The organism is Sediminibacillus albus (assembly GCF_900101125.1).
GTDB classification, from domain to species: Bacteria; Bacillota; Bacilli; order Bacillales; family Amphibacillaceae; genus Sediminibacillus; species Sediminibacillus albus.
The window spans coordinates 1-57671 of sequence record NZ_FNFL01000003.1; the positions used below are offsets into that span (position 1 = coordinate 1).

Genomic DNA, 57671 nt, shown 5'->3' on the forward strand with positions numbered 1-57671 from the left:
GTGAGTTGTTCCTCGGTGGTGGTAGTTTCTGTTTCTCCCCCAGTAGTTTTCGAGGAGTCATCCTCGGTCATCACAATATCCTCTTTCTCCTCGTAAAAAAAGGCGGTATTTCCTATGTAGATGACATTTTCGCCGTTCTCATCTTGATAAACTGGATACTCACTGGAACTAATTATGTCTAATTTATGTTCGGGAGAAGAATTAGTTGAATAAACTGTATCCCCCTCATCGATAGTTTTTAAAGCATAGCTTCCTTCAGGAGGTAGTGTTTGATAAGAGGGCTTTTCAGTATCCGAAAATTCAGCCTTTTGTACGCTTTCGATGGGAATGCTAAATTCCCCTCCACCATATTGTATCTCTAGTTCATAATCGTTTTCCTTCCCATAAAAGTAAACATTTGGATTAAGTGAAAATTGATCATTTAAATTAATAACTGTAGTTGCATGGAATATTTCCAATCCTTCACTTTCACCATTTGCCGAAAACACTTGCGGAAGAGCAACTAAGAATACTAATAAAACACTAATTATAAAAGCAATTTTTCTTTTCATGGTTTTATTCCTTTCTATTTCATCTAAAAAACAAGCAGAAGTAAAATGCCCTCCTCTATTTCTAATTATTTAGAGATTCTTTAAGCCTTTTCTTTTCAATAGTAAAATGAAGTTGTGTTCTCTTGGTGTTAAAAAAAACACGCAACATCATCCGGAAAACGGATGGATTACGTGCTGTAAAATTACTCTACTTTAAACTGGATAAGACCTGATTTGGTATTGATATCGACAATGTAATCATCTAGTTTAAGATGATATAAGTTTCCATCGGTAGACTTAATTTTTACTTCATTAGAAATATCCTTAATGAGAGATGGCTTTAAATCCAAGTTTTCTATTTCAATGGCGTTCACTTTCCCATTTTCATTAACTATATACGCCATGTCCTCATATGCAAATTCATAAATTTTATATCCATTCTCATCATATTCTTCGGTAATTCCGTTAGTGGATTCTTTCATTTCATTTACATCACTACCTAGAAAAGCGAAGAAGAATTCATAGGATTCTGCAAATCTATCTGGAAATATTTCTATAAAGTCCTCTAGTTTCAAATTACTTGCTACTTCATCTTCTTTAAGAACAACGAAGTGGTCATTTGTAAGATAACCTGTTACCCCTCCCGTTTCCACTCTAAAGATAGAATCCTGTTCCATCTTTTCGATAACTTTTACTTTGCTGCCAAAGGATAATTCTTTAAGTTTATTTACAAAGTTCACATCATTATATAAGTAGGTTTTTTCTACATTTATCCAAGCTGTGTAATTTGTTTCGACTCCAGAATAGCCAGCATGTGAGGAACTGGCTTCTTCTATTTTTTCTGGCGCTTCTTCATTGTTTATATTTTCCAACCCTTGTTGAATAGCTTGAACTGGATTATCAACAAACATAAGCAGCGTACTAAATAAAAAGAGTGCGATTAAGAGACTGAGTTGGATCATTGGGTTCTTTTCACGCCGCTTTTTTTTTCGCCTAGAAAGATTTCTTGTCCCAGAAGGATAATGTTTATTCCCCTTCCTAATTTGCCCACGCAATTTTTGGCTTCGATATTCCTTTTTTTGTTCTGTTGTTAACCCATTAAACCAATCAATAAAGGTTTTATATTCTTTTACCACGGTTTCCGTTTGGTCAAAATTTTGAACTTCTCCAAAATTCAACCACAGGATTCTATCAGATATAGCTTGAACTTGAGGAAGCGAGTGACTAATGAAGAATATTGTTTTTCCTTCACTTTTAAACTCCTCAAATTTATCTAGGCACTTTTTATAAAAAGTAGAATCCCCTACAGATAAAGCCTCGTCAACAACTAGAATATCAGGCTGTATATGCACAGAAATGGCAAAACCCAGCCTTGATTTCATCCCGCTTGAATAATTCTTAATAGGTTGATCGATAAAATCTCCTATATCCGCAAATTCAATAATATCTGGAGTTATTTCATCTATCTCTTCCTTTTTCAAACCATGCATCAAGCACTTTAACTCTATATTTTCTCTGCCAGTCACAAAGTTATTTAAACCTGCTGAGATAGCAACTAATGATGGGTCTCCATTAATTACAATCTCACCTGCAGAAGCAGGTACAACTTGGGCAAGAATATTCGACAAGGTCGACTTTCCAGACCCATTAATTCCAATAACTCCAATTGTTTCTCCCTTATAAACTTCAAAGGATATGTTTTTAAGGGCGGAAAATGTCTTTTTATCCTGCTTATATGAAAACATTTCTAATAACAGGTCTGATTTCCTTTTATATAAATTATAAGATTTTGATACATTAGTTAACTTTACTATGGGTTTTTCCATAATAACCTCCTGCTATAAGTAGTCGACAAACTTATTTTTGTAATTTTCATGCAGAAGTGAACCTACAAATAAAATTAATAATGTAAACGACCAAAAATAGATTGTGTATCTCCAGTCTTCATAAAACCAACTACCACTTAGTAAAGATTCCCTAAATCCGTTCACAATATATGCAAATGGGTTCAACTCAATTAATGTGTGAAAACGCCCGGGAAATTCCTCGATACTCCATAAAATGGGGGTCATAAAAAAAAGTAATCTCATTAAGGTTTGAATTAATAATTGGAAATCTCTTATTAGTGCTGATATGGTTGAAGTGAAAAGTGTAATAGAATATAACAACAAAAATAAGCAAACCAAATAGTAAGGTAATTGTAAAGCATAAATGCTAACAGGAATTCTATATATAAACATAACAATTCCTAAAATAATCACAGTAATTAAAAATCCAAAAATATTACTTACTATCGTTATAGAAGGTAATATACTCACCGGAAACTTCATTTTGGAAACAAGATTTATTTTACTATAAATGCTATTAGAACCTTGTACAATCGTGGGACTAATAAAAAACCAAGGTACTAGTCCCATCAGCAGCCATATAAAAAAAGGTGTCCCTTCCACAGGAATCCCGTTTCTAATACCCACTCCAAATACAAACCAATACACCGCTACTTGTAGCAAGGGGTTTATAAATTGCCACAAAACACCCAAAAAATGCATCTGATATTTGCTTTTGGTTTCATATAAAGCAAGTCTTATAATCAAAGGGAAGTGGAACAACTGCTGATTTATAATGTTAATTACCGTTTTCATACAGGTATATACACTTGTTTAACATGGTTATAAAGGTTTCCAAAATTAATATATTCAATTTCGTCAGGTGTTTTGGAAACTACATTCTTTGTGTCAAAGATTCTAGCATGTTTCATAGTGGTTAATTTAGACAAATCCATTTCCTTAAACTCATTATGATCAGTAAGTATTACTACTAAATCAGATCCTCCTACAGCCTTTTCCAAGTCTTGCTCTACCCATTCATTTTGAACATGTGGATCGAATGCTCTAACTTCATATTTTGTCGTTGCTTTAAGAGTAGCAAATATATCCATCGCTGGACTTTCACGAATATCATCGACATTTCCTTTATAGGCCAACCCTAATACAGTAAGAACCTGACCCCCTACTTGTTCCATCAAAGTTTTAATATTATCTACTACATAGTTAGGCATAGAAGTGTTGATACTTCTGGACAAGCTAATCAACTTAGCTGTTTCTGGTGCCTTCGAGACAACAAAATATGGATCTACAGCCAAGCAGTGACCTCCCACTCCTGGTCCTGGTGTGTGCATATTCACTCTAGGGTGTTTATTTGCCATATCAATAACGTCTAAAGCATTAATGTCTAATTCATTACAAACTTTTGTAAGTTCATTTGCAAGTGCAATGTTGACATCACGATAGGTGTTTTCCATCAATTTAGACATCTCAGCAGTTTTAGCATTTGTCTTAAGTATTTCACCTTGGACAAATGTACCATATATCCTTGCTCCCGCTTCCGTACATTCAGGAGTGATCCCTCCTACAATACGATTATTATATATCAGTTCATGCATAATTTGTCCTGGAAGCACGCGTTCTGGGCAGTGAACTAAGAAAATGTCCTTTCCAATAATGAAACCTGCTTCTTCAATTACTGGCTTTACAAAATCATCCATTGTACGAGGAGCAATAGTAGATTCAACAATTACCACATTACCTTTTTGGAGTACGGGTAGTGTTGCTTTTATGGCACCTAGTACATAACTTGGATCCATTGACTTATACTTATCGTCATTGTTTGGAGTCGGAACTGAAATAATAAATGCATCAGCACTTTCAGGCTTTAAAGCTGCTCTGAAAGTTCCTTGATCAATAACTTCTTCTAATGCTTCTTGTAGACCCGGTTCTTCAATATGAATCTTACCTGAATTCAAAGATTCAATAACTTCCGGTTTTACATCCACTCCTACAACCTCTACCCCATGTTTAGCAAACATAATTGATGTTGGTAGCCCAATATATCCTAAACCCATTGTATTTATTCTCATTATTAATTATTCCTCCTAGATGGATTAATTAGCTCTATTTCCCTATAGCAAACTGCTAATAAGCGCTTTCCATTCTTTTCCTATTTTTTCAATATCAAAATTTTTCTTTACGTATTCTTGGGTATTATTCACTTGCTCTTCACTTCTCTTTACCTGCCATATTTTGTCAACACATTCATTTACTGATGAAAGAAGATATTCGTTTGGGTAGATAGTGTTACTACCATCCCAATTTAGGATAATAGGAAATGCTCCTGAAGCCATTCCTTCGGCTGGTGCCATGTGGAAGCTTTCAAAATCACTAGTCGAAAGGATATAACCTATCTTTGTAAGCCATTCAGGTATATCATCTCCATAACCATCGAATTTAACTGATTCCTTCCATGGAGCTTTTTCTATTCGTTCATATAACTGCTGATAATAAGCCTTTTCATCCTCTTTTTTCCAAAGCCATGGATATTCTTCAGGTTTCTTCCCTTTTATAAAAAGTTTATAATTAGAATCTTTATACCATAATTTCTCTAGTATATCTAAAGCGAGATCCAGACGTTTCATTTTGGGACTCATCCCTATAAATCCCAAGTTATATTTAGATTCGGATTTAGGTATATTAAACTTTTCTGTATCTAGCACATTATATATCATAGTCATCTTTTGCCTTGGGAATTTGAAAACTCTAAAAAACTCTTCATAAACATAAGGTGATATCGCTACTATTTTATCTATATTATTTAAATCAAATTGTTTGGGGTAGTTTGTGTTAACTTCTTGCATATGCATTCTCACAATTAATCTTTGTTGGGGCAACTTATTCTGTGAATACCATACAGCATTACCGAGCCCCCATTCACAAACTATTAAATCAGCCCACTGAACCATTCTAAGACTATGTTCTTCATCGTGGCTAGAATGCCCCGTCCACTTATCTATATTCACTTCAAAATTTTCATCAGAATCAAAATACTTTATTAAGTTATTTGCAAATTTTAAATCGTGACCTGCAAATAATAGTTTTACTTTTTTCATAAACTTACCTCAAATCTCTATATAGGCTTCTATTTCATTTCCCAAATTTTCTCCTGGGGATTCTTTGTTTCCACCTTCCAAATAATTAAACTTATCACCACTATAAAATCGATTTCCAAACCTGAAATATTCAGATAAATCTTCTCCGCTTGAAAATTTCATTAATATCCTTTCAAGAGAATCACTACTAAAAGAACTTGTTTTTGCTACACATCGAGATGGAGATAACGTTGAAACAAATGTATAATCCTCTCCATTATTCATTTCAATTATACCTCTTTTATTTACCGTAAAATAATTTGACTTACCAATAAAGTCACTGTCAGTATATAATGTGCTAAGCATTAAGTCGTTCAAGTAATTTCTCCCATAATAATCCTTATTAGAAAAAAATGCTACATATGGTGTGTCAATCCATTCCAAAATATTATTGTAATTGTGCATATAACTCCTAATAAATGTTTGAACCCTATTATCATTGTGAGTATTGAACAATTCTAGATACCCTTCGAAAGTATCAACTAATAAAAGCAACTTCTTGTTTGCATAATTTTGCCGTTCATATTGGTTTATTATTTGTTCATATTCCTGCTTCGTAGCAGCAAAAGCAATTACGCTTACCTGCGGATATTGATAATCAAAGTTTAACTTAGCATTATTTACTATAGAGCTTATCCTATTTGTGTACGTATGCTTAGTGAGTACTTCTCTAATGCCAGTTATAGATTTTTTATTATAAAAAGCTTCATCCTCCAATATATTACGAAAAGACTTGTCTAACTCTTCGGAATCTTCTTTCATTTCCACTAAATCACCAAAGAAATTTTGAACTCCTTTTGCATAAGTGCTTATTACAGGCGTGCCACAAGCTAACCCTTCAAAAACTCGTCTAGAAAACATTGTTGGTGAATCTTTTACAGTATTAACATTAATCATCACCTGATAACCTTTATAAGCCTTGTCTATCTCATAATACTTAAGATTTCCTTTAATGTAAGGTTGTAATCTTTCTGGAAATTGATGGTTTGGCATAAGCCCTTTCTTCGTCATTAAATAATTCCTGTCATATATATCCAATCCGTATTTAGAAGCAGAATCTAATAACCTATCCATATCGACTGATCTTTCAGTATGATGTCTATAATACGATCCTGCGAAACAAGCTTTTCTTTCTCTTTTGTTAACTATTTTAATCGGATTATGAATTAAAGGTTGTGCCGCAAAAGGTAACACATAAACATTACTATGCCCTACACTCTCTTGATAAAACTCAATCATATTTTCATCAGTGGTATATATATAATCAAACTTTTTGGCTGTTTTTATAAATCTATTATAATGAACAGGATCTTCTTTGTTCCAAAAAACTGTTGGGATATTTTTTTCTTTACACCATTCTACTAAGGAATTAAGTGGCTTCATATTTTCTTCTCCATAATCCCCTACTTTTTTATTCCAAGCCCCCCCATTACCATTCCAAGCGGATTCAATCATTAATAAATCGGGCTCTTCACTCGTCAGCACCTCTAACCAATTATCGGGTGTGAAGGTTATTAGATTACATTCATGTTTATAACATGCATAGGTGAATTCGTCGAAAATCACAGCCATTTTCAAATTATTCAAAGGCTTTGCAGGTAATAGGTCTAACTTATCCACCTCGTATTTATCCACATATTTTATAGTTTTATCATTTTTAACGGATTCTGTTTCTTTAATAGAGAATTCATTAATTTTAAAGTCACCCTGCCCTGCCACCCTTAGAGCAATTCTAAATTGCGTGACCTCAGGCAAGGGTTTTATTTTGGTAGATGAATTAGGTTTCAACTGTAAGACTTGTATTTTTTTATTATTTGAATATCCTATAAACATTGGTAACAGGTTAACTCCATCATTAGCCTGAGACTGAACAGAAAATTCATATTCATATCCTTTTTGAACACTCATTAATAGTGTCGTTGGCAATTTCCCAAAGCTTGTATTATTTTCTTTATAGGCTATATATAAATGCTTCCCATCAGGGATATTAATATTTCCTGCTAAGCTATTATTTTCAGAAGTTAGTTTGATGTTTTTTTTCGAAGTTGGGTGCCAAACAATATTAGATAAATCTAATTTCATACTGTTTGTAACTTCAATTGGTTTTTCGTCTATATTTATTTCCAAGTTCTTATACAGTCCTTGGCCCATTACTCTGACCAAAAACATTATAGAATTAATGTTTTTTTCAAAAACGAAATCTACACCTTCATTAAATGGTACCTCTCCTATTATCTTCGAAGTACCTTCTCTAATTCCAATAACTAACAAGGAAACCTTTGTATCCCTGTAGATTTCTCCAGTGGGGTGTATTGTATAACTCATACCTTTTTCTGGCGTTATAAATTCAGTGTTATTTTCATTTATGCAAGTCAAATGTACAAATTGGTTTCCCTTTAATTTAGAATGAAAAATATCATATTTAAAGGAATAATTTATTTTATCATCTTGCCTTTTCCACCCAATTAACGTCTCATTAGTCAGACGGTAACTTTTTTGGCATTCTATTTCGATATGTTTTTTGCTTTGAGGGAGTTCTTGACCCCACCAATATATTTCGTTGTTTATTATTATTTCTTCTACATTAAAAGTTCCACTTCCCGATACACGCAGAGCCAATCTCATATGATCAAATTCCTCATGCATCTTCAGTAGCTTTCTCTCATTTAACTCAACTTCGAACCTGGTCTGTTTTTTATTGCCACTGTATAATATTATTACTAGCTTGATTTCAACGTTTTCTGATTTTTGACCATTAAAGTACACTGATAATGTATCCTCGGTAATCGGAATGCCATTTCCATAAATGGTTTCAAAATTTGTATTTGGTTCATCATAAACTAAATAAGAAAAGTTACTGTGCACATCAAAATTTGCTTGAAATAGGTTATCTTCCTTATTATAAATAAGTTCAGGGGTCTTAGGAGCGTACCAACCATAAAAATCCAATGGATAATATTTACCATAAGCTTTTTCATCATTTATAAGCCATAATTTATTATTATTTAAACAAAGATTATCTATCTTAAACTTGCCCCTTCCTTTAAGTCTAAGTGCAAGTCTAAGTTTCTCAACTTTCTCTGGAAAGGTAATTTCTCTACGATCATTTAGTGGTACACTATATGTTTCTATTCTTCCATTTCTACTATAACCAATGATAAATAACTCTACAATTAAATCCCCTGTTTTATTTCCTTCGAACACTACTAAATTATCCTTATTTCCAGCCTTGTATGTCACCGAATGGTTGGGTATTTCATCGAAATTGGAACTCTTTTCCAAGTAGTTTAGATAACTGTGTTCATTTGAGGGAATATCAACATCAATATAGTTATTTTTCTCATTATAGTGAATATTATATTTTGTATTCTTATACCAGTGGGAACCGTGGCTTAGTTCTGAGTAGAGAATGCCGGGATTTCTTTTATTGATCCATGATCTCTTTTCTTGTATAGCTTTTAACCTTTGCTTAATATTGATCGTCATGCTTTACTTACCCCTTTGCTTCTTCGAAAGATATTACTTAACTTTTTTCTGAATCTCCAATATTTTAGAGTAACTTTACCCAAAAAGGAATCATAAAGAGCTAAATACCTTTTTTCCAATACGTAATGTTTATGTTGAATATCTCCCAATTCTTTCAGTTCTCTCTCTCGCAAATCTAGTTGCTTTTTTACCTCAGTTTTCAACAAATCATTTTCTTTTTTAAAAATACCTACTAACTCTTCTCTCGTGTTGTTTTCCTGGTTAAGTCTTTTTTGTTCTTCATATTGGTATTTATATTTTTTCTTTTCCTCTTGTAAAAGAGTGTTTTCCGCTCTGATAGTTTCACTTTCCTGACTTAAATTTTGCACTCTATTTTCCAATTGAGTTATTTCTAAATCTTTTTTCTTTACTATGTCATGCTTGGTATTTAATTCTTTGTTTAAATGACTGGATTTTTTTTCAACTTCCTGTATCTCAATAATTTCCTTTTCTAACTTCTTAATAGTACTCAAAAAATTTCTTTCTCGATTAAAAATTTCACTTTCAAATTTTTTCAACAATCTTGTATCAACAACTTTTTTTTCCGGTTGTTCATCTGTTAAGGTCAATATGCTTCCAACCCATTCTCCTAGGAAGTTAACATTTTTGATTTTTATATTATCTAGTTGAAGATTTATTAACCCTTCTAAAAAGTAGGTTTTTTTGTGGTCGAAGTAATCATTAATCCCAAAAGGAACGGTGATAACAATCTGCCCATCATCCGCAAGTAATTGGGAAGCCTTTTTAATAAACCTCTGCGGGTCTGTAATATGTTCTAAAATCTCACCCATTATAATAGTGTCATATTTTTCCTCACCGAAATCGAAATTCATGAAATTAGCTGTTTTAAATTCCACATTTTGCTTCGTAATTTCAGCTTCATCACTTAGCAAATTGTCTGCATGTTCTATTGATTCCTTTAACAAGTCTATTCCTAAGACTTGCTTTCCTTCTCTCCCTAATAATATAGAAGTAATACCTTGCGAACATCCTACATCAAGAATTTTTTCTCCTTTAGAATTTTCGCATACCCAATGGATTCGTTTTCTGACTTTTTCTCCAAATTTCGTGCCCATTTTATTAAAATACGCTTCAGATATTCGATCTAGCGGCTTTTTCATAAATTCTCCCCCTACCCCTCGTTCGGTTAACAAAATATTAACATTCCTAACTGCTATAAACTTCAAGTAAATTAACTTTTTCCGTTCCCCAATTATATTTTAGTTTTGCGGTCTTCGTGTTTTTAACCATTTCTTGATGCAATTCTATATTTTCTATAAGTTCATTGACTCCCAAAGCTATGGATGAAGAATCGTGTGAATCTACACAGAGACCAACTTTTTCTCCTTCTACTACCTTCATTATTTCAGGAAAACTACAAGCAACAACAGGCACACCCGCCATCATATACTCGAAGAGTTTATTGGATGAAGCTGAGTAATGATTAAAGTTAGTATTATTCAAAACTTGAAAACCTAAATATGCGTTACTAGTATAGCTGGGCAAATCCTGTAGTGGGACTTTCGGCAAAAATTTAACTCTTGCCTTGAGATCCATTTCTTCTACTAAAGTCTCGAGGGCGGGCTTAATCCGGCCATCTCCTATTAATACAAGTGTACCTTCTTTAAATAGAGGTACTGCCTTAATTAATTTTTCCAACCCTCTTCCCGCTTGGATACCACCTTGATACAAAAGTATTTTCTCACTTGGCGGTAAATTCAAGATAGAATGTAAGGGGGCTTTCTTTATATGTTTATCTTTTTGGATAAAAGGGTAATTGTGTACTACATAAGGATAAAACCCATAAAAATCTTGATTGTACTTTGCCCTAGTATGGTTTTCTACAATCATATCATCAATTTTTTTTATCAAAAAATGCTCTAGGAGGCCATAATACTTTGTGTCATATCCAGTTCTGCTAGTTTGGACTTCATGAGAATCATAAATTAATCTTTTTTTTCTTATGCGAATTTTTGAACAAAGATATCCTTGAGGCAGAGTATTTAAATCATTAGAATGATAGATATCATAATTCTTTTGGAACCCTTTAGCTATCATCCTAAACAGAATGCTACCTCTTATCCATAATACTTTTAGCTTAGTTTTTAATAATAAAAGACCTATAACAGTAACAATTCCGGTAATAATTGGACCTAGATACATTAGGAACAACCAAATTAAAAATAAAATAAGGCCAAAGAATTTATCTCGTAAGCTTTTGCGGTACACCTTTTGCATTAATTCCAATAACATTGGATACCTTCTTACACGATAGACAGAGAAATTAGCATCCCGTTCTTCAAAAACCGGCAAGTCATTATCCTTAGGATCGTGAATACAAATAAGGTCTACTTTATAGCCGCTTTCGGATAACGCGGTACATTCTCTTAATACTCTTGCATCATTGGTAAAGTGATTCCAAACAAACATACAAACTTTTTTATTCATTGATGACCTACCTTACATAATGATTTATCTGTAATTTCTTGATTTATAATATTTATCAAAGTATTAATGTTTTTTTCCCATAAAAAGTTCTTTTCAACATATTTTTGTCCATTCAAGCCAAATTCTCTTCTCTTGTTAGGGTTTTTATAGAGGTAATCAATATGTTTTAGCATTCCTTCTACATCTTGAGTTTCAGAAACAAATCCAACCTTTTCTCTATTAATGATATCTTTAGAAAATCCAGAAACAGAAGCAACAATTGGTACTCCACAAGTCATATAATCAATGACTTTACCAGGCAAAACCGTCTTAAAAACATCGCTCTTCACAAGAGTGACAATTCCAACTTGGTGTTTGGAGATTAAATCAAAACATTCATTACGAGTAAGTGGTGGCAAAACTTTAACATTACTTAAGCCTTCTTGCTCAATATCTTCTAGTAAGCCTCTTCTTTTCAACCCATACCCTATAATAGTCATTTCAATGCTTTTCTCATTAAGCTCCTTAGCAAGGTCCAATAAGAGCCTATCATTTTGAGCTAATCCAATGTTGCCAGCATAAATTACTTTAAAATTTAAATTGTCCGCATACTTTGGTGTTAGCACTTCTTCTTTTTTTGCAGCATTAGGAATATAAGTTATTTTATCCTCAAAAGACGGGGAAATAGCAGTGATATACTCACTAAAACCTTTACTATTTATTAAAATTCTATCTGCAGATTTATAAAGCTTTTTCTCAACCTTTCTAAATCCGTATATTATAGGAGGATAATTAAAAACACCTACTCCTTTTAATGATTCCGGCCATAAATCACGTACATCTAATAGAAACTTTGCTTTAAAGCGTATTTTCCCTATCAAACCAACTATACCGATAAATATAGGCGGGGATGTCGCAATCACCATATCATAATCTTTTTTTGAACGGAGAATAAACCAAATCATTTTAAGTGTTATTTCGACATAATAATATAACCTATTCCAAATACTTCTGGAATACTTTTTATTTTTAACATTAACCCGATGGATGTTTGCTTGATCCCTGTTTAAACGCTCGTCATTCCAGAATGTTTCATCGCTATATAGGTTCCTTAAAGGGTATGTTGGATCAGTTGTCAGAATGTTCACCTTTAACCCTTTATCTTTTAGCATAGAATAAATATTTTTCATCCTGTTCCCTGCGCTTCCAATTTCGGGATAGAAATGTTGAGATATTATAAGTATTTTTTTTGACATAATTTTCCCCGCAATATAATAAACTTCTGTGTTTTTTAGACAAATTTCGCTAAAATATCTATTAATCTTGATAGATTATAACAGAATTTCATGGATTTTAATAGGCTTTCTCTTTACTATTTCTGTAAGTGTTTATTAAGAATAAGTTTCTAACTTATATTAATATTACATTTATGTAACAAAACACTGAATTTTTGTAACATATGCTATACTAATCTAATAGAAAATCTTGTAAATATACGGAAAAAAGGGGGATTGGTGGAATGAAAAAGACAATTTTGTCGATTACTGCCACTGCAGTGATTGCATCTTCGTACGGGGCAACCGTCGAGGCAGCTACTTATAAGGTGCAAAAAGGAGATTCGCTTTGGTCGATAGCCCAAAAGCATAGCACTTCAGTCAATTCATTAAAGTCACTGAATAAGCTTAATAACAACATAATCTTTCCCAATCAAGTATTGAAAGTTGATGGCAGTTCAACTTCATCCAAAGCGGAGGATAAACCGAAAAAGACCACGAAGGCTAGTACATACAAAGTAAAATCGGGAGACTCCCTCAGTAAGATTGCTGCTAAACACAGCATTTCATTATCCGATTTAATGAAATGGAACAACCTGTCTACCACCTTGATTTATCCGGGAGACGTATTTACTGTTTCCAAACCAGGCTCTAACACTAGTAAAGATTCAAAAACCTCCAATGGAGACAAGAAACAAGAACCTGCGAAGGAAAAGAGTTCTGTTGCTTACAAAGTAGTTTCCGGCGATTACTTAGGCAAAATAGCCAGCAAGTATGGCGTTTCTGTCAGCGATCTAAAAAAATGGAACAACCTTTCTTCTGATACAATTTATGTTGGACAAACCTTGAAGGTCAATGGCAGCTCTGGGGATGTAAAGCAAGAAACACCGAAAACAGAGGTAGAATCAGAAACCGTGGACTACAATGTTACCAAGCTAATCAGTGAAGCGAAAAGCTTTGTTGGTCTTGGATATGTATGGGGCGGATCTTCTCCAAGTGGATTTGATTGCAGCGGTTTTATTTACTATTTATACAACAAAGCCGGCAAAAGCATCGGCAGATACTCAAGTGACGGATATTATAACCGTTCCTACTATGTAAACAAGCCGCAGTTAGGTGATCTAGTATTCTTTGAAGGAACATATCGTGCCGGTATCTCTCACTTAGGTATCTATATCGGTAACAATCAATTTATCCACGCAGAATCGAACGGCGTCAAAATCACCAGTCTTGATAATTCCTACTGGAAAAGCCATTTTGATGGATTTAAGAGATTGTATTAAGTTAAACAAGCCACCAAATCGTTTTTCCGACTTGGTGGCTTGTTTTTACATCCCTCGCACTCCCAAAACGGAAGAGCATTTAAATCTACACAATCTGTTTTGAAAAACTACTTTGGTATTACTGCTTCCGTTGTAATCGGCAAATGATCAGATGCCTCTGTTTGGATGACGCGCTGATTGATAGTTTCGATGTCCGGTGAGGTAAGAATGTAATCAATCCTTTTAATCGGATTAATTACCGGAAACGTATTAGCATTATCAATATTAGAAAAAGCATCTTCAAAGTAGGTTTCATTTAGTAGCATTTGAATCTCTTCGCTGTCAGGCTCGGCATTCAGATCACCCATCAGGAAGGATGACCCCTGGTATTGAGAGGTAACGTCAATAATTTCTCCCACTTGTGCTAGCCTACTAATAACATCCAACCCTAAATGAGTATTGTAAACATTTAAATGAATGCCACGAACATTAATTTTTGTCCTAAGTAAACCTCTCTGCTCCCGGCCAAAGCTGCTAAGAAAAACGTTTTCCGAGTCTATAATCGGATACTCACTAAGAATTGCGGTTCCGTATTGCCTATTCTGTGACTGTCCATCCGCTGGTCCCAAATTGAGATTTGCGGCAAATACATAATGGTAGCCGAGCAATTCTGCCAATTCCTTTGCCACATCCTTAAAGTCGCTCCGTTCACCATAATATCTATCGACTTCTTGTATTCCCACGATTTCCGCATCAGCATCTTTAATTACATCAGCCGTCCGCTCTAAATTTAATTCCCCATCGAGCCCGACTCCGTGGTAAATATTATAAGACATCACATCCAACGTTACTTGATTTCCATGCGATTGTGCAGACACTTCAATTCCATTTGAAAATAGGAACAGAAAGCTTGCCATAAATAACAGCAGATTTTTTTTCATAGGCTACCTCCCCCTAAGATAATGAAATCCAATTACATATACAGCCAATGCAAAGAGATTGGAGAATATGCCTATTTTTCCTTTCTTATGTTTGTTTATGTGGATGAATTTGTATTTGAATCTTTTCCTTATGGGGGTTAGTGTTTATTATTTATTCCAACTGAGATTATAGATTCTTTGGTTTATTGCAAGGTATGGGTGTATACATACGGGTAAACGCAATTTTTATATTGTTGATATTAGTATTTATCTGACCTGCTTGAGGAATCGTTTATTCTGGGATTAGAAAAAAACTAAACAGAAAACTCTCTATTATTCACCTTAAAAACCAGAAAGAAGATGCGTCTCACCTTTTAATTTTTTTACAAAAATATGTAGTTAATCTATTGCAAATTATTTGCCTGGGCATATAGTTCGACTTACTATGACAGCATTTTGTTAGTTGTATTACAAATCGATTACATAGCTATTAATCTGTAAAATCCATGCTATATTGGAAAAGTCAAAAATATCAGAGGAGTGAAAGAATGAAGACAAAGAAGACTTTATTGTCTGTCGCCGCAACTGTAGTTATCGCATCTGCTTTTACAACTAATGTCGAAGCCGCCTCTTATAAAGTAAAATCCGGAGATACACTTTGGGGAATTTCTCAACAATATGGCACATCTGTAGGAAACTTGCAATCTATCAACAACATTTCAGGCCATATCATTTATCCAGGACAAGTAATTGAAACGGATAATAACAAATCTAATACAACTACTACATCTAATAGTTCATCCGCTTCTACTACATACAAAGTAAAAGCTGGAGATACATTATCACATATCGGCAAAAATTTCGGTGTTTCTGTCAGCAGCCTTAAGAAATGGAACGGACTTTCATCCGATCTCATTTTGATCGGTCAAACGCTAAAGGTTAATGGAACATCCAGTGCTACACCGAGCTCAAAAGTGAAATCTTCCACAGTAAGCAACGGAACTGCACTTGTCAATGAAGCAAAAAAGCATGTCGGTACCCCGTATGCATGGGGTGGGACAAGTCCAAGCGGTTTTGACTGCAGTGGTTTCATTTACTATGTACTAAATAAGGCAGGACAAAGCGTATCCCGCACAAATGCTGCCGGATACTACAATCAATCAACTAAGATTAGCAGCCCACAACCAGGAGACTTAGTTTTCTTCAAAAATACCTATAAGTCTGGTATTTCTCACATGGGTATTTATGCAGGAAATAACCAATTCGTGCACGCTAGTTCAAGCGGTGTACAACTTACAAGCCTAAGCAACTCCTACTGGAAACGCCATTTTGCTGGCTACGGTAGTTTATAAGCTTATCAATTAAATTGAAGAATCGAAACAGATCGGGAGTGCATTCCCGGTCTGTTTTTTTATTTAAACCTAATTGCGGGCTGCTTTATTCTCAGTCAATCTTACAGGGACAGTTCTCTAGGGATAGAGAGTTGGAATTACTTTGTATATACCCGTTTACTTCATCGTTAAACCTCTTTTTTAAAAATTTTTTTTTCATCTTCTCCATTCTTTTTATTTCATGCCATAAATTAAATAATAAGGTAGAATTGCAGCTGAATTTGTCTATTTTATGGTATAATTATCCTAGTCTGAAAGGCGTATTTTTTATTAATTGCTTATTTAGTAGTATTTTATACCTAAAAAGTTCGCTCTTTTACTATGACTGACTACATTAAGAAGGAGTGAACCTATGTAATGAAGTTTTGTAAGGAATGCGGATCTGAATTAAAACCACACGTTAAATTTTGTCCTGCCTGCGGTTCTGCCGTTTCCCATGGCGGTCAACAGGATAATCAGCAGAGTACGACAAACCGTCCTGCTCCACAACCGATCAAGCCTAAAACGCCTTGGACCAAAAAACAAAAACGGTTAGGAATTGGAACGATTGCTATTATTATTTTATTATCTATTGGTTATCAAATCGGAGCTTCCCTCACAAGCGAAAAACGGCTTGTCCAAAATTTCAGTGAAGCTTTAGAAGAAGGCGATGCGGGAGAAATAACCAAATTGCTTTCTAAAGGAGAAAAAAATCTTGACGTAAACGAGCAAAACGTCAACCGAATGATTGAGTTCCTGGAAAATAATCCATCTTATTATGACTATGTAATGGATACGTTACTAAGCCAGACAGAAAAATCATCCGATAGCGTCCAGGCAAATACAGACGACTACCCGGCGGTTTTTTCTGTGGCTAAGACTGGTAAAACAGGCCTTATTTTTGATCGATACGAGATATCTGTTCTGCCTTTTTATTTGAACATACATACCAATTATGCGGGAACAAAAATTTTGGTGGATGGCGAAGAGGTAGCAATCTCCGATTCTGGCGATTTTTCCATCGAGCACGGGCCGCTTATGCCTGGCACCTACCCTGTTAAGGCAGTCTATCAGGATGATTACACAACGTTGGAAACAAGCAGGACGGTTGATTTAGCAGATCCTAATAGCACGGTGAGTTCGCTCGATCTTTATTTAGAAGGAGAATCCGTTTCTTTTCATGCTGAAAATATGGATATTGCCCAAAAAGCAACATTGTTCATTAATGGCAAAAAGGCAGGACAGTTAGAAGAAAGCTTTGGTCCCGTTTCAATGGATGGCTCCCAGAAAGCTTATGCCGAGTTGGAGTTTCCTTGGGGGACCATAAAAACAAAAGAGACAGCAATCGAGGACAACTATCTCCAGGTGGAGGCGGAATCTATACTAACGGAAGAAGCCGCACAAGCAATCCAGTCTGCACTGTATCAGTATGCGCAGGATTGGGCTGACGCCTACCGCTCACTCGATGAATCAAAATTCACTAATACTACTGACCAGTATATGGAATACGTTGAGGAGGATTTCTCCAGCATGCGTGACTATGACCGGAAGTGGAAAGGTGAATTCACCAAAGGATTGGTAGACGAAGATAGTTATTCTCTGTCGACAAACGAAGATGGACAATACCTTGTCTCTGTGAACACCAGCCTCTTCTATGATTCAGCCACCTATGATGAAGGTGAAGATCCCTCTACCTCGGTGAATGAAAATAATTGGAACTATACTCTGGTTTATGATGAAGATTCGGAAGCATGGCTGATTGATGATTACTATAGCTTGTACTTTGGTTTTGAAATGGAAAATAGTAAAAGAATAGATAAATAAAAAGTAGGGGGAATACGAAATGCATTGTTCTACATGCGGCTCTATTATGGAAAAAGATTCGAAGTTTTGCGGGGAATGCGGAACACAGGCCGTCCAGGGCCAAGCGGTTCCACAGGCTCAAGCTGTCGGTGAAAATGAATTTGCCAGCGGGCATATTCAATCTGAACAGCCAACCGGAAAGGCTGGAAGTTTTCAGGAAAATGAATATGTCCAAAAGGGAAAAAAAATCAGCAAGCAATTTTTTGGTTTTGCACTTGAGGCATTGAAAAGCCCGATGGCTGCCAGCAGAAGAGTGACGGAATCAGATAAAGTAAATGGCATCATTGCCCACGTATTATTCGCTTTATTACTGCCATTGTTCACTTATATTCAAGCAAAAAAACTTAGCGGCGGTTTCATTGATGTACCGTTCGGTTCGATGGTACTACAGCCATTTCTTGTGCTGTTGATTTTCCTTGCTGCCTATACAGCGGTAAATCTCGGGGTTGCAAAATTAATGAAGGCAGACCACTCCTTTATTGAAGTATTGACCAGATTTGGAGTGTTTAATGTAATTCCTGCTGCTGTCCTTCTGGTTGCCACTGTATTCTCTCTATTATCCATCAATGTATTCAGCTTTATCTTGTTCGGGATTGGGGTTGCGTTATTTGCTGTTGCAAGCTTTGCGTTGACTTTTTCTTTGAAGGAACATTCCCAGGGCGGTCTTGATGTATTTTACGGCCTAATCGTTGTCAATGTTGCAATGACTATTATCTTGTTAATCATCGGCGACAGCATTATGGGTAACATTATTGAGCAGATTGAAAACAACGTACCATTTTAAATTAGCAGCAATAATAGCAGGCGCCTTTAGTATAGGTGCCTGCTTTTTTAATGGCAGGAGATTGCGTCGGCAGGCAAGTTGGAATGCGTGTTAGGGAATATCCGAATTTTGTCGATAAACCTGTATGTTATTTATCGAATTCGGAATTATAAACGTACAGGAGGTGTAAGCGATGGCTCAAGACGTGTTGTGCGAAGTAAAAAACTGTAAATATTGGGCGCACGGAAACAAATGTGCAGCAGATGCCATCTATGTTGTCAGTCATACTGGCAAAGAAGCATCTGACCAAAAAGAAACAGACTGCCAAACATTCGAGCCAAAACTGTAAACCATCTTCTTGTAAGGGGCCTGTCGAGGGACAGGCCCTGTTTTAATTGAGAGGTTTGAGGTGGATGATCCTCTTCCCTTGATTTTCGCTCTACTTCGGGCCATAGTCGCTCCTCTTGACCACTTGTGGTTATATTTACTCTTAATTAATTTGCTGGATTTTACATTAAATAAAGGTTTTTTTGTTAATGAATAGAATCATATTAAGGAATAAATTTATCCATGAGAGGAGTATGGTTTTGATAGTTAAAAAAAGGTTGGTCCCACATAGGCTGCAAGTATTGGAGGCATTGATGCGCCGACTTAACGCCAACCACCCAAAAATGCCCTCAATAAAAGAAGATTTCGCCCGTAGAATTTCCGGATTTCAAGGGGAACAGAATATTGACTACCAGTTAAGTCTTCTTCCACAAAATAGCTTCTGTATTTTAAATGATTTACGCCTTCCTAATAAACAGTATTTTTTTCAAATTGACTCCCTGCTGCTCAACCGGAAATTCGCCGTAATAATTGAAATCAAAAATATTACAGGAACACTTTTATTTGATCAATCTTTCAAACAATTAATCCGAACGATTGATGGACAAGAAGAAGGTTTTCAATACCCTCTACTACAGGCGGATAATCAACGCAGGCAACTTTTGGAGTTTTTTCAACAGCATGAACTTAATCCCCTGCCGATTGAAACGTTAGTCGTCATTAGTAATCCAGAAACAGTGATCAAAGCAAGTTATAATCCTGATGAAATTTCTAATAAGGTTATCCATTCTGAATTACTGGTATCAAAACTAAACGAACTAAAAGCCCAGTATGTTGAACGACCGTCAATTCCTTTAGAACCTATCCAACAGAAATTACTCGCCTCTCATAGGAAAGAAACAATTAGGGCCTATATGATGAAAGGCGTCAAAGAATCAGAGATTAAAACAGGAGTTGAGTGTCCACAATGTCATACCATTCCTATGGTCAGATTGCATAGCAGATGGCACTGCCCTTATTGTAGGCATGATTCCAGGGACGCCCATAACCGAGCAATTTCAGATTATCTTCTATTAATTAAACCCTCCATAACCAATCGTGAATGTCAAAGATTTCTTCACCTCCATTCCCGCCATACAGCCAAACGACTACTTAAATTCCAGCTTTCTTTTTCCGGAAAATCAAACAAACGAGTTTATTATAAAGGATAGCCTGCAATTATTGATGCAGTTAAAAAATGATCTTCTTTGTTCGATTTTCGCTCTACTTCCCACCAGAGTCGCTCTTCATTTGTTTTTGGCAATCAAAAAAGCACCCCATTCGGGATGCTTTCACGAAAATTACTTTTCAGGTGCTAATTCAATTGCTTGGCGCAATGCTTCTAACAGGCTTTGGTCATCGGCGATACCAGTACCGGCGATGTCGAAGGCTGTACCATGGTCAACACTTGTCCGGATGATTGGGAGTCCAACCGTAATGTTGACTCCTGCTTCGAGGCCAAGGACTTTGATGGGGCCATGGCCTTGGTCATGATACATAGCTACAACGATATCGAAGTCGCCGCGTTGAGCACGGAAGAATAATGTATCAGCTGGAAGCGGACCTTCTACACTCATGCCTTCGCCAGTAGCGCGCTCGATGGCAGGGATGATTTTTTCTTCTTCTTCTCCATAGCCGAACAACCCATTTTCACCAGCATGTGGATTGATTCCACAAACAGCGATTTTAGGCTGCTTGATGCCAGAGTTACTTAATGTTTCATGGGCTAAGCGGATAACGTCATAGACGCGCTTCGGTTCAATCATATTGATTGCGTCGATAAGCCCAACGTGTGTCGTTACATGGATTACTTTTAACTTTGGCGATGATAGCATCATGGAAAAGTCTTTCGTACCAGTCAACTCTGCCAGTATTTCTGTATGGCCCGGGTAAACGTGGCCGCCTTTATGAAGGGCCTCTTTATTTAATGGGGCTGTACAAATGGCATCGATTCGTCCAGCGTTGGCTAATTCGATAGCTGTTCTTAAATATTCAAAGGCTGCATGTCCAGCTTCGGCAGAGACCTCTCCGAAAGGAAGGTCTTCTGGAAGGATATCCAAATCATAACAGGCAACTTCTCCAAAGGACGCTTCGAAGTCCGATGCGTCATTGACCCGTTTAATCGTTAAGTCTATGTTTAAAATTTTTGCTGCGCGTTCCAGCATCTTTGCGTCTCCAATTACAAATGGGTGGGCATTGTCGTAGACCTCCTGTTTTTGCAGGCTTTTCACTATTATTTCAGGCCCTACACCTGCTGCATCACCCATAGTTATACCGACGATTGGCTTCTTGCTCATCATTTAAGACTCCTTTCAATTCCTGCATAGCATGGTAAATGGACGCTATCCGGCCAAAAGCACCTGCTTTTGTTACTGCAGATATTTCCCGATCGGGTCCGATCAATGTACCTAATGGGATACCCGCTTCGATCTGCCTCACTAATCGAAATCCAACTGCCCCAAGGTGGCGTGCAGTTTCTTTGGCCGTGTCTCCGCCAGTTAATACGAAACCTGACAAACCTGGTGCATCTGCGGAAACCCGGGCAACGATTTGTCCAATAGCTTGCGATATCCGCTCACCAATTTGGTTAGGGGTAAACTGCAGCTTATCCCCTAATTGCTTTACCTGGGTCCGGATTTCGTTATTAGAAGGAACATATAACACAATATCTTTTCCTTCATTCAATCCATGAATGCTATCTGCGATATATTGTTCCGCATATATCTTCCACTCATCAGCAAAAATTTGCAATGTATCTATTTCAATGGAAGCAACATTTACTTGGTTTTTCGCAAAATGCACCTGCTGCTGGGTTACCTCGGATAAACTTCCGCAGACAGTCATCACTTGCTTAGATTGGACTATCGGCTGCCGGTCAAAATCTCTGCCAATTTTCAATACTTGCGGCAGGACTTCTGCAAGGCCAGCGGAACCAGACCAGATAATTTTATCGGCCAGCAGTGACATGCGTTCAACTATCGTCTGTAAGTCTGCTTCTGTTTCGGCATCACAAACAATGTATTGTGTATGTTCTGCTCTAAATTTGTTGATTTTCTTTTCCCATGAGAAAAAATCCTGGCGTAACTCGTCTGCTTTAATTAAGCCGACTGCTGCGCCGTTTTCTTTTTCGATAATTTCCGGAATATAAGATTCCGTTACCGGGTGCTTCGGATCCTTGGATATCTCTGTCTCAGATATTTTTATTCCTTTGACATAATGGTGTCCATCAACCGTTGTTCTGCCATAAGGGGGAAAAGCCGGAGCTATGATAATAAACTCCGGTTCAAACACTTCCCGAACTGCTTCCAGTTCCGTACCGATATGGCCGCGTAAGGTAGAATCCATTTTTTTATAAATGTGCTGGTATCCTGAATCCTTCAAAAAAGCAGCTGCTTTTCTGGTTACTTGATAGGCATCTTCTCGTGCTAAGGCCCGGGAATTAGTATCAACTACGATGCCATCATTCAAATTTTTCTGGTCTTCAGGGATATCAAACAGCACAGACGTATCAATGCCTTTCTCGGTTAGCTGTACGCCGCTGTCATTAGCACCAGTTAAGTCGTCTGCTATAATTCCTATTACTTGTGCCATACTAATCCCCCGTTCTCTATGATGCTGAGTATGAAGCTTTCTCTGATGGTCCATCAAAATCGCCCGGAAGGTTTACTCCCTTTTTCTCCAGCCGCTTCACCAGGAAGGCGATATAGAGCGGCAGCAAGATGGCTGTGGTCACAGTAGATGCTGCAACTTGAACTGTAGCTAAGTCAGCTACACTGGCGAAGCTGGCATTGGCAGCAGCAATAGCAGCTGGCGTTGCAACAGCGTTACCGGCTGTAGATCCTTCAGCAGCCCCGACAATTGGATTCCATTTGAATGCTTTGAAGACAAAGTAAGAAACAGTACCTGTAAGAAATACGGTCAATAGTCCAAGGATAATTCCTGTCAATCCACCTTCGATAATTTTCCCGAAGTCAATTCCCATACCTAATGCGAAAGCAAAGAATGGAATTAACATCGAACTTCCTTTATCTAAGAAATCTCTCATATCTGAATCAAGGTTACCAAGTGCCATACCAACTAAAATCGGCAGTAATACTGCGATGAAAGATTGGAAAGAGAACATACCATCAACAAAGCCCATGGCACCAAAGATAGACAGGGCTACCATTGTAAAGAATGGTCCGTCATTTAGCGCCAGCAAAGAATACGCTGCACGGTCTGTTTTGTTTCCATACTGACCAACGATAGCGATATAGAGACCGCCATTACTATTTGTCATTGCTGCAATGATTGCAATCGGTGCTATCCCCATCCATAATCCATTCTCGCCTGCGAACGCATATGCAAGTAAACCAAAAGCCGCACCTACAATCCACTTGGTGGTCAGCAGTGTTGCACCCTTTCCAAGACTTACCCCTACATTGCGGAAATTGATTTGGGCACCGGTACAAAGTAAGAACAGTGCAATCAATGTACCTGCTCCATCAACAAATAATGCTTGCGTGAAGTTGCCAATTCTCAATAAATCAGGAGCAAATGTATTCAGAATCGCCGCCAATAGTAGCGGAACAACCATCATACCTCCTGGAATTCGATCTAAAGTTGCTTTAATTTGCATTTTTCTTCCTCCCCCTCTTACCATAAGTGTTTAATAATGAAACATATATAAGTGCTGTGAAGCGTTTTCAATTATTATAATAATCTATGCAGTTATAAAAAGCAACAGTTTTTTGGGTGTTTTTATGAAAAATCAGAAGAAGGGTGGATTGCGGGTTTTATTTTGCAACACAAAAGCGCAAACTCAATGGTTGAGCTTGCGCCAAAGTGTCGAGCGGTTAATTCCTAACCTCTTGGCCGCCTTTGATTGATTCATCCCTTCTTCTGCTAGCACACGTTTCATAATTTCCTGTTCCATGTCTGCCATTGTGCCTTTTATCGATATAACTGGGGAATTAGCAGCATTTACATAAGAAGTGCGGCTGTTAATAATCCCTTTGACAACTTCTGGATCTACATAATATCCGGTCGTTCGTACGCTCAATTCTCTGACTGCCTGTTTCAATTGATTCATATTACCCGGCCAATCAAACTGCTGTAATTGTTCAAGCGCTTCCGTTTTAATTCCCAGCGTTTCACTGCCCTGGTTGGCGTGAAAATCGGCTAGAAAGTAGTGGACAAAGGCAGCAATGTCCTGCTTTCTTTCCCGAAGCGGCTGAAGATGAAGCGTCGTTTCTGCTAACAGCTCGTAAAGCTCTCTATTCAATGTCTCTCCTGTCTCATCAAAGTCGGAAACCGAGATAACCTTAGCGTCTTCTGGCTTTTGTCGTATGAGCTGTATTAGCAGTGTTTGAGCAGCAGGCGCTAGCCTTGTTACATTTTGTAGTAAAAGGGTTCCCTTATGGAAATTGGTGTATGCAGACTTTGTTTCAAGTAACCGCAAGTCATCTTCTGTGACTCGGTCGCCTTTTATTGCAATAATCGGGGCTTCCTGCCCGTAACGCTCAAAATGGATTGCCTGCGCGACGGTTTCCTTTCCCGTTCCCTCTTCTCCGTAAATCCAAATAGAATCTGCCATTTTCGCATAACTACGGATGCTATTCCGAAGGTTTTCTGCCATCGTGCTTTCCCCAATAATTGGTACATGCGGCGGCTTACTCTTGACATTAATCGCATGACTGGTTGTTTCGTTTAAGTAAGTCGGCCTGATAACAGTTCCAATCAAGCTGGAATTTTGTTCAATGGGGAATGCTTGAAGGATGTACGTTTTCCCATTACTTTCAATCGTTCTCCAATCCGTTGTCTGCTTCTTACCCACCTTATCAATCAAGGCTTGTGCAGCTTCCGATTCAATTAATTGACTGTTTGGTATCTCTTCCGTGTAAAAACGGTTTTGTTCAATATGATTCCCCGCTTTATCTAAGATCACCACTGGCAGCGGGAGCGACTGAAAGGCGCCAATAATATGGGCCGTCTGTTTTTTGATTTTATTGAACAGGCTGTAAATACGCTTAGCTTCTTCAAAAGCCGTTAAGACTGCTTCTTTACCAGAAGTGATCAGAATACCGCGAAGTCCGACTTGCTCTGCTGCCTGGACAGTGACTACGTCTCCCATTACCAGGGTATAGCCGGTTTCTTTTAAAGCTTCCAGATGCCCTTTAACTTCTTCACTGCTTTGAATGGTAATCATTTTTACATCAAATTCGAGGATATTACAAATCGTAGCTGCTCCCTGAGAAATATTAGGAAATCCAACAAGCGCGACTCCTGTTTCCATCCCTCTTACCAAGGTAAATACCCGCAGCATGTCGTAGCCAGTAACATCAATATGAACGACCGGAAGCGAGACTTCCTCCTGAATCAACGTGGCAGTACCGCCGCGACTGATAATTAAATCATAGCCATCCTTTTCCGCCTGACGGGCCAGCTTGACACCTTCCTCCAAGTTGCCAATGCCGATATTTATGTAAAGTTCATTTTCTTGCTGTCTAAGCTGTTTAACCGTTTCTGCTAAACCAGGATATGGAGCAATCAATAATGCCTTTATCATTTTCATCCCTCTTTTTTGTTGCAATTTTCAACAATTACATTATGGCACAGATTTTCGGGTATGTCATTAGTAAGGGATTTACCATTTTATATGTTTCAATTCTTCTCCTTTTAAGAAAACCGCTCATTTGATTTATACTAATAAATAAACATTAAAGAGTGCGTATCACCAATGGAATAATAATAATTTAAGGAGCATTTCCATGATTCGAGTAGCAGCAGTAACGGAAAATAATGAAAAAATCACCGATATCGAAATCTCTGAAGTTAATTTTTCTGCTTATAAATGGTGGTGGATTGATTTCAGCGAACCGACAGAAGAGGAAATTAAACAACTGGATACATCCCTCCACTTCCACCCGCTGGCGATTGAAGATTGCATACACAGTCTGCAGCGGCCAAAGCTGGATTATTACGATGAGTTTTCCTTCTTTGTCACCCATGCCGTGGGTGCAAAGGAACTAGAACAAAAGGAAATTGACTTTTTTATCGGGGAGAATTATGTGGTCACCTTCCATCACTGGGATTCTGCTGAAATCAACCAGGTGTGGAGCCGGTTACTAAAGCAGGAGGATATTAATGAATGGGATGAATACCGGATTTTTTATGAAGTTATGGATAAAGTAGTCGATAACTTTTTCCCGATTGTTTATCATTTGGAGGATGAAATCAATGAAGTGGAAGAAAATCCAGGAGACAAGCCGATGGACGTACTGCTGGACCATTTATTTGACCTGAGGCACCAGCTGCTGCGGATGCGGCACACCATTAATCCAATCAGGGATTTGTTTTACCGGATGCTCAGCTCCCATAGACTGGAGGGGATTCGTGAGCGGAGGGAATACTTTGCCGATATTTATGACCACCTAATGAAGCTTTCCGAAATGGTGGCATCTAATCGGGAAATTACCAATGACATTAGGGATAACTTTATTTCGATTAACTCCTATCAGCAGAACAAAGTAATTCAAGTACTGACCGTTATCACCTCGATCTTTGCGCCACTGACCTTTATTGCGGGAATCTATGGAATGAACTTTGTCCATATGCCGGAACTGGAATGGCGATATGGTTATCATGCCAGTTTAGCTGTAATGACATTGTTGACGATAGCCATGATTTTGTGGTTCAAGAAAAAAGGGTGGTTCGGATAATAGCCATTAATAAACAAATTCAACAAAATTAAAAAAGCTTGTAAAAAAACCAAGGGTTTCTCTACAAGCCGGGGACAGTCTTTCCAAAAGGAAGAACTGTTCTTTTTTTGTTCAATTGGAATTTTCGATTCGTTTAAAACCTAATTGCGTCAAGGCTTGTTGCAGGTTTGCCCTTGTCGTAACGCCTTTATAATCCAGGCCAAGGTTGCCGATTGTTTGGGCAACTTCTGGGCGGATGCCTGTGATAATTGCTTCAACTCCAATTAAACTTAACGCTTTGAGGATTTGAAAGATTTGGTCCGAAACCATCGTGTCAATCATTGGTACACCAGAAATGTCGAGTATCACGTACTCCAGCTCTAAGTTAGTTCCTTCTTTAAGGACAATCTCTGTAATCAGCTGCGCGCGATGCGTATCAATTTCCCCAACGATAGGAACAGCTGCAATTCCTTCCGATATGGGTACAACCGGCACAGACAGCTCCTCTAAAGCACTGTAGGCGATTTTCATTAAATGATCATTTCGTTGTTCGTACATATTGCCAATAATGGCACATACCTTATCAAGCAATGGGTCGATTCTTTTCGAAACATCGAGCATAGTAATGGCAGCAAACTGCCTTTGTTCCAACTCTCTGGTGAATGCTTCCCAGATGACCCGCCTGTAAAAAGACACTGCCCTTAATGCATCGCTCAGCCGCACACCGTATTGGATAGTAAAGTCTGAGACTCTTTTGGCCCAATCCTCCACTTTAGGAGTAATTTCCTCAGCGTCGATATATAAAGCTTCTCCGAGATAGTATAGAAGCTCTGCCCTGAATTCCGTCCGATCTGAAAACGGCATACCAGCATCGTTTAAACTCTTTGTATAATCCTCATCTACATTTGTTTCCAACTTTTGCGCCAACTCTTCGTTCTTATCTACAATTTTTTTTCCTATATACTCCAATTCATGTTTCAAAGGAATACCACCTTACTGAATTATGTCTTCTTATAGAATAGTGCAAGTAGAAGGCCGAGGGCAAGTCTGACACTCTAAAATTGATTGGCGGCTGCTTCTTGAATATCCTGGGATTGGAAATGTTTAAAATATATGCATATGTCCCCTTTCTTTGGAAGCGGCCAGGCTGCCAGGCAGCCCAGCTATTCCCCTATGTGTTAATTTTATCCGACCACTTATCAAGTAAACGGCGAATATTTTTACAACAACTATTTTACCTAAGCTTTGCCGGCAAGGAATGAATAGACTCAATTAAGGTGTTCAGCTTTCCCTCAATCCGATGCAGCAGATAAAATGTCACTGCAGCAGGGAACCCGACATCTGTAATCAAAGCCAGCCATGTCTCCACCAGACCTCCCTCCCTTCACTATATAGAAAGAAAAATGACCTTAATGGCCATTTTCTTTTATTTGCTATTGCCTCTCTACTTTTGAAAAGAAGGAGCGGTGTTTGACCGCCCCCCCCGTTTTGGAGTTATATCTCGATATCAAATACATTACGTTCAACGATTCGTGCGCTTTTCTTACTAACTAGATCTCCTCCGGAAGAGAAAAATGCATTTTGAGCAATGATTTCGTCCATTGCCGCATCTACCGCGCCGGCATCTGCTGGTTCAACCGGCTCATCCAGTGAAATCGTCACGGTTTTATTCTCCTCATTGAGGAATTTCAGTTCTAGCTTTTTCATAATTTCTGCCTCCTCCCTTTTTTCATTTGCTTCCTTACTGCTCCGTAATTAACGAGCTGTCATTACGCTTAACCGAGTACAGGCTTTTTTGCTGCAAGCCAACTAATACTGTTGAGATTGCCATCAACTGGTCTGGGGTGGCTTCCGTCTTAACATTATGGAAAGACTTGTTCCTGAAGATAGTATCTCCGCTTTCTGGATCGATACCGTCCTCAAATACTAGCTGCAGCCGGGAATCTACTTTGTTTGCGTTTGCCATGCCGCTCACCTCCTTTCACTTCTATAATCGCCAGAAGCAAAAGGTTAGGTGTCTTTTCATTTCAAAATTTAATACTAGATCGCTTTCGCTTCGCCTAAGCAGAGGCACTATCCCCTCTATATACCATTTCTGCATATTTTGTCGATTACACACTTTTTACTAAAAAATTCAATTTACTAGTGTCAATTTTCATAGTAAGATTAAGATTAGTGTTTATTTTGAATTAGCTGCTTATAAGGAGATAAAAATATGGATAATGAAAATAAAACGAGAATAAGGAAGAGAAAAAGGAAGAAGCATAAGCGCCTTTTATTTATATTGGTACCCTTTCTGATTCTAGTAGGAGCAACCACTGCATATGGTGCCTATCTATATAACAAAGCTGATCAAGTCGTTGCCGATTCTTATCAGGATGATGGAAGAGAAAAATCTGACTTGAGAGAAAGCGATGTAGATCCTGGCGTTGATAACGTTTCTGTACTGTTTATCGGTGTCGATGAAAGCGACAAACGGGAAAACGAAGGAAGCTCCCGCTCCGATGCACTAATGCTGGCCACACTTAATAAAGACGATAAAAGCGTCAAGCTGCTGAGCATTCCGCGTGATTCGTATGTATATGTACCGGAAGTCGGTTACAACACAAAAATTAACCATGCCCATGCCTATGGCGGACCAAAAGCTTCTATTGAAGCTGTCGAAGGACTGCTGGACATTCCTGTCGACTATTATGTGAAAATGGATTTTGAAGCTTTTATCGATGTCGTCGATGCTCTAAATGGCATTAATGTTGATGTCCCTTATGAAATGTCCGAACAAAATTCAAAAGACCAGGCAAATGCTATTCATCTATCCCCTGGCGAGCAAACTTTAAACGGAGAAGAAGCACTTGCGCTGGCTAGAACTAGAAAACAAGACAACGATTTGGAACGCGGCAAGCGCCAGCAGGAAATCATAAAAGCTATCATCAGGAAGGCGACTAATTTTGGCTCTGTCACGAAATATGATGACATAATGGAAGCAGTCGGCGATAACATGACAACCAACATGCGATTCAGCGAGATGAAAAGCTTTATCTCTTACGGTACGAGTGGAAACCTCGATGTAGAAACCCTCGGATTGGAAGGCTATGATTCTATGATTGAAGGCGTCTATTACTATCAATTGGACGATACCGATGTAGCCAACAAACAAATAGAATTAAGAGAACATCTTGGCCTGGATAGCAGTGAGTACACTGGAGACGAAGTCAATACTCCTACTCCTGGTGAGGATAATTCGACTGGCACAAACAGAAACTAGCTATTAAGTATTCCTCGCTTCAGATAAGCGTAATCTTATCTGAAGCTTTTTTATTTATCCTCTATATTTCAATTTCTTTCAGCTAAGCAGTCATTTTTCCCTAGTTTATGCCGAATTAATTTTGGGTAAAATCATGGTATTGAAGTTTGTTGCATTTTGCTTAGAGAAAGGAAATCAAAGAATGACGAAAAAGTTAAGATTACATAACAGTAAACAGCTTATCTACAACCAAATCAAGCGGAGAATCAAATATCTACGCTCCCACCCGTTTCGTATTTCTCAACTTTCCTTCGAAAAAAACTTTTTATACGTTAGCTTATCTAATAGAAGTAAAAAGAAACAAGCCTATCTAAACGCTTCTTTGGTAGTTAAAAATATGGAGGAAGAAGAGCTTGAATACCAGGTGCCGCTTGTTCATTTATTAAATGAACAATACGACCATGAAATGCACGCATGTATAAATTTAGAGAAGTTTCCAAGCTTATTGGAGCACGGCAAGTGGGCATTTTATGTGCGAAACGAAGAGAAAGATTACCGCCTTCTCCCCTCCAAGTCATTTCGGCGGGATATATACAGCTTTGCCAATAAAATGGTGGACGGCAACCGAATTATCGAACCTTATATCACGGTCAAAGGCAATGTAAGTTTAGCGGCTAAGGATACAGTACTTGACAATCAAATTCACAGGATACCAAACTATGTGGATAATGTCACTACTTTTCAAAGCAGCCTGGTATTAGAAGGCTGGGCCAACTTCCACTCTCTGGATAAGCAGTATATCCAGCTGCTAATCCAAAAAAGGGATTCTACTTTCCATTATTATAGTCCAATAACCTGGCTGAGTGATGACCGCTGGAAAGCAACCGTCAGTTTCTCTGAAAATGACTATCCAAAAGGAATATGGGATTATTATTTTCTCTTGGACAGCGGCCAAAAGTTCAGGATAAAAGTTCAAGATAAACAGACACTTACAAACACGGACCCTTTATTTTATCAAACAGATAAAGAATCCCGTGAATTGAAAACATATATTACGAAAAAAGGCTCTCTTTCCTCAAAAAGCAAAATGGCTTTTATAAAGGTACGCAATTTAGAAAGCGAAGCGGTGGATAATTGGAATACTAAGCTTAAAGGAAGCTTGCGAAGTTACATCTTAAAAAGCCATAATCCAGATGTACCGATAAAAATGGTGTTAAGACAGCGTAACACCGAGCAGTTTTATGAGTTTCCAATTAAAGTTGCCCCTGACCCGATGTCAGAAGGCTATTTATTTGAATTTCCATTCAACTACCGGGATGTTATTCCATTTAGTAATTTGGAAAATATCCGCTGGGATGCATATCTCCAATTACATATTTACGGGGAAGATCATCGTTTCCGCTTACGGGTGAAATCAAAAAATGTCGCCTATCAATCAAGGATACAATTCCGAACTTCGACAATTTACCAAGCATTTTATTATTCGACGGTGAAAAATCACCTGTCTCTTTCCTTGACACAATTGACGATACAGAGGGATCTAGAACGGTTTAAATTTAAAGATAACAAACTGTTGTTGAAAGGCTATGCCTACCTCGACACGATTAGTTTCAAGGACCCAGACGCTATTCAGCGTTATTTACTAGTCAGAGCCAGGGAAACAGAGGAAGAGTTAAAAATCCCGTTAGCTCCAAAACTTAGGAACAAGCTTAGCAAAGGTATGTATAACTATCGTTATGCTGGCTTTGAAACAGAAGTTTCTTTACGAGAGGTCTATAGCCAATTAAAAACAGTGGATAAAGAAATATACGACCTGTTCATCCAGATTGAATATGATGGTATTACCAGAGAGAGAAAACTTGGTTCCCAGCATTACACTTATTTTAAGGACGAAATATTAAAGAAACAAACGGTATCCTATGATGGATACCATATACGTAATTATTTAACCTATACACCGAGAGGAAATCTTAAGATTGAGGCCATCTCCTTCTCAGAAGCAAAGCTGAAATATTTAAAGTACGGACAATTTATTGACCGCCTGCTAAACAAGCAGAGAGAGATTTGGCTGGTAGGAGAACGGCCGGACACTGCACAGGATACAGGCTATCACTTTTTCAAGTATTGTCGGACCCATTACCCAGATAAAGAGGTTTATTATGTCATTAATAGAGATTCGGCCGATAGAAGAAATATCGAGAAGTTCGGAAATGTATTATACAATGGATCCAGTGCCCATTTAAGAATGACTGCACTTGCTTCTGCCTTTATTGGCTCTCATGATCCGGATTATTTTTTGCCAACAAAAGGGGCAGAATTGTATTCCTTTAAAAAGGGGAAACGGGTATTCTTGCAGCACGGTGTCTTGGGAAGGAAAAATGTAGAATATCATCGCAGATTTTATAAATATCCATTTCATATGTTCTGTGTCAGTTCAGAACCAGAAAAAAAACTTGTGGAAACCAAGATGGGTTATCGCCAGAAAGAAGTCAAGGTTACTGGGCTGTCGAGGTTCGATAACCTGCTGAAGGATCATCAAGAGGAACGTTCGATTTTAATAATCCCTACTTGGCGGGAATGGCTGAAAACCGAAGACGATTTTCTCGAATCAGAGTATTTCCGCCGTTACAACTCCCTGTTGAATAGTAAGCGGTTGTCTGAATTGCTGGAAAAATATGAGGTCCACATCAACCTTTACCCGCATTATCGTATGCAGCAATTTATCGACCATTTTGGTGGATTGTCATGTGAAAGAATCAACGTAATTAAGCTTGGTGAAAAAAACGTTCAGGAAATGCTTATGGAAAATAAGCTGATGATTACAGATTACTCATCGGTTTCCTTTGACTTTAGCTACATGTCAAAACCGGTTGCTTTCTATCACTTTGACTCCGATTCATTCTTTAGGGATGGGATTCTGCGGCCAATCGAAGAAACTTTTTTGGGGAATATATGTAGGACGGAAGATCAGCTGTTAGAGACTATCGAACATTATTTACTTGAGAACTTCCAAGAAGACCAGTCTGTTGCAGAGAAAAAGCACCTTATTTTTTCACAAATCGACCAGAACAATTGCAAACGAATCTATGAGAATATTACCCATCTTTAACAGCAAAGAAGGCCGGCAGCTGCCGGCCTTCTTTATATTCAATATTTTCTTATCAGCATTCTGAACATAAACTCAAAAACCTTCAATATTCTCTTCCAGCGGAATGGCTGCTTTATCACTCGGTACAACCATTCCAAATGAAGATCTATCCAAATCTTCGGGGCTCTCTTGACTTCTCCGGCAATAACATCAAAACTGCCTCCCACACCCATAAATAGCCCCTTATCAAATTCCTGGTAATACTTGGTTATCCACTCTTCCTGGCGAGGTGAACCTAAAGCGACAAAAATAAAATCAGGCTGCACCATCTGCATCTTCTCCAAAATCGTTCGATCTTCTAAATCAAAAAAACCATGGTGGCTTCCGGCAACTTTAAGATACGGATGCAATTCTTTCAACTTTTCTACCATTTTGTTATTCACCTGTTCCGAAGCACCTAAAAAGTAACAGCTTAACTTTTTATCCTCGGCATATCCGATCAGGTGAGTCATTAAGTCAAAGCCCGGCATCCGTTCCTTAATTGGGTTTTTAATCATTTTAGAAGCCATCACAATCCCAGTGCCATCCGGGATAATGAAATCAGCTTGCATGACCATTTGCTTGTATGACCGATTTTCTTTGGCCATCATTACAATCTCTGGATTAGCAGTGACAATATACGACTTCTGCTGATTATCAAGCCTTGGATAGATATATTGCTCCAGCAGTTCCTTTTGACTTATATTAATGAAAGGTATATCCATGATGGATACATGACTATTAGTTTTCGACACATTAAACAACCTTTCGAGGTTAAATAAAGTGAATTTCCATCATCCCTCTTAAAATAAATATACAAACAAGTTAATTAGCAAAATATTTTTTCACTTATCATGTCATAGAGTTTTAGACAACGCTTAGACAGACATATCTGTTCTATTATGCCATTAATATTTAATCTCTACAATTAATAATTTATTTAAGAATGTATATATCACCATTAAAAAACACTGTCTATCGACAGTGTTTTTAATTTTCTCTTACTGAAGGAGCTCTTCCTTTCGAGCATTTTCCAATGACTCACTACGATATTTTTGCTTTTCTTTTTTAGACATCTTCTTAAAGCTTTTAAGAAATTTTTCGTATTTAGGCATTATTTCTTCAACTGCCCCAAAGCCCTTCACCCTTCCATATTCTAACCAGAGAATTTTCTCGCAAAACTTTTTCATTTGTCCAATTGAATGGCTAACAAATATCATCGTTTTCCCCATTTTTTTGAACTCTTTCATTTTCTCCAAACTCTTTTCTGCGAATGCTTTATCTCCAACAGAAAGAGCCTCATCAATAATTAGAATATCAGGATCAACACTTACAGAGATAGCAAAACCCAACCGTGACTTCATGCCACTAGAGTATGATTTGACAGGTTGGTCGATGAACTTCCCTAACTCAGCAAACTCAATGATATCAGGTTCCATTGCTTTAATTTCCTGTTTCGAAAAACCGAGCATTAAACATTTCAATTCAATGTTGTCTCTTCCTGTTAAATCCTTATTCAAACCCGAAGAAACGGCAATTAAGGACGCTTGACCATTTAGATAAACCTTGCCTGAAGTTTCAGGGACAATACCAGCAATTATATTGGAGAGTGTAGACTTGCCAGACCCGTTAACACCCACGAAACCTATGACATCTCCCTTTTCCGCCTCAAAATTAATCTTTTGCAGAGCATAAAAATCCTCTCCATAACTTTTGGGCAACACTAGGTCCAATAATCGTTCGGTCGTATTTGAGTATAACTTATATTTTTTTGACACATTTTCTACAATTATCGATTTTTCCATACTATTCCCTTTCTATTACAGAAAGTCAATAAAATGCCTTCTGAATTTGACATGCAGCGTGGAACCAATTAAAAATAGTACAACCGTTAAGGCCCAGAAATATAAAGTATACTCCCATTCACTAATAAAGTACCACTCTGTTCCTACGTAACCAGCTCGATACCCTTCAATTACATAATACAAAGGATTTAATTTCATTATGAATTGTACAGTAGCGTGATCAATTGACGAAATAGGCCACAAAATCCCCGATAAGTACAACACCATTCGTAAAACTGCAGCCAATAACATGTGGACGTCTCTGACTATAGTCGATAGAGTAGAAGTAATTAACGCTAATGCATACGTGAAAGCAAAGGTAGCAAAAGCAAAATATATGAACTGCAAATAATACATACTAATCGAAAAACCAGATAGTATAAAAAATATCATCACAATAAAAATCATAATTAAATGAATATATAATTGAGAGAATATAACAAAGCTAGGAATGACACTCATGGGAAAGTTCATTTTAGAGAGCATCCGAAGACGTTTATAAATTGACTTTGATGCCTGAATGGTTGATTGGAAAAAAAAGAACCATACTACGAATCCAGCTACCATCCATAAAACAAATGGCAACTCAAGATCATTATTCAATTTTACATTTGCACGTTCTCTAATTCCATAACCAAATACAAACCAATAAATAGCTATTTGGATTAAGGGATTTATAATTTCCCACAATACCCCTAAGTAATTCCCCTGATTGGTACTTTTTATTTCGTATAGCGACAACCTTCTAATTAAATAGAAATGCTTTACTTGTTCTTTAAATACAATAAAAGCTGATTTCATAATATTTCCTTCCTACAAAACGGTACTTTGTCATAAAATTCTTATCAAATTATACTAAGGAAGCAACTAAAAAACAACTAGTACAAAAAGCAATTCTTTTGTATTTACCTCTTTTTTGTAAATGTAACAGTGAGTTATTGACTGACATTTTTCTTATGAATATCTTCAGTCATTTCATTTTCTAAAAATTGTTTCGACAACCTGTTTTGCTGCTAATCCATTTTCCCAACTGCAAAAACGTTCATAAAACTCTCCATCTAGTATAAAAGGGGTTTTATCAAAGTTTATTATTTCATTTATTACTTCTTCAGTAGTTTTGACAAGAGGGCCGGGAGCCTTTTCTTCAAGATCGAAATAAAAACCTCTTAACTTGTCCCTATATTCATCAATATCATATACAAAGAAAATTATCGGTCTTTGTAAGTTAGCATAGTCAAAAAATACAGAAGAGTAATCAGTGATCATCAAGTCTGCCATCAAGTACAGCTCTCTTATATCCTCATACGTGGAATAGTCATAAGCAAAGCCATCATATACAGATAAATCTACATCCTCCGCGATTAAATAATGCATGCGCAGTAATAAGATGTAATCAGAACCCAATGATTTCTGCATTTCCGCTAAATTAAGAGAGAGGTCAAATTTATATTGCCCTTTTTCATGGAATTGATTATCTCTCCAAGTGGGAGCATACAGTATAATTTTTTTGCCCTTGGGCAAATTATGCTTTTGCTTTAATTGGTCTACAGTTTCCTTGTTATTGGCATAATATAAATAATCGTTACGTGGATAACCGGATTCAATCAATGTCTTATCAAATTGAAAGGCTCTTCGGAAGATTTCACTGGAATATTGGTTAGGTGATACCAGAAAGTCCCATTTAGCAGCCTCTTCGATGAAATTTCGCTTATACTTTTCAGTTGTAGTTCCCGGCATATGAACCTCATTCATATCAGCAGCTAGTTTTTTTAAAGGAGTGCCATGCCAAGTTTGTACATAGGTAGTATGCTTCGGCTTAGGTATCCATAAGGGTAATCTGCTGTTGGTAATCCAATACTTGGCCCGTGGCATGATAAGCAGCCATCTAAGAGAAAGTCTGCGTATTGTTTTTAAGTTTTTATTCTTGAACAAATCTTCGTTTCTCTTATCCACACTCCAATAAAGGGTATAATCCATGTTGTGTTCCACCATATATTCATAAACGGCACGTGGGTTATCGCTGAATTGTTTTCCTAAAAAGCTTTCGAAAACAACTAACCTTTTATTAGGGGGGAATTTTGTCATTAAAGTGAACAATATTTTATAACATCTTATAAAAAGTTTTTTTAATATACTTATTATCGGAGCCATGCTATTTTCTCCTTAGCTTTAGCTTGAAATTCTAATTTCACTTAATTTACTTTGAATCGCAGAAATTATATAAGACTGGTAATATCTTAATTTATTTGCTTTTAAATACATGTTTGACAACTTTTTCAGCCGCTTTGCCGTCATCCCACCTACAGTACTTATCGAAAAATGCGTCATAACGTTTAGAGTATTCCTTTTTTAGACTGTCTATATTCAAGATTGCATCCAGAACTTGTTCTGTACTCTTAAGCAGCGGTCCAGGTGCCTCGTTTTCAATATCAAAATAAAAGCCTCTCAAGGTGTTTCTGTATAAATCAAGGTCATACGTATAGAATAAAATCGGCCTGCGTAAATTCGCATAATCAAAAAATACGGACGAATAATCTGTGATTAATATATCAGATACTAAATATAGATGAGTAATATCCTCATATTTGGAAAAATCATATGCAAAACCTTCGAAATTACTGATATCTAATTCATTAGCAATTAAATAATGCATGCGCAGTAAAATAATATAGTCGTTTCCTAACGACTCTCTCATTTGAGCCAAATCTAAATTTAAACTAAATTTATACTTGCCTCGTTCAAAAAACTCATTATCCCTCCATGTTGGCGCATATAAAATAACCTTTTTATCTATCGGAATATCTAATTTTTTCTTTAATCCCCTACCCAGTTCCTGTTTGTTAGGGGCTGATAAAAGATCATTCCTAGGGTAACCCAATTCCAACATTTCTTGCTGGAACTGGAAAGCTCTTCTAAAGATTATTGATGAATAGCTATTCGGGGAAATTAGATAATCCCACTTTTTTGCTTCACGAACGAAATTCCGTTTATACTTTACTGTATTTGTTCCTGGCATATTCACTTCATCCATATCGATAGCAAGTTTTTTTAACGGAGTGCCATGCCATGTCTGCAGGTAAACTGTTTCATTCCGTTTGTTTAAGTAATTAGGCATTCGAGAGTTACTTATCCAGTATTTTGCTCTAGCCAAATAGTAATAGTAACGTAAGCTTTGTCTCCTCACTATTATTGGGTTTCCCGGAATGGAATTACTACCCACATCATTTAGTATCCAAACATAATTGTAATCCGGCATATTTTTAATCATATATTCGTAAAGGTACTTAGGATTATCTGAATAATTCTTCCCTAGGAAACTTTCTAAAACAACTGTTTTATCTTTGATAGGCATATTTGTAAAGATTAATCGATACAATCCGATGTAAAATTTATTTTTACTCCTAAGCATGTTTTTTATTTGTCTTAATTTGTTATGGGAATTTACTTGTGACTTAAATTGCTTTTTATTTCCTTTTCTTAATGTCTTGATTTCTCTACGCAAGATAAATTTCTTGTTTTTAAGCACATCAGTGTCAACTAGGTTAGCTGTTTCTCGCAGTAATTCAAAGACAGAATCTATATTCGATTCTTTCCTAAAGAAAATAGTTATCTGCTTACGGTAGTAATTTAAATAAAGATTATCCAAATATTTGGCGCCTTTATTATTAAAAGATAATTTTTTTCTTAAGTTGCTATATATATATAAGAAATCTCCTATTTTATCAATGCTATCTAGTTGATTTAAAGAAGGATTGTTAAACGGATCATTCCTCACCCTTTTATAGTAAATACTGTCTTTTACAAGCAAAATTCCCTCCTCTAAATTATTTAATGCAGGTACGATGAATTCTAAGTCTGAATGATGTTTTACTTCCTCAGAAAACCTCAAATTCTGTTCCTTAATAAATTCTTTAGAAATCAAACGATGTAAAATGGATCTATTTTTAAATAATTTTACCTTCTTTTTTTTGTATAAAATGCTCTCTTCTTCATTATTACTTAATGATTCTTCATTGAATTTTCTATCAGTCTCTTCGATGATTGATTCTTTTTTGGACAACCATCTTTTTTGTTTTCCAGTTGCCAGCTTATACCCATTAATGTTTCTTATTAGTAGCTCGATTGCATCTTTTGCGATAAAATCATCACTATCTAAAAAGTACACATAATCCCCTGAGGACTCTTCTACTCCGAAATTTCTTGAGAATCCTACTCCTTTTCTCTCCGAGAAATGAAATGATTTCAAACGAGAATCAAGTTCCGTAATTTCCTTTATTCTCTTTCTACATTCCTCATTCGAATTATCATCAATCATTAACACTTCAATATTTTGGTAAGTTTGAGATAAAACAGACTCAATACAATCATTTAAAAAATCAGTTGTATTATATATAGGTATTATAATAGAAATTTTATTCACTTTTCACACTCCATCAAAATCCATGTTAATTCTACTAATTATAACATTACTACCTATCAGGTAAAAGTGCTATACACTTCCATCTTTAGTATATATCAGTTTTAAAAATGAGAAGGTTAACTTTTGAGAAAAAACTCTGTTAATGATTCATTAGTTATCTTTAAAACTTTAGGCAACAATACACGGTTTATGTACTGATTACTAATACCTAAAGATGGAATAAGGTAGACGTTCTTTTTTTATAGGTAATTAGTTCCTTAAAAATATTGTCGAATAATAGGGAATTATAACCTTAACATTTTTAGAAAAGGTTGCCATAATAGACAGTACGTTCATGCAAAAAAGGAGTGGTTCTTATAAGATAGAAGTTGTTCAGCTGGAAAATGATAAGTGATTAATGAAATACTAGCTTTCTCATCACTCTACTATATATGAACAACAATCTCTTAGATTGTAACTTTCTACAAAAGACCAATATAATTTACAGTACACTAATTGCTGATCTTTCCTTTTAACGTCTGAAGAGTCATCCAAATTCGCACAAATTTTATGGGGGAGAGATATTGAGAAGATTTACTAAAATAGCAGCCTGTTTTATTTCAATCATTGTATGTGCCCACGTCCTCCCTTCCCTGGTTTCAGCAGCGTCTGATCAACATTTAAAAGGGATCGGGATAAACAGCCCTACCCATGTTTACTCTGAGACCTCGAAGAGTTCATCAACTTTGAAGTCATATGCCCAAGGATCACTGTTGAAATATACTACGTATAATTCGGAGTGGTACAAGGCAACTGTCTATATAAGTGGAAAAGCCAGAACTGGTTATATTTCCAAAAAGGACGTAGAAAATGCTGTTGTTCCGCAAACCAACCTGGAAGGGATCGGTATCACTGAATCTATTAACGTATATGCTGCTGCTTCCGATAAGGAGAAAGTCTTAAAGTCTTATAAAAGAGGAACCGTTTTAAAATACAAAACTTTCACCTCTAAATGGTATGAAGCAACTGTCTATTTGAACGGGAAAGCAACTACCGGTTTCATCCGGGCTAGTGATGTGGAAAATGCGGATAACTCACCTGATAAACTTTCAGGGATTAGCCTTAAAAATCCTACCAAGGTATATACGCAAGCTTCCGACTCTAGTCAAGTGCTAAAATCCTATGGACAAGGTACGGTACTAAAGTACACAAGCTTTACCTCCAACTGGTATCAGGCAACAGTTTATGTCAGTGGTAAAGCAAGGACAGGTTATATTGATAAACAGGATGTAGAAAATGCTGTACAGTCACCAACAGAAATCACAGGAATAGGCATGAAAGAGTCGACCCGTGTGTACTCTTCTCCAGCTGGCGATGCCAATACGTTGAAGACATATAGCCAAGGAACCATCTTAAAGTATAAAACTTTTACTTCCGAATGGTATCAAGCGACAGTTTATGTCAACGGCAAAGCCAAGACTGGTTATATTAATAAGAACGATGTCGAGGATGGCGAAAGCTCCCCGGTTTCCCTTTTGGGTATTGGAAAGAACAGGGAAACGAAGGTTTACTCGCAAGCATCTGCTAATTCCACGGCATTGAAGAGCTACTCGAAAGGAACAATACTAAAATACCAGACGTTTACTTCCGGGTGGTATCAAGCAACTATCTATATTAATGGGAAAAGAAAAACCGGGTATATCAATAAGAATGATGTGGAAAACGGAGATGCCTCTCCCGCCAATTTGCAAGGAGTAGGTTTACAAAGCTCTACTAATGTTCACATGTCCGCATCGACAAGTTCAAAGGTGCTAAAGTCTTATACACATGGCTCTATCTTAAAATATAAGACATTCACCTCGGGATGGTATACTGCCACTGTTTATGTGGATGGCATGGCCAAAACTGGATATATTAATAAAAGTGATGTGGAAAGCGCCGATGATAAGCCAACAACAATTGAAGGGATCAGTGCAGGAGGACCAACTTCTGTTTACTCTTCCGCTTCCACAAAATCCCGGCCAATTAAAACGTACCCGGAAGGGACGGTTTTAAGATATGACACGTTCACTTCAGGTTGGTATCAAGCAACGGTTTACGTTGATGGAAGGAAGCACACCGGTTATATCAGCAAAAATGCCGTTGAAAACATCGAATCTGTCCAGCAGAGTGCTGAGGGGTATGGAACCAAAAAACCTACCAATGTTTATTCGAAACCTTCAACAAATGCCGGTGTACTGAAGTCTTACAATCATGGCGCTTCACTAAAGTATAAGACTTACACCGCTAATTGGTATCAAGCCACGGTCTATGTCGATGGGAAAGCAAAAACTGGATACATTCATAGTAATGACGTTAGCGCTACTCCGCAGACGGTCTATCAAACTACTAATTATGATCATACATTTAAAGAAGCGATAGATATCCAAATGACAAAGACACCGAAAGCCAATGGGACAGGAACTATCGCTGCTGATAGAAGCACAGTCGAATATTATGCAAATCCTAGTAATTTCGATCGCGATACTGCCAGCTATTTTCAATTCCTTAAGCTGTCGCACAGCGCACAATTAAGTGCTAAAGAGATTGATAGTAAGGTACTGACTAATAAAGGTACTCTAACAGGGACGGGTGCGGCATTCATCGAGGCCGGCGAGAAGTTCAATATCAATGAAGTTTACTTAATGGCCCATGCCCTGCATGAGACCAACAATGGACAGTCGGCACTAGCTTCCGGAGTCGGTGTAGATACTCAAGGAAAGGTTGTCGAATCAGGTCAGACACCAGCTTACACAGTCTATAACATGTACGGTTATGGAGCATACGACAGCTGCGCACTTTCTTGCGGGGCCAAATATGCCTTCGACCGGAATTGGTTTACGCCTGCCGCTGCAGTTATAGGCGGTGCAGAAGATGTAGCCCGCAACTATATTAACAGAGGACAGGATACACTTTATAAGATGCGCTGGAACCCAGCAAATCCTGGGGTACATCAATATGCAACCCATGTTTCATGGGCTGTAAGTCAGACTAAAAAAATCAGTGATATTTATAGTTTGTTAGACAATTTTGTATTAACTTACGATATCCCACAATATCGTAACCAGCCTGGTCCCGGAAGTATTACCAGCTACCCAGCCGGTATATACGGTGTCACTACGACCCGGTTGAATTTCCGGTCAGAGCCTGATTCATCTACCAGTGATACCATCATCAGTACGTTGGAAAGCGGACAGAAGATTGAAGTGCTCGGTTCTAACGGAAACGGCTGGTACCAGGTTAAAGCTGAAAACCAAACTGGCTGGGTGTCTGCTACTTATATTGACATCATGAATCTCTTAGAAGTAACTGCTGATTCCTTGAATGTCCGTACAGATCCCAATACGGAAGGCAGCCCTGTCGGCAGCCTGAACAATGGTACCTTCGTCACTGGTGTACTAGATAACAGCAATCAGCTCGTCAAAAGCGGTGTCTGGTATCAAATTCACTACAATGGAACTACTCGCTGGGTCAGCGGCGGGGCCAATGGTGAATATATATCGGAAAAGTAATTGGACTATTAAAGAGGGACATTATGTTTTTTCCATAAAGTCCCTCTTTCCTTTTGAGCAAATTTCTTTACATTAGAAACTATTACCTCTTGTATATTCTTAACAAAAAGTTTACAATTTATATTATTATGGGTAAAAACAACATATAGACCATCTGAAACTAATTTTAGTTTATTATATTGCCTTGAACCCTTAGAGGAGGATTCCTATGAAAAAAGTAATCACTTACGGTACGTTTGATTTACTGCATAACGGCCATATCAATATATTAAGACGCGCGAAAGAATTGGGTGACCATTTGACCGTTGCCATTTCAACCGATGAATTTAATGCCATTAAAAATAAAAAAGCTTATCACAGTTATGAAAACCGCAAAATGATTTTAGAAGCTATCCGATATGTTGATGAAGTTATTCCTGAAGAGGATTGGGAGCAAAAAATCGATGATGTCAAGAATCACAATATCGATATATTTGTAATGGGAGACGACTGGGAAGGTAAATTCGACTTCTTGAAGGATTACTGTGAAGTTGTTTACCTGCCTCGTACAGTCGGAATTTCCACTACAAAAATAAAAAAGGATCTTTTTAAAATAAACAATGGTTAGAGAACTGGTCATTTCCAGTTACCTCTTTCTTTTCAGGATACTTTTTAACTTCTTCAAGCTTTTCCCTATAAGAGATAAAACAACTTTTGTAGCTACTTTTGGGGATAATATCGGATATGTTGCAGAGGAAGTGAAACGTTCTGGCCAAGAGCAGCTGATTGTCCTGCGGGCTGAGGGCTGTAAAAGGGATTTCACTGTTGATCAGCAAACTGCTGTGAAGGATTTCCGCCCCGTCCGTTTGCTGCAATTCTTACAATCTATCTATCATTTAGCCACGTCCAAAGTGATTTTCGTTGACAATTACTTTGGATTTTTATCTGCTGCCGACTTTAAGACGGAGACTACTTGCATCCAGTTATGGCATGCAGCAGGTGCCATTAAGCAGTTTGGATTAATGGATCCGTCGATTGAAAAGCGTAGTGAGCGGGCGAAGCGCCGGTTTACAGAAGTGTACAGCCGCTTTCATTATGTAGTGGTTGGCTCAGAGAAAATGGCTGCTATATTTAGAAAGAGCTTTGGCCTGAATAATGACCACATTTTGCGGACAGGAATACCAAGGACAGATTTCTTTTTTGATAAGCGAAAGACGAAGCAGATTGAAAATGATTTAACGGAGCGTTTTCCAGTTATCCAAAATAAAAAGGTATTACTATACGCACCTACCTTCCGTGATGACCAATTAAATTCGCCGGATATTGCTCTGGATATTGCAGAGATGTACAAGCGTTTAGGTGATGAATATGTGTTGTTCTTACGTCTTCATCCCGCTGTTCGGTCAAACCTGCAAAACAGCTATCCAGAGTTTGTCGTCGATGTAACAGACTATGAAAATATTAATCACTTACTATTAATCAGTGATTGTTTGATTACCGACTATTCTTCCATTCCCTTTGAATATGCTTTGCTGGAAAAGCCAATGATTTTCTTTAGTTATGACTTACAGGAATACCAAGAATCCCGTGGTTTCTGGGAAGACTATCAAAATAATATTCCCGGCCCAGTAGTTAATAATACTGGAGAAATTATTGATGTGCTTATCGAAAATCGCTTTGATATCGGTAAAGTAAGAAGCTTTTCTGCCCAGTGGAACCAATATTCGAGAGGCAATTCAAGTGAAAACCTGGTGAAATATATTTATGAAAGCCAGGAACAGCAACAGCAAATTCTTCATTAAAAGGCTTCTAAGAAAGATTAACATTTACTTCTTAGAAGCCTTTTATTTTTATCAACAAAAAGCTCCTTTATCTTTTACAGATAAGGAGCTTTTTAAATTAGTAGCGTTTTGCTTTCGCGCCTTCCAGAAGGCGCAGGATTGGCCTGTAATTTTCGCTGATTAGGCCAGTCAGTTCCACGACAATTTCAACAAGGATGGTTAACGCCAGCAGGGTCAGCGTCGATCCCCACACAGTCGATTTGGTGAATATAATTGCTGCGATGCTGAACAGCCCACTCATTGAATAAATTAAGACGACTGTCTGCTTATGGCCAAACCCCAGTTTAAGCAGGCAGTGGTGGAGATGCAGCTTGTCTGGGGCAGATAATGGTTTGTTTTGGATAATCCGGCGCACTATTGCAAAAAACGTATCCAGAATAGGTACGCCTAATATTATAATCGGAACGATTAACGAGAACAAGGTGACGTTCTTAAACCCTAAAACGGAAAACACACCGATCATATAACCCAAAAATAATGCTCCGGTATCTCCCATGAAAATCTTTGCCGGGTGGAAGTTATACAGTAAAAATCCCAGGGTGCTTCCCAGAAGCATCAATCCCATGAGGGCAACAAATGTATCTCCCAGGGATATTGCCAATCCGGAGATGGTAATCAAAGCAATGGAGGATACTCCGGCTGCTAATCCATCTAGACCATCAATCAGGTTAATGGCATTTGTTATTCCGACAATCCATATGATAGTAATCGGAATACTGAAATAACCGAAATGCAACGTCTCCCCAAATGGAAGGTTGATAAAGGTAATCTGAACACCGCTGAATACAACAATTCCTGCAGCAGCAAATTGCACCAGGAACTTTATTTTAGCAGATAGATCGATTAAATCGTCAATGATTCCCGTTGCGGTAATCAACAAGGCTCCAATCAAAATGGGCCAATAATAATTACTGACTGGGTCAAAAATTACAAAACCGATCATAAAGCTACAAAAAATTGCTAACCCACCAAGCCGCGGCATGAGTTTGCTATGGATTTTTCTATTGTTTGGCTGGTCAACCGCGCCGATGCGGATAGCCAGTTTTTTGACTAAAGGGGTGATTGCTATAGATATCATAAAACAAACAAGCAATGCAATATATTCCATTTTCTTCCTCCCGGATGACTAAACATCTTATTTCTCTCTGTCCTATATGACGGCACTTATATATGAAAGGTTTCATAGTTTGCTAATTTTCATCATTTCACTTTTGTTAATATAGCACATTCCCATAGAAAATACACCACCTCACACAGAAAATTTACATAGAAAAGCGAAAGCACCCTGTTTAGCGGCGTAGGAAATGGACTGCACCGCAGGAGATAAAGGATAGCCAAAAGGCGGGCTTTCCTTTTGTGCTTGACTTATCGTACGGAGGTGCAGGAAGTGTGCCCGCGCACTGCGGGTAGTTCGACATTGCCGCCCCTTGCGGCAGATTTAGATCGAACTTTCTTGTTATCAGCAGGAGAAGCTAAAAAGAATCAACATCTCCCTGGCTCAGCATCCAGTCCTCCGTTTTTTTTCCGGTATCTATATCGCCTAATTGATGAATGACTAACGCTAGCGGGCGGTCCTTTTCCTTGAAGCCCGCTGCTTCTAAAGTTGCAGCACCAGGAGTATCTGGAAATGCCCAGGACTGCAATAGATCACAAGCTTGCAAATGATTGGCAGCTATGCGAATCAATGCATCCCATACATTGCCGTCCTCAACGGCCAGCCAGTCGACGATTGTTCCTATTTGTATATTTCCCTTTTTGAATTGCTTTAACTCCTGCTTGGTAACAATATAGCCTAGCAACCCATCGTTTCCACTAATCGCCAGCATTGTATAATCGTTATCAGGGTGCTGATGATAGCGCCAGTTCAAATATTTTTTATCCCGATTGGCCATAACTGGCCTGGTATTAGCCGTTTGCTCGGCCAATTGCGTAAACCGGTCATCACATTCACTAATATGCTCGATCTTCCATGATTGCGGCAGCTGCTGGCTGTTTCTTTTGGGCAATACAAGCCTGTAAATAGCACCGAACGGTTTCAATGGCCGCAAAACATTCATCCAGGAAGCAGCTACAGCGATTGGATTAGTTATGTAGATATATCTTGGCATCCAGCCAACCTGCTGTGCACCTGTATGGGCAAGCAGCAGTTCTCTTGCTTTAGGTGCCGGGAATCCATATAACAAAGCAATGTCAGCCCGCTTTGCTTCCTTAAGCATAGCTTGGTTAAGCTGCTGGTAGACTCCCTTCCCTCTCGCATCTGGATCTACCATTGTGTCGATGCGCATGCCTGCTTTCTTTTTCGCTCCATTAATATAAACTTCGTTTACCCACAAGGCTATATGACCGATGATACGATCTTTTTGTTCGCAGACGAGTATCCAAGGGTTTTCCTGCTGGGGATGCTGCTTATACTTCCAATACCAGTGCTCATGTGAGCGGTTTTTGCCAAACACTTTGGCAAAAAGCTGCTGGATGCTCTCTTCATCCTTTTCCTGATAAAAACGAATTCCCATTTGCCTCTCCCCTTAGAGCTTTCCGGTCTTAAGCATGATCGATAAAGTCAGTCAATATTTGCTGCAGTCTTTGTTTTCCTGATTCAAACGGTTTAGGAGTGAAATGATTTGCCTCGTTGATGACAGCCTCCAAACGCTCGCCGTCATTCCAGGTCAGTATATGGCCTTGTGCAGTAAACACCTGTACGAGTTGAAGCTGGTGGTCATCGTTATGCTCTCCGTACTTTTTCAAGCGGGCCACAGCTATTACTTTTTTACCTTTTCGCAATCCAGTAATTACGGAGCCAGTGCCTGCATGAGTAATAATCAAGCTAGCCTCATCATACAGCCTATCCATCTCTTCATAGCTTACAAATTTCTTCATGGTCATCTGTTCACTGGCAAATTTGGTATGTCCGTGCTGGACAATTACTTCTTCTTTAAGAAAGTCTTCTTGTTTCAATCGTTCTACTTCGGTCAGCAGCCTTGTAAATGGAAGTTCATGTGTTCCTAAGACAACTAGTATCAATAGATTGACCCCCCATATACTGCTTTGGGGTAAATTTCCTTCATTGACTCCCACTGGACAATAAACAAATCAGAAATTGGGTAGACCATCCTCCCAGATAGCGTTGGACTCGTTGATTTAGCAAAACTTTCAATGAAGACAATCTTCCTGCCAAACAGCTTTGCTAAATAACACATCGGGACCGCTGTGTGGGCCCCTGTTGTAATAATGATATCAGGGCGGTGTTTGATAAAGATGCATAGGGATTTAATTGTATTGTACGTAAACTTATATATATAGCGGATTGGATAGTTCCGCGCACCATACATAAGCAGGGAGACTGGGTATTTTTCCATCAGTTGTTCGGTCACTTGCGATTTTTCCGTGACCAAGTGGTATTGATAGTTTTTGAACAATCCTTCCAGTTGAAGCAGCTGAGTTAAATGTCCGCCTATAGATGAAATGAGAAGCAGTTTTTTCTGTTTCATCCTATCCTCGCTCCTATCGATGATAAATTGAGATTAGTTGGTCCAACAATTTTTCCTGGTCGTTATCCTGTGCTTTCTTCTCCCCCTGGTCAATCAATTGGCTGCACAATCGTTTATCTCTAATTATTCTTTCCAAACCTGCCTGCAAAGAAGCACTATCCTGCGGTTCTACCAGTACTCCTGCTCCATCGCCCAGCAGGTGGGCAAGCCCACCGACATTGCTGCCTACAACAGGTGTATGGCAAGACATAGCTTCTAAAGCTACTAGCCCAAACCCTTCCATATGGGAAGGAATGACAAACACTTCGGCGGCTGACATCCAGCGGGCAATTTCCTTCTGGCTTTTTGCTCCATGGATAGTAACATCCTTGATGTTTTCTGTCTCTATTTTCATGCGTATCCTCTCTAGAAATAAGGGTTGTTTGGCAGCCCCGATTAGATGTAGCTCCGCTTGATCAAACGTTTGTTTAATTTCCCGATAGGCATCCAGCAGCTCGATCAATCCTTTGGCTTCGATGATATTCCCGGTAAATAAAATCGGAATACTCGATGAGGAAAGACCTATCTCTCGTTTAGCAGCTGGTTTAGCTATAGGACAGAAAACATGGCGGTCAACTCCCATGTTAAGCACTGCAACCTTTGTTTTATTCACTTGATAGGTCTCAAGGATCTCACGCTTGAGCGCTTCGCCGACAGCAATCACATGATCAGCTTCCTGTAAAACCCGTTTGGTTTGGTTGAAAAAAAACCTTCCTTTTTTGGCCATTTTATCGAGATCGCCTCCATGGCAGGTGACTATCAATTTTGTACCAAACAGCCGCTTAAACCAAAGCCCAAAAAAACCGCTTGGAAATATATAATGGGCATGGACCAGCTGATAGCTTTTTCCTTTTGTGGTGTAAATATATAATATCCGTGATAACCAGGCAGCATATTTTTTTAGGACATGCTGTTTTGTCATTCTTGGCTCCGTGATCGCTGATACATCAATGGAAAAGCCTCTTTCCCTTAAAGCTTCGACTTGATTGCGGACAAATATACCAAATGTCGGACTGTTTTTTCCGGGGTACATCGTACTTAGTACAAGGATGCGGTTCAGCGGTTTTGCCAATCGATTCACCCCCATTCCTGCTTTGTTGGAAATGTATCGGCCTGTTTAACCTGTTTGGAATTATTAATGACATAGGCTAGCATGACAAAGTAAAACAATGTGAAGGAGTCATTTTCCCATATGTTATATACAAGTCCAGCCACATAAGAACCGAGCAGAACTGCGATCAAGACCGATGCTGTCTTCAACTCGTCCCGCCGTCTCCACAACAGGTAAAGCATGTTTAGTAAAAAGACGGCAAATACAATTACCCCAAAGCTGCCAGTTTGAACAATAATTTGGATATATTGGTTGTCAGAATAAAATTCCCGATCAATGTTATACTCCTCATAAATCGGCGATCCGACATTCAATGTTGCTGAATCACCGAATGTAGCAAATCCAGTACCGATGACTGGATGGTCTTGGAAGATCGTCCAGCCTTTTTCAAGAATGTAGAGCCGGCCGGCTCGTTTACTCCCTTCCATGGCATCATCATTGAAAGTTTCCCGCATACGATCGGCAAAACCACCGTCCCGCTGATCATACTGTTTTTGCGTGCTTCTCTGTGCTGTACCAAAATCGGACTCCTCAATCGTATTTGCAAGCAGGTTAGCAGGAAGCCCCACCAACAATATGCCTGTGATTAAAGCGATGGCCGTTGTTCGCAACACCCGCCAGCTTCTTGTCAAAGCTAGATAGATCAACAGGCCGATCGCAAAGGCAATCCACGTCCCTCTGGAATAGGTAAGAAACCAGACTCCCATAAATAACGCTAAGGCGCTGTTGATTAGCCATACTGCTTTTCCTTGAATAAACCTTTTTAAAATAAGCGTCAGAATGAAAGCAAAGGATAAATAGTAAGCAAGTAAATTCGGATTACCAATTAATCCGTAAATCCGTATCCGGTTAATAGCAGATAAAGGCATGTTTTCCCAGGAAGGGGGCAGCAACCAGCCTCTGAGAGATAATTTTTCAATCAGGCCATGGATACAGATAAGCACTGCCAGCAAGAAGGTTGCCCACAAGAAACGGGCGATATCCTGTTTATTAATCTCCATCCTTTTGACAATGTAATAGACTAGATAAAACAATAGGAATGAGCGCAGCTGCAGGATCAGCGCTGTTAACGATACACCTGACAGCAAGGCGGACACAGCTCCAATAAAACAAAAAGCAAAGAATGCCAGCTCAAACCATTGAAATTTTATTAGTGTTCGCCAATTCTTGCGATTGGTGAGTAATGTTTTACCTAACAAAACGAAAATGATCATGTCGCCCACGAGCTTCAATGTTGGATTGAACTCGACAATAAAGGGCCTTATTGGAAAATAGACAAAAAGCAGAATGACAGCGTTTTTTTCCTCCAGATAAGCGTAAACCATAAAGGCGGCAATAATGGCCAGGCTGATTATTGTGTTATCGAGGACCATCCCGATTAACAGCAGTAACAGAGCTGCAGGAACAAATAGGATTTGTTTAATGCTGATAGTCATAGTATTTCTCCTCTCCAATAGATGAATGGCGGTTATTATTATTGCCAGCTTTCTTCATAAATCCGCTTTTTAACATGGTGATTTTTATAAATCGCCCATAACAATGTGGCGCTCCTGTTTGCTTGTTTGAACAACTTCGAATAGTTCAAGTTTCTGGAAGCTGCAGCCTTTGTCAGTTCGATGAAGGTTTGTTTCGACAATTGTAAAAAAACTTCTGCTGCCTTTACTTGCCCCTTAGTTAGATTTGCCTTTAATCGATTTAATTCCAAAAAGCCATCAAAAGCTATCGCCTGGGACTTAAATATTTCGATTGCCCGTTGTTTAGCAGCCATTGTTTCGGAAATATCGACAATACAGTTAACCTCGTTGGGAGGAAATGGGCAATTGATTTCATATAAGCGGATAACCGGACTGATGTCTTCCGTCCTCGCCAACGCCGCGGCTAAAAAGTTGGCGGTTGCCACATGGTCGGGATGAGCATCGACGAAGGTAGTGCAATAAATGACATCAGGCTGGAGAAGGGTAATTTTTGCAGCTAATTGATCAGCAGTTTGTTGATGGCTGGCAACTCTTCCATCTGGAATGTCCAAATAATCAACGCGCGTGATGCCTAGAATGTTTTTTACTTGATCGATTTCCGACTTGCGGATTGATGACAACTCTTTTTCGTCGAGGCTGCTAACACTGCTGGCGCCATCGGTAATGAACAAACAGTCGATTTGTGCTCCTGATTCTGCATGACGCCTGATTGTCCCTCCAAGCCCAATCGTCTCGTCATCCATATGGGGGGCAAGTACTAATATTTTTTGCCCGTGAGGAATTTCAGTAAGTTGTTTGCTATCCTGGTAATGGCTTCTTATCACAAGCCTGGTAATTGGCAGAAGAACCGGACTTCCCAGCTTAAAAAGTATTTCTTTTCTCATCGCCCTGTTGTCTCCTTCTGGTTATTTTTCCTGCGAAGGTTTTTCCATAAAAATAACATTGCCTCTATTCGAAGCAGATAGGCACTGACACTGTAGATGATTGCCCCAGCTCCTGCTATCGCAATGACTGATACCGCCAACGGCCATTCTGCCAATAATGAGATCAGAGGCAGAATACCTGCCAGCATTGCCAGCGCTGCTATGGTTATTTTGACAAATTCCCGCCCTAGCATTTGAAGCGGCAAGCCGCCTGCCAAACGAAGAAATATCCAAAATCCTATGGCTATATACAGAAAGCCGATCACCGACGATGCAAGCGGAATACCGGTATAACCGAGCCAACGGGTGAATATGTAATTGAAAATAACATTGAACAGAATTGAGGCTGCTCCAAGGCCCATAATTAGCTTGCCCTTTTTCAGTGAATAAAAGCCCTTATTTATCATCGTGTTTAGACTGAAGAACAACACAGAACCAAAATAATAGTAAGCGGCTTGGCTTGTTGCCAATGTAGCTTGATGTGTGAAAGCTCCTCGTTCGTATAAAAGCCCAATAATGCTTGGCATTAATACCATCATCCCGGTGACTGCAGGCAGGACAATCAAGTACATCGTCGTTAAGCCTTGGGCAATAGTCCGCTTGAATAAGAGACGGTCATCGCTGGCTTCGGCTTTGGCTAATATCGGAAATACGATCGTAGCGATGGTGACTCCAAAAATTGCCTGCGGAAAATGCACAAGATTTTTGGCATAGTTTATATAAGTTACGGTTCCCTCCGAAAATTGACCGGCAAAAATGTTATCCACAGCTAAGTTGATTTGTCCGACCATGACTGTCACAGCCACCGGAATAAAAATAGCATAGAAGGCATTTACTTCTTTAAAATTGATTTTTTCCCGTAGGTTTATTGTCTGTTTAGGCACAACGAAAATTAGCTTAAACAACAGCGAGACAGCCGCTCCGATGAGATAGCCGGCTGCTAGGGCATACGGGCCAATTTGCTCTGCGAATAGAATTGCCGACAAAATCATGCCTGCTATCACAAGGATTTGGGAAACAGTAGCGATAGAAAAGCGATTGTTGGCATCCAAATAAGCTTCCAGTACGGCATTGATGCCTACAAATACAAGGGCTGACATTAACAGGACAGAAACCCAGACCGCAATCATTTGGGCCTGTTCACTGAAGCCGGGGTATAATAGCGGAATGATATACGGGGAAAGCCCCGCTCCGATGGCTGCCAACACTGCACTTACGACTGCAGTTCCTTTTAATACCTGGGTAAGATGGCTGTCTGCCCGCCCCTTACTGGCAGCCTCCAGGTAACTGGGGACTAGTGCATTTTTCATGCCGTTGGTCATAAACAGAAACAGCATATTAGGAATAATAAAAGCTGCTAGAAAGGCATCTGCTTGATAACTGTCGCCAAAGTAAAAGGCAATGATCATATCGCGGATCAATCCTGAGATTTTTAAAAGTAAAGTCGTTAATAAAAAAAGCACACTAGCCATACCTAATTTAGATTTCAACATCAATACCCCGCACTATCTGGCTTTTTTCTTTTTATTTTTCAGACTGCCAGGCTAAAGATCGGCAATCCATATTTCACCTCAAATATACCAAACTCGAACAAAAAAGAGAGGGAAATTTGAAATAATTAACATACTCTTTACAGAGTTCATATTAAATTAGCAAACTGGCAACCTTCATTGAACAATCGATTCGAGCGACTTGCATTTGAGATGGCACTATTTCCACCTAAATAGTATAACTTGGGCTGATAAGGCAGGTCCGAGGTCGATTGATACCGTGCCTGGTACCTCCGAGTGATTAATCAACAACAGCGGAGGTTGCTGCTTGGCGGCCAACGATACACCAGACAAGGCATCTGCAATCCCAAATCCTTTTGCAAAAAAATACATCAGACACGGTTTGCTTCGAATAATATTTGTCTGCGATTGCTACACTAGTTTCAAATCTAGTTTTACCAGAGACACGTCCGACTATACTCACACTTTGCTTTAATGCCTTTTTCCACTGCTGATGACAAAGCATCGGTTCCCCCGATAATAGTTGCTTTTTGAACCTGATGCTTTGCCAAAAATTGAGTAACCTCTGCATCCAATTTATGCTTGCTGGTCAGCAATATCGGAATTTGCTTGTCCGCAGCATAAGGTGCGATCGACAAGGCATCTGATGACTGCTCATCTCCCGTTGTGATATACACTTCTTTTACCGGATTGGCACTGATCGTTTGTTCGGCGATATTAGCGACTGTTTAGTAACGAGTCGCACCGGTGATACGAATGATATTAGACGATCCATATTTGTTTTTTAACTTCGATTCGATATTTTTAGAGATAGCTGCTTTGCCGCCCAACAGATAAATTTTGTACGGTTTGTTAACCGAAGAATAATGATTCGGATTAACCCGCTGTAATTCCTTCCATGTTGACGCCTGAAGCTGTTCAGGGGGGGTCAGTAATAGCGGAGCATTTAGTTTTGCTGCCAGAACACTGCCCGTCAAAGCATCAATCGGCATAACTCCGCGCCCTAATACACAACGGCAATCTGGGGCTCTTTTTAAAAGTTAATTATTTACAATGTTTTTATAAAAACTTCATATTGTAAACAAACGGTTTCTGTAAAGGTTTTATAAAGTTTTTGTAATTTTCTCCAAATTGGTCAATCTTTCTCTTACACTGATTACATAATTGGAATATTTATAAAGAAGAAGAGGGGTGTTGAGATGAAAATAGCTATTCTTATTCCTTGTTATAACGAAGAACAGACAATTGGTGCAGTAATTGATGATTTCTGTCACGAACTTCCGGAGGCAACCATTTACGTTTATGATAATAACTCAGAGGATGATACTTATGAGGTAGCCAAACAGCATGGCGCTGTTGTAAAGCGTGAAGCTAGGCAAGGAAAGGGAAACGTGGTCAGATCCATGTTCCGCGATATTGATGCAGATTGTTACATAATGGTTGATGGCGATCATACATATCCAGCCGAAATGGTCCATGATTTAATCGCACCGATTATGCGGCGTGAAGCGAGCATGGTAATCGGTGACAGACTGTCTAATGGAACTTATGGCAATGAAAACAAGCGACGTTTCCACAGCATCGGTAATTATTTGGTCAAAAGCACCATTAATTTCTTGTATAAAAGTCAACTGGAGGACATAATGACTGGTTATCGGGCATTTGATAAGTTGTTTGTTAAGTCCATGCCGGTAATGAGTCCAGGATTCGAAATTGAAACAGAGATGACGGTACATGCACTAGATAAGAGGCTGCCTATAAAAGAGGTTCCGATTGCATACCGGGACAGACCAGAAGGCAGTGAGTCAAAACTTAGCACCTTAAGCGATGGATGCAAAGTAATGTATAAAATATTTACCTTATTTAAGGAATACCGGCCAATGATATTTTTTACAGTATGGTCTGCATTCCTGCTATTAGTGGGACTTGCTGCAGGACTTCCGGTAATCTTCGAGTATTTTGCTACCGGGTTTATAACGAAAATCCCTTCTGCTATTCTAGCAGTCGGCCTGGTGATCTTATCAATGTTATGCTTTGCAAGTGGCTTAATACTCGACACGGTCGCTTCCACTCACAAAAAACAGTATGAGCTTGAACTAAATCGAATGATTGATATACCTGGAGGATATAAAAGTGATCAGTAAATCGAAAATTGCCGCTGTGGGGTTGCTTGCTGGTGCACTAAGCAGTGTAGCCTGCATTTCTCTAATCCAGTCTTTCACCCACACTTCCGGCATCACCATTGCAGCTACCGTATGTGGATTTACCCTATTTTATTATTTTTGCTTTAAAGAGCTGATCCGAAACTTCATTGAATTCAAAAAAATGGTAAGACGTCCGCTGGTTATCGTGTTCACGGTTATATTTTCACTGACTTCCCTTTACAGTTTAAAAGGATCCTTACAGCACCTTTCCGATAATTCATGGGCCATTACTCTCTTTGTATGGATCGGTGCTTATCTAACAATAATGGCTGTTGTTTTGGCAGTGTTATATACCTTCATCCTCATTCATTGGGTGACTGAAGCTAAATCTGTTTCCAGATGGCGTATTTTATGGTTTGCTGTTCCATGTCTGTTCGTTTGGGGTGTTTATTTGGCTGCATTTTTTCCGGGCGGGATGACACCTGATTCTCTTTCCCATTGGCGGCAGATTCATACCTTAGAATTCAGTAACTGGCATCCTGTGTTTTATACATGGTTTATGATGCTGATCACCGGAGCCTGGCACTCTCCTGCGGCGACAGCAATTGGACAAATTATCGTTTTAGCACTTATTTTCGGCTACGCCATGTATAGCTTCGAAAAGCATGGATTAAATAAAAAACTGCTCTGGATTACTGCGATACTATTCGCTTTATCACCAGTCAATAGTGTTTTTTCAATCATGATATGGAAAGACGTCCTTTACAGCTCTTTTCTGCTGCTATTTACTGTTGTGATGATTAATATAGTAGTATCAAATGGTAACTGGCTTGTTAAAAATCGTCATTTGCTGCTATTAAGCCTGGCAGTTATCGGGATAATTTTCATCCGCAATAATGGTTTACCTATCTTTCTTGTCATGGCTTTGTTGCTGATGCTTACTTACAGGAGATATTTTAAAAAGCTAATTATTACGGCGGCCGCTGTGTGTACAGTTTTCTTTCTTTTTACTGGTCCTGTTTTTAGTTATCTCGAAGTAAAACCTGCTGATCCGAATGAGGCACTCAGCATTCCAACCCAACAGTTTGCAAGAGTAATAGCTATGGAAGGACGGCTATCAGATGAGCAAACGAGATACCTTAATCAGATTCTTCCCTTAAATGAATGGAGGGAGAATTACAACCCTTATATTACAGACCGGATAAAGTTCTTAGAGAACTATAACAGAGAAGTCATTTATAATGACTATGAAAAATATTTTAAAACATGGTATGACGTCATTTCTAATAACTTTGAAATCGCTGTTGATGCTTATCTAAAACAAACATCGCTTGTCTGGCAAATTAACGAACCAGAACATGGCTACACCAGCTTGTACTCAACAAAGATCCATCAGCCTAATGAATATGGTTTAACAACACAGCCTTTGCTACCAAGTACCGCCAACACTCTTACCAGGTGGCAGACCTTTACCGAAAATCACTTGAAGGAATTCATTTGGAGGCCAGCCGTTTATACGCTTTTAATTATTTTGTTTTCTTTTGCGAGTTACTTGAAAAATGGCTGGAAATCATGGCTACCAGCATTTCCCGTCTTACTGAATACCGGAACAATCTTAGTCGGACTGCCAGCTCAGGACTTTCGTTATTTATTTTCTAATTCGATGGCAATGGTGATGATTGGCTTATTTGCTCTATTGCTTTTCAGGAGTACTGATGCACAAAAGGTGAACAGACTATGACTGAATTGCTGCGATCGTTGATTAAAAATAAACTCGGAATTGCATTGATGTGTGCAGCTTCTGTTTTTACAGCGCTCGGCCAGATGTTTTGGAAGTTATCAGACGGAGGGATCAACCTTTATCTGATTGGGGGACTATCCCTTTATTTTTTGGGGGCATTAGGTATGATCATTGCTTTTCGGTTCGGCAGCTTATCTGTTCTCCATCCCCTGCTAAGCCTCGGCTACGTGCTTGCTTTAGTGCTTGGCAGCTTTTTTTTGGGAGAAAGTATATCTCTGAAAAGCTTTCTTGGGA

The 57671-nt window shown here is 38.4% G+C and carries 48 protein-coding genes and 1 pseudogene (1 of these 49 running past the window's edge); 15 read left to right on the top strand and 34 right to left on the bottom strand.

What is annotated here, in order from left to right; genetic code table 11:
- The 9 genes from BLR93_RS09175 to BLR93_RS09215 all read right to left on the bottom strand — a co-directional run.
- Positions 1-551, bottom strand: a 551-nt coding sequence (locus BLR93_RS09175) for a hypothetical protein (RefSeq protein WP_139184410.1), incomplete at its 3' end; no start/stop codon positions are given.
- 182 nt (positions 552-733) lie between these two features.
- Positions 734-2356 carry an ABC transporter ATP-binding protein gene (locus BLR93_RS09180; RefSeq protein ID WP_093213507.1) on the bottom strand — a complete coding sequence of 541 codons (1623 nt, stop codon included), beginning with the start codon at positions 2354-2356 and terminating at the stop codon, positions 734-736.
- Between the two features lie 12 nt (positions 2357-2368).
- Entirely contained in the window at positions 2369-3172 is an 804-nt protein-coding gene (locus BLR93_RS09185) for an ABC transporter permease (protein ID WP_093213509.1), read from the bottom strand.
- Positions 3169-4446: a nucleotide sugar dehydrogenase gene (locus BLR93_RS09190; protein ID WP_093213511.1), complete on the bottom strand. Its 1278-nt coding sequence runs from the start codon at positions 4444-4446 to the stop codon at positions 3169-3171. Before BLR93_RS09190 ends, BLR93_RS09185 begins: the two co-directional genes overlap by 4 nt.
- A gap of 42 nt (positions 4447-4488) precedes the next feature.
- The gene (locus tag BLR93_RS09195; RefSeq protein ID WP_093213513.1) at positions 4489-5472 is read right to left on the bottom strand and encodes a glycosyltransferase family 4 protein; all 984 of its coding nucleotides are present in this window, start codon (positions 5470-5472) and stop codon (positions 4489-4491) included.
- 9 nt (positions 5473-5481) lie between these two features.
- Entirely contained in the window at positions 5482-8997 is a 3516-nt protein-coding gene (locus tag BLR93_RS09200) for a CgeB family protein (RefSeq protein ID WP_093213516.1), read from the bottom strand.
- On the bottom strand, positions 8994-10157 hold the full coding sequence (locus BLR93_RS09205; RefSeq protein ID WP_093213518.1) for a class I SAM-dependent methyltransferase: 1164 nt from the start codon (positions 10155-10157) through the stop codon (positions 8994-8996). The genes BLR93_RS09200 and BLR93_RS09205 overlap by 4 nt, the downstream gene beginning before the upstream one ends.
- 46 nt (positions 10158-10203) lie before the next feature.
- Positions 10204-11484: a glycosyltransferase gene (locus BLR93_RS09210; protein ID WP_093213520.1), complete on the bottom strand. Its 1281-nt coding sequence runs from the start codon at positions 11482-11484 to the stop codon at positions 10204-10206.
- Positions 11481-12719, bottom strand: coding sequence for a glycosyltransferase family 4 protein (locus tag BLR93_RS09215; RefSeq protein WP_093213522.1), 1239 nt, complete (start codon positions 12717-12719; stop codon positions 11481-11483). Before BLR93_RS09215 ends, BLR93_RS09210 begins: the two co-directional genes overlap by 4 nt.
- A 263-nt stretch (positions 12720-12982) precedes the next feature.
- Between BLR93_RS09215 and BLR93_RS09220 the strand changes: the two genes are divergently transcribed.
- The gene (locus tag BLR93_RS09220; protein ID WP_093213524.1) at positions 12983-14020 is read left to right on the top strand and encodes a LysM peptidoglycan-binding domain-containing protein; all 1038 of its coding nucleotides are present in this window, start codon (positions 12983-12985) and stop codon (positions 14018-14020) included.
- Positions 14021-14127: 107 nt separating this feature from the next.
- Here BLR93_RS09220 and BLR93_RS09225 read toward each other — a convergent pair whose 3' ends face one another.
- Positions 14128-14940, bottom strand: coding sequence for an endonuclease/exonuclease/phosphatase family protein (locus BLR93_RS09225; RefSeq protein WP_093213526.1), 813 nt, complete (start codon positions 14938-14940; stop codon positions 14128-14130).
- 527 nt (positions 14941-15467) lie between these two features.
- On the opposite strand from BLR93_RS09225, the gene BLR93_RS09230 reads away from it, so the two are divergent.
- From BLR93_RS09230 to BLR93_RS09250, 5 genes are all read left to right on the top strand, one after another.
- Positions 15468-16271: a C40 family peptidase gene (locus tag BLR93_RS09230; protein WP_093213528.1), complete on the top strand. Its 804-nt coding sequence runs from the start codon at positions 15468-15470 to the stop codon at positions 16269-16271.
- A 396-nt stretch (positions 16272-16667) separates the two neighbouring features.
- A complete protein-coding gene (locus tag BLR93_RS09235) occupies positions 16668-18113 on the top strand; it encodes a zinc ribbon domain-containing protein (RefSeq protein ID WP_093213530.1) in 1446 nt (481 codons plus the stop codon).
- A gap of 19 nt (positions 18114-18132) precedes the next feature.
- Positions 18133-18936, top strand: a complete 804-nt coding sequence (locus tag BLR93_RS09240; protein ID WP_093213532.1) for a zinc ribbon domain-containing protein — start codon at positions 18133-18135, stop codon at positions 18934-18936.
- Positions 18937-19108: 172 nt separating this feature from the next.
- The gene (locus BLR93_RS09245; protein WP_093213534.1) at positions 19109-19264 is read left to right on the top strand and encodes a DUF1540 domain-containing protein; all 156 of its coding nucleotides are present in this window, start codon (positions 19109-19111) and stop codon (positions 19262-19264) included.
- A 238-nt stretch (positions 19265-19502) separates the two neighbouring features.
- Positions 19503-20453, top strand: coding sequence for a nuclease-related domain-containing protein (locus tag BLR93_RS09250; protein WP_217629282.1), 951 nt, complete (start codon positions 19503-19505; stop codon positions 20451-20453).
- 129 nt (positions 20454-20582) lie between these two features.
- Here the strand turns inward: BLR93_RS09250 and pdxA are convergent, their stop codons facing one another.
- The 4 genes from pdxA to BLR93_RS09270 all read right to left on the bottom strand — a co-directional run bounded on the left by pdxA (position 20583) and on the right by BLR93_RS09270 (position 25828).
- The gene (gene pdxA / locus BLR93_RS09255) at positions 20583-21578 is read right to left on the bottom strand and encodes a 4-hydroxythreonine-4-phosphate dehydrogenase PdxA (protein ID WP_175559304.1); all 996 of its coding nucleotides are present in this window, start codon (positions 21576-21578) and stop codon (positions 20583-20585) included.
- Positions 21541-22872, bottom strand: coding sequence for a four-carbon acid sugar kinase family protein (locus BLR93_RS09260; protein ID WP_093213540.1), 1332 nt, complete (start codon positions 22870-22872; stop codon positions 21541-21543). The genes pdxA and BLR93_RS09260 overlap by 38 nt, the downstream gene beginning before the upstream one ends.
- Before the next feature lie 16 nt (positions 22873-22888).
- A complete protein-coding gene (locus BLR93_RS09265) occupies positions 22889-23899 on the bottom strand; it encodes a 2-keto-3-deoxygluconate permease (protein ID WP_093213542.1) in 1011 nt (336 codons plus the stop codon).
- Between the two features lie 183 nt (positions 23900-24082).
- On the bottom strand, positions 24083-25828 hold the full coding sequence (locus tag BLR93_RS09270; protein ID WP_175559305.1) for a sigma-54-dependent Fis family transcriptional regulator: 1746 nt from the start codon (positions 25826-25828) through the stop codon (positions 24083-24085).
- 202 nt (positions 25829-26030) lie between these two features.
- On the opposite strand from BLR93_RS09270, the gene corA reads away from it, so the two are divergent.
- A complete protein-coding gene (corA, locus tag BLR93_RS09275) occupies positions 26031-26981 on the top strand; it encodes a magnesium/cobalt transporter CorA (protein WP_093213546.1) in 951 nt (316 codons plus the stop codon).
- Between the two features lie 111 nt (positions 26982-27092).
- Here corA and BLR93_RS09280 read toward each other — a convergent pair whose 3' ends face one another.
- From BLR93_RS09280 to BLR93_RS09295, 4 genes are all read right to left on the bottom strand, one after another.
- Positions 27093-27941 (bottom strand): STAS domain-containing protein, encoded by an 849-nt coding sequence (locus tag BLR93_RS09280; RefSeq protein WP_093213548.1) that lies wholly within the window; start codon positions 27939-27941, stop codon positions 27093-27095.
- 253 nt (positions 27942-28194) lie between these two features.
- Positions 28195-28329, bottom strand: a complete 135-nt coding sequence (locus BLR93_RS09285) for a YvrJ family protein (RefSeq protein WP_093213550.1) — start codon at positions 28327-28329, stop codon at positions 28195-28197.
- Between the two features lie 125 nt (positions 28330-28454).
- Positions 28455-28667, bottom strand: coding sequence for a DUF2922 domain-containing protein (locus tag BLR93_RS09290; protein ID WP_093213551.1), 213 nt, complete (start codon positions 28665-28667; stop codon positions 28455-28457).
- Between the two features lie 34 nt (positions 28668-28701).
- Complete coding sequence (locus BLR93_RS09295) at positions 28702-28926, bottom strand: DUF1659 domain-containing protein (protein ID WP_093213553.1); 225 nt, start codon at positions 28924-28926, stop codon at positions 28702-28704.
- A 249-nt stretch (positions 28927-29175) separates the two neighbouring features.
- On the opposite strand from BLR93_RS09295, the gene BLR93_RS09300 reads away from it, so the two are divergent.
- Positions 29176-30225: an LCP family protein gene (locus tag BLR93_RS09300; RefSeq protein ID WP_093213555.1), complete on the top strand. Its 1050-nt coding sequence runs from the start codon at positions 29176-29178 to the stop codon at positions 30223-30225.
- 181 nt (positions 30226-30406) lie between these two features.
- Positions 30407-33313, top strand: coding sequence for a CDP-glycerol glycerophosphotransferase family protein (locus tag BLR93_RS09305; protein WP_175559306.1), 2907 nt, complete (start codon positions 30407-30409; stop codon positions 33311-33313).
- 38 nt (positions 33314-33351) lie between these two features.
- Here the strand turns inward: BLR93_RS09305 and BLR93_RS09310 are convergent, their stop codons facing one another.
- From BLR93_RS09310 to BLR93_RS09330, 5 genes and pseudogenes are all read right to left on the bottom strand, one after another.
- A complete protein-coding gene (locus BLR93_RS09310; protein ID WP_245690108.1) occupies positions 33352-34086 on the bottom strand; it encodes a WecB/TagA/CpsF family glycosyltransferase in 735 nt (244 codons plus the stop codon).
- 246 nt (positions 34087-34332) lie between these two features.
- Entirely contained in the window at positions 34333-35136 is an 804-nt protein-coding gene (tagH, locus tag BLR93_RS09315) for a teichoic acids export ABC transporter ATP-binding subunit TagH (protein WP_093213559.1), read from the bottom strand.
- Positions 35137-35151: 15 nt separating this feature from the next.
- Positions 35152-35976: an ABC transporter permease gene (locus BLR93_RS09320; RefSeq protein ID WP_093213561.1), complete on the bottom strand. Its 825-nt coding sequence runs from the start codon at positions 35974-35976 to the stop codon at positions 35152-35154.
- Between the two features lie 174 nt (positions 35977-36150).
- A pseudogene (locus BLR93_RS09325) lies at positions 36151-37317 on the bottom strand (CDP-glycerol glycerophosphotransferase family protein); the annotation flags it as partial.
- Positions 37318-37417: 100 nt separating this feature from the next.
- Entirely contained in the window at positions 37418-39595 is a 2178-nt protein-coding gene (locus BLR93_RS09330; RefSeq protein ID WP_093213566.1) for a bifunctional glycosyltransferase/CDP-glycerol:glycerophosphate glycerophosphotransferase, read from the bottom strand.
- Between the two features lie 563 nt (positions 39596-40158).
- On the opposite strand from BLR93_RS09330, the gene BLR93_RS09335 reads away from it, so the two are divergent.
- The 3 genes from BLR93_RS09335 (at position 40159) to BLR93_RS09345 (ending at position 44906) form a co-directional block, all read left to right on the top strand.
- Positions 40159-43125, top strand: a complete 2967-nt coding sequence (locus BLR93_RS09335) for an SH3 domain-containing protein (RefSeq protein WP_093213568.1) — start codon at positions 40159-40161, stop codon at positions 43123-43125.
- Between the two features lie 208 nt (positions 43126-43333).
- Positions 43334-43732, top strand: a complete 399-nt coding sequence (gene tagD / locus BLR93_RS09340; protein ID WP_093213571.1) for a glycerol-3-phosphate cytidylyltransferase — start codon at positions 43334-43336, stop codon at positions 43730-43732.
- A 130-nt stretch (positions 43733-43862) separates the two neighbouring features.
- Positions 43863-44906, top strand: coding sequence for a CDP-glycerol glycerophosphotransferase family protein (locus tag BLR93_RS09345; RefSeq protein WP_245690109.1), 1044 nt, complete (start codon positions 43863-43865; stop codon positions 44904-44906).
- 97 nt (positions 44907-45003) lie between these two features.
- Here BLR93_RS09345 and BLR93_RS09350 read toward each other — a convergent pair whose 3' ends face one another.
- From BLR93_RS09350 to BLR93_RS09395, 11 genes are all read right to left on the bottom strand, one after another.
- Complete coding sequence (locus BLR93_RS09350; protein WP_093213577.1) at positions 45004-46053, bottom strand: glycosyltransferase family 4 protein; 1050 nt, start codon at positions 46051-46053, stop codon at positions 45004-45006.
- Positions 46054-46417: 364 nt separating this feature from the next.
- Positions 46418-47458: a GNAT family N-acetyltransferase gene (locus BLR93_RS09355; RefSeq protein WP_093213580.1), complete on the bottom strand. Its 1041-nt coding sequence runs from the start codon at positions 47456-47458 to the stop codon at positions 46418-46420.
- A gap of 28 nt (positions 47459-47486) precedes the next feature.
- Positions 47487-47966: a PssE/Cps14G family polysaccharide biosynthesis glycosyltransferase gene (gene pssE / locus BLR93_RS09360; RefSeq protein ID WP_093213582.1), complete on the bottom strand. Its 480-nt coding sequence runs from the start codon at positions 47964-47966 to the stop codon at positions 47487-47489.
- Complete coding sequence (pssD, locus tag BLR93_RS09365; protein WP_093213585.1) at positions 47963-48433, bottom strand: PssD/Cps14F family polysaccharide biosynthesis glycosyltransferase; 471 nt, start codon at positions 48431-48433, stop codon at positions 47963-47965. Before pssD ends, pssE begins: the two co-directional genes overlap by 4 nt.
- 13 nt (positions 48434-48446) lie before the next feature.
- Positions 48447-49553, bottom strand: a complete 1107-nt coding sequence (locus BLR93_RS09370) for a glycosyltransferase (RefSeq protein ID WP_245690110.1) — start codon at positions 49551-49553, stop codon at positions 48447-48449.
- Positions 49550-51019, bottom strand: coding sequence for an O-antigen ligase family protein (locus BLR93_RS09375; protein ID WP_093213588.1), 1470 nt, complete (start codon positions 51017-51019; stop codon positions 49550-49552). Before BLR93_RS09375 ends, BLR93_RS09370 begins: the two co-directional genes overlap by 4 nt.
- Positions 51020-51057: 38 nt before the next feature.
- Positions 51058-51942 carry a PIG-L deacetylase family protein gene (locus tag BLR93_RS09380; protein ID WP_093213590.1) on the bottom strand — a complete coding sequence of 295 codons (885 nt, stop codon included), beginning with the start codon at positions 51940-51942 and terminating at the stop codon, positions 51058-51060.
- Positions 51939-53471, bottom strand: a complete 1533-nt coding sequence (gene murJ / locus BLR93_RS09385) for a murein biosynthesis integral membrane protein MurJ (RefSeq protein ID WP_093213593.1) — start codon at positions 53469-53471, stop codon at positions 51939-51941. The genes BLR93_RS09380 and murJ overlap by 4 nt, the downstream gene beginning before the upstream one ends.
- 219 nt (positions 53472-53690) lie before the next feature.
- Positions 53691-53888: a cell wall-binding repeat-containing protein gene (locus tag BLR93_RS18495; protein WP_425440938.1), complete on the bottom strand. Its 198-nt coding sequence runs from the start codon at positions 53886-53888 to the stop codon at positions 53691-53693.
- A gap of 38 nt (positions 53889-53926) precedes the next feature.
- Entirely contained in the window at positions 53927-54208 is a 282-nt protein-coding gene (locus BLR93_RS09390) for a cell wall-binding repeat-containing protein (protein WP_093213595.1), read from the bottom strand.
- 12 nt (positions 54209-54220) lie between these two features.
- Positions 54221-54484, bottom strand: coding sequence for a cell wall-binding repeat-containing protein (locus BLR93_RS09395; protein WP_093213599.1), 264 nt, complete (start codon positions 54482-54484; stop codon positions 54221-54223).
- Between the two features lie 207 nt (positions 54485-54691).
- Here BLR93_RS09395 and BLR93_RS09400 point away from each other — a divergent pair, with 207 nt between their 5' ends.
- The 3 genes in view from BLR93_RS09400 to BLR93_RS09410 are tightly spaced (each overlapping or abutting the next) and all read left to right on the top strand, a layout consistent with a single transcriptional unit that may run on beyond the window.
- Entirely contained in the window at positions 54692-55636 is a 945-nt protein-coding gene (locus BLR93_RS09400) for a glycosyltransferase family 2 protein (protein ID WP_093213602.1), read from the top strand.
- Entirely contained in the window at positions 55626-57377 is a 1752-nt protein-coding gene (locus tag BLR93_RS09405; protein ID WP_093213605.1) for a DUF6020 family protein, read from the top strand. The genes BLR93_RS09400 and BLR93_RS09405 overlap by 11 nt, the downstream gene beginning before the upstream one ends.
- Positions 57374-57671: the 5' portion of a DMT family transporter gene (locus tag BLR93_RS09410; protein WP_093213607.1), read on the top strand. The gene runs 53 nt beyond the window's last position; the window shows 298 of its 351 coding nt (coding positions 1-298); the start codon lies at positions 57374-57376; its stop codon lies off the right edge, out of view. Before BLR93_RS09405 ends, BLR93_RS09410 begins: the two co-directional genes overlap by 4 nt.

Bases quoted from the DNA above. Each gene is read 5' to 3' on its own strand.
- BLR93_RS09235 (WP_093213530.1), top strand. From the start codon at position 16,668: ATGAAGTTTTGTAAGGAATGCGGATCTGAATTAAAACCACACGTTAAA.
- corA (WP_093213546.1), top strand. From the start codon at position 26,031: ATGATTCGAGTAGCAGCAGTAACGGAAAATAATGAAAAAATCACCGAT.
- BLR93_RS09190 (WP_093213511.1), bottom strand. From the start codon at position 4,446: ATGAGAATAAATACAATGGGTTTAGGATATATTGGGCTACCAACATCA.
- BLR93_RS09375 (WP_093213588.1), bottom strand. From the start codon at position 51,019: ATGACTATCAGCATTAAACAAATCCTATTTGTTCCTGCAGCTCTGTTA.
- BLR93_RS09355 (WP_093213580.1), bottom strand. From the start codon at position 47,458: ATGGGAATTCGTTTTTATCAGGAAAAGGATGAAGAGAGCATCCAGCAG.
- BLR93_RS09290 (WP_093213551.1), bottom strand. From the start codon at position 28,667: ATGAAAAAGCTAGAACTGAAATTCCTCAATGAGGAGAATAAAACCGTG.
- tagH (WP_093213559.1), bottom strand. From the start codon at position 35,136: ATGGAAAAATCGATAATTGTAGAAAATGTGTCAAAAAAATATAAGTTA.
- BLR93_RS09205 (WP_093213518.1), bottom strand. From the start codon at position 10,157: ATGAAAAAGCCGCTAGATCGAATATCTGAAGCGTATTTTAATAAAATG.
- BLR93_RS09185 (WP_093213509.1), bottom strand. From the start codon at position 3,172: ATGAAAACGGTAATTAACATTATAAATCAGCAGTTGTTCCACTTCCCT.
- BLR93_RS09225 (WP_093213526.1), bottom strand. From the start codon at position 14,940: ATGAAAAAAAATCTGCTGTTATTTATGGCAAGCTTTCTGTTCCTATTT.
- BLR93_RS09260 (WP_093213540.1), bottom strand. From the start codon at position 22,872: ATGGCACAAGTAATAGGAATTATAGCAGACGACTTAACTGGTGCTAAT.
- BLR93_RS09220 (WP_093213524.1), top strand. From the start codon at position 12,983: ATGAAAAAGACAATTTTGTCGATTACTGCCACTGCAGTGATTGCATCT.
- BLR93_RS09305 (WP_175559306.1), top strand. From the start codon at position 30,407: ATGACGAAAAAGTTAAGATTACATAACAGTAAACAGCTTATCTACAAC.
- BLR93_RS09195 (WP_093213513.1), bottom strand. From the start codon at position 5,472: ATGAAAAAAGTAAAACTATTATTTGCAGGTCACGATTTAAAATTTGCA.
- BLR93_RS09200 (WP_093213516.1), bottom strand. From the start codon at position 8,997: ATGACGATCAATATTAAGCAAAGGTTAAAAGCTATACAAGAAAAGAGA.
- tagD (WP_093213571.1), top strand. From the start codon at position 43,334: ATGAAAAAAGTAATCACTTACGGTACGTTTGATTTACTGCATAACGGC.
- BLR93_RS09400 (WP_093213602.1), top strand. From the start codon at position 54,692: ATGAAAATAGCTATTCTTATTCCTTGTTATAACGAAGAACAGACAATT.
- BLR93_RS09380 (WP_093213590.1), bottom strand. From the start codon at position 51,942: ATGAGAAAAGAAATACTTTTTAAGCTGGGAAGTCCGGTTCTTCTGCCA.
- BLR93_RS09300 (WP_093213555.1), top strand. From the start codon at position 29,176: ATGGATAATGAAAATAAAACGAGAATAAGGAAGAGAAAAAGGAAGAAG.
- BLR93_RS09295 (WP_093213553.1), bottom strand. From the start codon at position 28,926: ATGGCAAACGCAAACAAAGTAGATTCCCGGCTGCAGCTAGTATTTGAG.
- BLR93_RS09215 (WP_093213522.1), bottom strand. From the start codon at position 12,719: ATGTCAAAAAAAATACTTATAATATCTCAACATTTCTATCCCGAAATT.
- pssD (WP_093213585.1), bottom strand. From the start codon at position 48,433: ATGAAACAGAAAAAACTGCTTCTCATTTCATCTATAGGCGGACATTTA.
- BLR93_RS09210 (WP_093213520.1), bottom strand. From the start codon at position 11,484: ATGAATAAAAAAGTTTGTATGTTTGTTTGGAATCACTTTACCAATGAT.
- BLR93_RS09230 (WP_093213528.1), top strand. From the start codon at position 15,468: ATGAAGACAAAGAAGACTTTATTGTCTGTCGCCGCAACTGTAGTTATC.
- BLR93_RS09240 (WP_093213532.1), top strand. From the start codon at position 18,133: ATGCATTGTTCTACATGCGGCTCTATTATGGAAAAAGATTCGAAGTTT.
- BLR93_RS09270 (WP_175559305.1), bottom strand. From the start codon at position 25,828: ATGATAAAGGCATTATTGATTGCTCCATATCCTGGTTTAGCAGAAACG.
- BLR93_RS09180 (WP_093213507.1), bottom strand. From the start codon at position 2,356: ATGGAAAAACCCATAGTAAAGTTAACTAATGTATCAAAATCTTATAAT.
- BLR93_RS09265 (WP_093213542.1), bottom strand. From the start codon at position 23,899: ATGCAAATTAAAGCAACTTTAGATCGAATTCCAGGAGGTATGATGGTT.
- BLR93_RS09320 (WP_093213561.1), bottom strand. From the start codon at position 35,976: ATGAAATCAGCTTTTATTGTATTTAAAGAACAAGTAAAGCATTTCTAT.
- BLR93_RS09245 (WP_093213534.1), top strand. From the start codon at position 19,109: ATGGCTCAAGACGTGTTGTGCGAAGTAAAAAACTGTAAATATTGGGCG.
- BLR93_RS09350 (WP_093213577.1), bottom strand. From the start codon at position 46,053: ATGGAATATATTGCATTGCTTGTTTGTTTTATGATATCTATAGCAATC.
- BLR93_RS09395 (WP_093213599.1), bottom strand. From the start codon at position 54,484: ATGCCGATTGATGCTTTGACGGGCAGTGTTCTGGCAGCAAAACTAAAT.
- pdxA (WP_175559304.1), bottom strand. From the start codon at position 21,578: ATGAGCAAGAAGCCAATCGTCGGTATAACTATGGGTGATGCAGCAGGT.